57 protein-coding genes, 4 pseudogenes and 1 other annotated feature (2 of these 62 only partly in view) are annotated in these 57,671 nt (G+C 33.1%); of the genes and pseudogenes, 34 read left to right on the top strand and 27 right to left on the bottom strand.

The annotated features are described in order from the left end of the window. The 12 genes and pseudogenes from MKX37_RS13000 to MKX37_RS12945 form a co-directional block, all read left to right on the top strand. A protein-coding gene (locus MKX37_RS13000; protein ID WP_033729364.1) for a HAMP domain-containing histidine kinase crosses the window boundary here: on the top strand, positions 1-809 show its 3' portion. 610 nt of this gene lie to the left of the window's left edge; the window shows 809 of its 1,419 coding nt (coding positions 611-1,419); its start codon lies off the left edge, out of view; its stop codon occupies positions 807-809. Positions 810-953: 144 nt separating this feature from the next. Continuing rightward, positions 954-1,943, top strand: a complete 990-nt coding sequence (locus tag MKX37_RS12995; RefSeq protein ID WP_078422525.1) for a zinc-binding dehydrogenase — start codon at positions 954-956, stop codon at positions 1,941-1,943. Between the two features lie 273 nt (positions 1,944-2,216). Next, entirely contained in the window at positions 2,217-2,816 is a 600-nt protein-coding gene (locus MKX37_RS12990) for an undecaprenyl-diphosphatase (protein ID WP_002168277.1), read from the top strand. Between the two features lie 237 nt (positions 2,817-3,053). Beyond that, on the top strand, positions 3,054-5,192 hold the full coding sequence (locus tag MKX37_RS12985) for a penicillin-binding protein (protein WP_078422526.1): 2,139 nt from the start codon (positions 3,054-3,056) through the stop codon (positions 5,190-5,192). Between the two features lie 192 nt (positions 5,193-5,384). Then, positions 5,385-5,642: a binding site (T-box leader), on the top strand. A 65-nt stretch (positions 5,643-5,707) separates the two neighbouring features. Next, entirely contained in the window at positions 5,708-6,946 is a 1,239-nt protein-coding gene (locus tag MKX37_RS12980) for an MFS transporter (protein WP_078422527.1), read from the top strand. A gap of 111 nt (positions 6,947-7,057) precedes the next feature. Continuing rightward, positions 7,058-8,083 carry a serine hydrolase domain-containing protein gene (locus MKX37_RS12975; RefSeq protein ID WP_078422528.1) on the top strand — a complete coding sequence of 342 codons (1,026 nt, stop codon included), beginning with the start codon at positions 7,058-7,060 and terminating at the stop codon, positions 8,081-8,083. A 64-nt stretch (positions 8,084-8,147) separates the two neighbouring features. After that, positions 8,148-8,273 (top strand): annotated as a pseudogene (locus MKX37_RS12970) (GNAT family acetyltransferase); the annotation flags it as partial. 143 nt (positions 8,274-8,416) lie between these two features. Then, positions 8,417-8,884 carry a DUF1453 family protein gene (locus MKX37_RS12965; protein WP_078422529.1) on the top strand — a complete coding sequence of 156 codons (468 nt, stop codon included), beginning with the start codon at positions 8,417-8,419 and terminating at the stop codon, positions 8,882-8,884. A gap of 79 nt (positions 8,885-8,963) precedes the next feature. Next, positions 8,964-9,470 (top strand): DUF3189 family protein, encoded by a 507-nt coding sequence (locus MKX37_RS12960; protein ID WP_002085266.1) that lies wholly within the window; start codon positions 8,964-8,966, stop codon positions 9,468-9,470. A 192-nt stretch (positions 9,471-9,662) separates the two neighbouring features. Beyond that, positions 9,663-10,469 carry a DegV family protein gene (locus MKX37_RS12955; protein WP_002013192.1) on the top strand — a complete coding sequence of 269 codons (807 nt, stop codon included), beginning with the start codon at positions 9,663-9,665 and terminating at the stop codon, positions 10,467-10,469. A gap of 164 nt (positions 10,470-10,633) precedes the next feature. Beyond that, positions 10,634-11,857 (top strand): methyltransferase domain-containing protein, encoded by a 1,224-nt coding sequence (locus MKX37_RS12950; RefSeq protein ID WP_002168281.1) that lies wholly within the window; start codon positions 10,634-10,636, stop codon positions 11,855-11,857. 113 nt (positions 11,858-11,970) lie between these two features. Next, positions 11,971-13,275 (top strand): MFS transporter, encoded by a 1,305-nt coding sequence (locus MKX37_RS12945; RefSeq protein WP_002168282.1) that lies wholly within the window; start codon positions 11,971-11,973, stop codon positions 13,273-13,275. 50 nt (positions 13,276-13,325) lie between these two features. Here MKX37_RS12945 and MKX37_RS12940 read toward each other — a convergent pair whose 3' ends face one another. Then, positions 13,326-14,024: a hypothetical protein gene (locus MKX37_RS12940; protein ID WP_016127071.1), complete on the bottom strand. Its 699-nt coding sequence runs from the start codon at positions 14,022-14,024 to the stop codon at positions 13,326-13,328. A gap of 506 nt (positions 14,025-14,530) precedes the next feature. Here MKX37_RS12940 and MKX37_RS12935 point away from each other — a divergent pair. After that, the gene (locus MKX37_RS12935) at positions 14,531-15,331 is read left to right on the top strand and encodes a GNAT family N-acetyltransferase (RefSeq protein ID WP_078422497.1); all 801 of its coding nucleotides are present in this window, start codon (positions 14,531-14,533) and stop codon (positions 15,329-15,331) included. 46 nt (positions 15,332-15,377) lie between these two features. Next, the gene (locus tag MKX37_RS12930; protein ID WP_016127069.1) at positions 15,378-16,238 is read left to right on the top strand and encodes a glycerophosphodiester phosphodiesterase; all 861 of its coding nucleotides are present in this window, start codon (positions 15,378-15,380) and stop codon (positions 16,236-16,238) included. A gap of 137 nt (positions 16,239-16,375) precedes the next feature. Here MKX37_RS12930 and MKX37_RS12925 read toward each other — a convergent pair whose 3' ends face one another. Together MKX37_RS12925 and pdxR are read right to left on the bottom strand one after the other, a co-directional pair. Further along, positions 16,376-16,843 (bottom strand): hypothetical protein, encoded by a 468-nt coding sequence (locus tag MKX37_RS12925; RefSeq protein WP_016127068.1) that lies wholly within the window; start codon positions 16,841-16,843, stop codon positions 16,376-16,378. Between the two features lie 207 nt (positions 16,844-17,050). Further along, positions 17,051-18,484, bottom strand: coding sequence for a MocR-like pyridoxine biosynthesis transcription factor PdxR (gene pdxR / locus MKX37_RS12920; RefSeq protein ID WP_016127067.1), 1,434 nt, complete (start codon positions 18,482-18,484; stop codon positions 17,051-17,053). A gap of 152 nt (positions 18,485-18,636) precedes the next feature. Between pdxR and MKX37_RS12915 the strand changes: the two genes are divergently transcribed. From MKX37_RS12915 to MKX37_RS12850, 14 genes are all read left to right on the top strand, one after another. Further along, on the top strand, positions 18,637-19,548 hold the full coding sequence (locus tag MKX37_RS12915) for a DMT family transporter (RefSeq protein ID WP_016127066.1): 912 nt from the start codon (positions 18,637-18,639) through the stop codon (positions 19,546-19,548). A 283-nt stretch (positions 19,549-19,831) separates the two neighbouring features. Next, the gene (locus tag MKX37_RS12910; protein WP_002127616.1) at positions 19,832-20,755 is read left to right on the top strand and encodes a nucleoside hydrolase; all 924 of its coding nucleotides are present in this window, start codon (positions 19,832-19,834) and stop codon (positions 20,753-20,755) included. Between the two features lie 77 nt (positions 20,756-20,832). After that, entirely contained in the window at positions 20,833-21,297 is a 465-nt protein-coding gene (locus MKX37_RS12905) for a GNAT family N-acetyltransferase (RefSeq protein WP_002168287.1), read from the top strand. 183 nt (positions 21,298-21,480) lie between these two features. Then, complete coding sequence (locus MKX37_RS12900; protein ID WP_000665071.1) at positions 21,481-22,050, top strand: DUF4256 domain-containing protein; 570 nt, start codon at positions 21,481-21,483, stop codon at positions 22,048-22,050. A 372-nt stretch (positions 22,051-22,422) separates the two neighbouring features. Continuing rightward, positions 22,423-22,869, top strand: a complete 447-nt coding sequence (locus tag MKX37_RS12895) for an NUDIX domain-containing protein (protein WP_078422498.1) — start codon at positions 22,423-22,425, stop codon at positions 22,867-22,869. 199 nt (positions 22,870-23,068) lie between these two features. Further along, the gene (locus MKX37_RS12890; protein WP_078203291.1) at positions 23,069-23,338 is read left to right on the top strand and encodes a heterocycloanthracin/sonorensin family bacteriocin; all 270 of its coding nucleotides are present in this window, start codon (positions 23,069-23,071) and stop codon (positions 23,336-23,338) included. Positions 23,339-23,451: 113 nt separating this feature from the next. Next, entirely contained in the window at positions 23,452-24,480 is a 1,029-nt protein-coding gene (locus MKX37_RS12885; protein WP_016127063.1) for a serine hydrolase domain-containing protein, read from the top strand. 31 nt (positions 24,481-24,511) lie between these two features. Continuing rightward, complete coding sequence (locus tag MKX37_RS12880; RefSeq protein WP_002013225.1) at positions 24,512-24,655, top strand: hypothetical protein; 144 nt, start codon at positions 24,512-24,514, stop codon at positions 24,653-24,655. Positions 24,656-24,933: 278 nt separating this feature from the next. Beyond that, positions 24,934-26,142 carry an L-lactate MFS transporter gene (locus tag MKX37_RS12875; protein WP_078179189.1) on the top strand — a complete coding sequence of 403 codons (1,209 nt, stop codon included), beginning with the start codon at positions 24,934-24,936 and terminating at the stop codon, positions 26,140-26,142. A 180-nt stretch (positions 26,143-26,322) separates the two neighbouring features. Beyond that, entirely contained in the window at positions 26,323-26,739 is a 417-nt protein-coding gene (locus MKX37_RS12870) for a GNAT family N-acetyltransferase (protein WP_078422499.1), read from the top strand. Between the two features lie 184 nt (positions 26,740-26,923). Further along, positions 26,924-27,367, top strand: a complete 444-nt coding sequence (locus MKX37_RS12865; RefSeq protein ID WP_078422500.1) for an NUDIX hydrolase — start codon at positions 26,924-26,926, stop codon at positions 27,365-27,367. A gap of 30 nt (positions 27,368-27,397) precedes the next feature. Then, on the top strand, positions 27,398-28,528 hold the full coding sequence (gene dnaN / locus MKX37_RS12860) for a DNA polymerase III subunit beta (RefSeq protein ID WP_078422501.1): 1,131 nt from the start codon (positions 27,398-27,400) through the stop codon (positions 28,526-28,528). Positions 28,529-28,550: 22 nt separating this feature from the next. Beyond that, on the top strand, positions 28,551-29,066 hold the full coding sequence (locus tag MKX37_RS12855) for an NUDIX hydrolase (protein ID WP_016127061.1): 516 nt from the start codon (positions 28,551-28,553) through the stop codon (positions 29,064-29,066). 142 nt (positions 29,067-29,208) lie between these two features. Further along, entirely contained in the window at positions 29,209-29,454 is a 246-nt protein-coding gene (locus MKX37_RS12850) for a hypothetical protein (protein WP_002127608.1), read from the top strand. A 58-nt stretch (positions 29,455-29,512) separates the two neighbouring features. Here the strand turns inward: MKX37_RS12850 and MKX37_RS12845 are convergent, their stop codons facing one another. Continuing rightward, entirely contained in the window at positions 29,513-30,475 is a 963-nt protein-coding gene (locus MKX37_RS12845) for an MBL fold metallo-hydrolase (protein ID WP_002127606.1), read from the bottom strand. A gap of 629 nt (positions 30,476-31,104) precedes the next feature. Here MKX37_RS12845 and MKX37_RS12840 point away from each other — a divergent pair. Together MKX37_RS12840 and MKX37_RS12835 are read left to right on the top strand one after the other, a co-directional pair. After that, a pseudogene (locus tag MKX37_RS12840) lies at positions 31,105-32,063 on the top strand (hypothetical protein). A gap of 140 nt (positions 32,064-32,203) precedes the next feature. Continuing rightward, positions 32,204-32,599, top strand: coding sequence for a RidA family protein (locus tag MKX37_RS12835; protein WP_016127059.1), 396 nt, complete (start codon positions 32,204-32,206; stop codon positions 32,597-32,599). 711 nt (positions 32,600-33,310) lie between these two features. Here MKX37_RS12835 and MKX37_RS12830 read toward each other — a convergent pair. The 6 genes and pseudogenes from MKX37_RS12830 to MKX37_RS12805 all read right to left on the bottom strand — a co-directional run bounded on the left by MKX37_RS12830 (position 33,311) and on the right by MKX37_RS12805 (position 37,785). Then, positions 33,311-34,126 (bottom strand): YwqG family protein, encoded by an 816-nt coding sequence (locus tag MKX37_RS12830; protein ID WP_003189602.1) that lies wholly within the window; start codon positions 34,124-34,126, stop codon positions 33,311-33,313. A gap of 78 nt (positions 34,127-34,204) precedes the next feature. After that, on the bottom strand, positions 34,205-34,612 hold the full coding sequence (locus MKX37_RS12825; protein ID WP_003189604.1) for a DnaJ family domain-containing protein: 408 nt from the start codon (positions 34,610-34,612) through the stop codon (positions 34,205-34,207). A gap of 21 nt (positions 34,613-34,633) precedes the next feature. Next, positions 34,634-35,829: pseudogene (locus MKX37_RS12820) on the bottom strand (alpha/beta hydrolase-fold protein). A gap of 87 nt (positions 35,830-35,916) precedes the next feature. Further along, positions 35,917-36,279, bottom strand: a complete 363-nt coding sequence (locus MKX37_RS12815; RefSeq protein ID WP_078422423.1) for a hypothetical protein — start codon at positions 36,277-36,279, stop codon at positions 35,917-35,919. Between the two features lie 270 nt (positions 36,280-36,549). Beyond that, complete coding sequence (locus tag MKX37_RS12810) at positions 36,550-36,921, bottom strand: YxiJ-like family protein (protein ID WP_002127599.1); 372 nt, start codon at positions 36,919-36,921, stop codon at positions 36,550-36,552. A gap of 12 nt (positions 36,922-36,933) precedes the next feature. Continuing rightward, complete coding sequence (locus MKX37_RS12805) at positions 36,934-37,785, bottom strand: patatin-like phospholipase family protein (protein ID WP_002127598.1); 852 nt, start codon at positions 37,783-37,785, stop codon at positions 36,934-36,936. Positions 37,786-37,964: 179 nt separating this feature from the next. Between MKX37_RS12805 and MKX37_RS12800 the strand changes: the two genes are divergently transcribed. Then, positions 37,965-38,342 (top strand): PH domain-containing protein, encoded by a 378-nt coding sequence (locus MKX37_RS12800; protein ID WP_002065713.1) that lies wholly within the window; start codon positions 37,965-37,967, stop codon positions 38,340-38,342. A 121-nt stretch (positions 38,343-38,463) separates the two neighbouring features. Here the strand turns inward: MKX37_RS12800 and MKX37_RS12795 are convergent, their stop codons facing one another. From MKX37_RS12795 to MKX37_RS12775, 5 genes are all read right to left on the bottom strand, one after another. Next, the gene (locus MKX37_RS12795) at positions 38,464-38,988 is read right to left on the bottom strand and encodes a GNAT family N-acetyltransferase (protein ID WP_002085328.1); all 525 of its coding nucleotides are present in this window, start codon (positions 38,986-38,988) and stop codon (positions 38,464-38,466) included. Continuing rightward, on the bottom strand, positions 38,928-39,449 hold the full coding sequence (locus MKX37_RS12790) for a YfiT family bacillithiol transferase (RefSeq protein ID WP_002013255.1): 522 nt from the start codon (positions 39,447-39,449) through the stop codon (positions 38,928-38,930). Before MKX37_RS12790 ends, MKX37_RS12795 begins: the two co-directional genes overlap by 61 nt. A 23-nt stretch (positions 39,450-39,472) precedes the next feature. Further along, complete coding sequence (locus tag MKX37_RS12785) at positions 39,473-39,994, bottom strand: GNAT family N-acetyltransferase (protein WP_002127596.1); 522 nt, start codon at positions 39,992-39,994, stop codon at positions 39,473-39,475. Positions 39,995-40,057: 63 nt separating this feature from the next. Continuing rightward, a complete protein-coding gene (locus MKX37_RS12780; RefSeq protein WP_078422422.1) occupies positions 40,058-41,380 on the bottom strand; it encodes an FAD-dependent oxidoreductase in 1,323 nt (440 codons plus the stop codon). Positions 41,381-41,460: 80 nt separating this feature from the next. Further along, positions 41,461-42,240, bottom strand: a complete 780-nt coding sequence (locus MKX37_RS12775; RefSeq protein ID WP_002013258.1) for an undecaprenyl-diphosphate phosphatase — start codon at positions 42,238-42,240, stop codon at positions 41,461-41,463. A gap of 155 nt (positions 42,241-42,395) precedes the next feature. On the opposite strand from MKX37_RS12775, the gene MKX37_RS12770 reads away from it, so the two are divergent. Then, entirely contained in the window at positions 42,396-42,602 is a 207-nt protein-coding gene (locus MKX37_RS12770) for a hypothetical protein (protein ID WP_002127593.1), read from the top strand. A gap of 126 nt (positions 42,603-42,728) precedes the next feature. Here MKX37_RS12770 and MKX37_RS12765 read toward each other — a convergent pair whose 3' ends face one another. The 9 genes and pseudogenes from MKX37_RS12765 to MKX37_RS12725 form a co-directional block, all read right to left on the bottom strand. Continuing rightward, positions 42,729-43,109, bottom strand: coding sequence for a nucleotide excision repair endonuclease (locus tag MKX37_RS12765; protein WP_002013261.1), 381 nt, complete (start codon positions 43,107-43,109; stop codon positions 42,729-42,731). 77 nt (positions 43,110-43,186) lie between these two features. Next, complete coding sequence (locus tag MKX37_RS12760; RefSeq protein ID WP_016120271.1) at positions 43,187-43,750, bottom strand: GNAT family N-acetyltransferase; 564 nt, start codon at positions 43,748-43,750, stop codon at positions 43,187-43,189. Positions 43,751-43,818: 68 nt separating this feature from the next. Next, positions 43,819-44,391 (bottom strand): hypothetical protein, encoded by a 573-nt coding sequence (locus MKX37_RS12755; RefSeq protein ID WP_002013264.1) that lies wholly within the window; start codon positions 44,389-44,391, stop codon positions 43,819-43,821. Positions 44,392-44,589: 198 nt separating this feature from the next. Continuing rightward, the gene (locus MKX37_RS12750; protein WP_078422421.1) at positions 44,590-46,020 is read right to left on the bottom strand and encodes a PQQ-dependent sugar dehydrogenase; all 1,431 of its coding nucleotides are present in this window, start codon (positions 46,018-46,020) and stop codon (positions 44,590-44,592) included. Positions 46,021-46,111: 91 nt separating this feature from the next. Continuing rightward, the gene (locus MKX37_RS12745; protein WP_078422420.1) at positions 46,112-47,830 is read right to left on the bottom strand and encodes an alpha-keto acid decarboxylase family protein; all 1,719 of its coding nucleotides are present in this window, start codon (positions 47,828-47,830) and stop codon (positions 46,112-46,114) included. 746 nt (positions 47,831-48,576) lie between these two features. Next, positions 48,577-48,771 (bottom strand): hypothetical protein, encoded by a 195-nt coding sequence (locus MKX37_RS12740; RefSeq protein WP_002099904.1) that lies wholly within the window; start codon positions 48,769-48,771, stop codon positions 48,577-48,579. Between the two features lie 493 nt (positions 48,772-49,264). After that, positions 49,265-51,145, bottom strand: coding sequence for an ABC transporter ATP-binding protein (locus MKX37_RS12735; protein WP_078422419.1), 1,881 nt, complete (start codon positions 51,143-51,145; stop codon positions 49,265-49,267). After that, entirely contained in the window at positions 51,142-53,388 is a 2,247-nt protein-coding gene (locus MKX37_RS12730; protein ID WP_078422418.1) for an ABC transporter ATP-binding protein, read from the bottom strand. The genes MKX37_RS12735 and MKX37_RS12730 overlap by 4 nt, the downstream gene beginning before the upstream one ends. 162 nt (positions 53,389-53,550) lie before the next feature. After that, a pseudogene (locus tag MKX37_RS12725) lies at positions 53,551-53,655 on the bottom strand (IS6 family transposase); the annotation flags it as partial. A gap of 535 nt (positions 53,656-54,190) precedes the next feature. Between MKX37_RS12725 and pssA the strand changes: the two are divergent. Next, the gene (gene pssA, locus MKX37_RS12720) at positions 54,191-54,682 is read left to right on the top strand and encodes a CDP-diacylglycerol--serine O-phosphatidyltransferase (RefSeq protein ID WP_002085344.1); all 492 of its coding nucleotides are present in this window, start codon (positions 54,191-54,193) and stop codon (positions 54,680-54,682) included. A gap of 317 nt (positions 54,683-54,999) precedes the next feature. On the opposite strand, the gene MKX37_RS12715 is transcribed toward pssA, so the two are convergent. Together MKX37_RS12715 and MKX37_RS12710 are read right to left on the bottom strand one after the other, a co-directional pair. Next, a complete protein-coding gene (locus MKX37_RS12715) occupies positions 55,000-56,115 on the bottom strand; it encodes an NAD(P)/FAD-dependent oxidoreductase (RefSeq protein ID WP_078422417.1) in 1,116 nt (371 codons plus the stop codon). Positions 56,116-56,241: 126 nt separating this feature from the next. Continuing rightward, positions 56,242-56,895, bottom strand: a complete 654-nt coding sequence (locus tag MKX37_RS12710) for a YdeI/OmpD-associated family protein (protein ID WP_002085348.1) — start codon at positions 56,893-56,895, stop codon at positions 56,242-56,244. Between the two features lie 143 nt (positions 56,896-57,038). Between MKX37_RS12710 and MKX37_RS12705 the strand changes: the two genes are divergently transcribed. Next, on the top strand, positions 57,039-57,221 hold the full coding sequence (locus MKX37_RS12705) for a hypothetical protein (protein ID WP_078422416.1): 183 nt from the start codon (positions 57,039-57,041) through the stop codon (positions 57,219-57,221). Positions 57,222-57,240: 19 nt separating this feature from the next. Here MKX37_RS12705 and MKX37_RS12700 read toward each other — a convergent pair whose 3' ends face one another. Continuing rightward, on the bottom strand, positions 57,241-57,671 hold the 3' portion of the coding sequence (locus tag MKX37_RS12700) for an arylamine N-acetyltransferase family protein (protein ID WP_050000469.1). The gene runs 337 nt beyond the window's last position; only the last 431 of its 768 coding nucleotides appear in the window; its start codon lies beyond the right edge, outside the window — the gene reads right to left on this strand; its stop codon occupies positions 57,241-57,243.

Below are 57,671 nucleotides of genomic sequence, written 5' to 3'. Positions count from 1 at the left end.
TGAAGCGTATTAAGAAAAACGGACTAAATGAAAGAGTTCCAGTACGAGAAAATAATGATGAACTCGCAAAATTATCGATTCTTTTTAATGAAATGATGGATGAAGTGGAAACTTCTTTTACACAGCAAAAACAGTTTGTAGAAGACGCATCGCATGAATTAAGAACACCATTAACAATTATTCAAGGGCACTTATCAATGCTGAATCGATGGGGGAAAAATGATCCAGCTATATTGGATAAATCTCTTCAATCCAGTTTAAAAGAAGTAGATCGATTAAATAAATTAGTTTCAGAATTGCTAGAGCTATCAAGGGCTGAATCAGAACAGATATATCCAATAGCAGCTGAACGAGTCCATGTTAATAGCGTATTAAAACAAATTACACAAAACTTTGCAATACTGCAAACTGACTTTCAATTTGATATGAAATTGGATGCAGATGAAGCGTATGTTTCAATACCATCATCTTACTTAGAACAAATAATTATTATTGTAATGGATAATGCAGTGAAATATACAAAAGAAGCTAATAAGTATATTTGCATTGAATCAAGTATACGGTCAGGAAAAATTAAAATCCGAATAATAGATCATGGGGCAGGAATACCTGAAGCAGATTTACCATTTGTTCTTAACCGTTTTTATAGAGTTGATAAAGCGAGAAGCCGAAAACAAGGTGGAAATGGGCTAGGTTTATCAATTGCAAAAAGGCTTGTAGAAAAATATAACGGAGCTATTCAATTAGAGAGTAAAGAAAACGAAGGAACAATTGTTGCAATTACATTTCCGGATACTACACATGAATAGTTAAAGGTAAAAAATTCTTTTTGAAAATACTATTTAAAAGGAGGAATACATTTTGTATTTCCTCCTTTTTGATGCTTAGTAATCAAATTATTTTATTTATTTCGATATTTAAAGTACATTGAAAGGATTAAGGGGGAATAATTAATGAAAGCTATTGTACATCAACATAAAAAAGGATTAGAAGGTTTAGAATATAAATTATCACCTGAGATAACTCCTAACATTGGAGAGGTTAAAGTGAAATTAAAAGCAGCAGGTTTAAATCATCGTGATTTATTTATAATGAATAATAGAAAAGAAATGGAACTACCATTAGTTTTAGGGTCAGATGGTGCAGGTATTGTTATAGAACTAGGAGAAGGAGTTTCAAATATTTCACTACATACCGAGGTTATTATTAACCCTAGTATTGGATGGAATAATACTCATGAAATACCAGAGTTACCTGAAGTACTAGGTGGACCAGCAGATGGAACATTTGCTGAATATGTTATTGTACCAGCAGAAAATGTAGTGGAAAAGCCATCATATCTTACGTGGGAAGAATCTGGCGTTTTATCTTTATCGGCATTAACTGCATATAGAGCGCTTTTTACAAAAGGTAGATTAAAACCTGAAGAACATGTCCTAATTCCGGGAATCGGCGGTGGTGTAGCTACTTATGCTATGTTATTTGCTAAAGCAATTGGAGCAAAGGTGAGTGTTACTTCAAGGATAGAGGGCAAAAGAAAGACTGCTGAAAAATATGGAGCAGACTTTTCTTTTAATAGTTCTGGTAATTGGGACGAGTGCCTACATGGAGAAAAAGTGGATTTAATTATAGATAGTATAGGTCCGGCGACTTTCTTAAAATATTTTGATATATTAAAACCAAATGGAAGAATCGTTAACTTTGGTGCAAGTTCAGGAGATAAAATCGAATTACCGTTACGAGCATTATTTTATAATCAAATTGATATTATGGGAACATCAATGGGAAGCTGTGAAGAATTTAATGAGATGGCTCATTTTATAGAGAAACATAATATTAAACCAATTATTGATAAAGTATATCCATTAGAAGAAGCAATCCAAGCTTTAAATCGAATGAAGCAAGGAGAACAATTCGGTAATATTGCCCTTCGTATGGAATAAGAATATGATTTCGTAACTAATATATTTAAATGAATATGTTATGTATTATATCCATGCATAGAGTGTTCACCATACTATTTAAAATGGTTTACAACCTTTATACATATTTAGCTCGTGTAAATAGTTACACCATTGTCAAATGAATAGTAGCAAAATGAGAATTTGATGAGAAAAGTTTAAACCCATTTTCATATTGATGTTGTATACTGTGTAAATCAAGAACACTTGTATCTTTATTGAAAGTACAATGAGAAAAAATAAGGAGAGAGTAATATGAATTACACAGTATTTCAATGGATTAATAACTTTGCTGGATCATCCAAGCTATTAGATACGCTAATGATCGCTATTACAAATAGTGCTGCATATGTAGCTATTCTATTTATGCTTATCCTATGGTTCAATAATGGAAAGAAAGAGAATGCAATTAGAAAACAATATACAATGTTATATACGACACTTTCAGTTAGTATTGCATTATTAGTAAATGTTCTTATACATGCGGTATATTACCATCCGCGTCCTTTTATAACACATCATGTCAATCAATTAGTACCGCATGCAGCAGATTCATCATTTGTAAGTGATCATTCTGTACTCGTATTTTCGATTGCTTTCGTATTTATTCTTAGAGGAGAAAAACTTAAATATATCGCGTTAATATGGGCAATATTAGTCGGTGTATCACGCATGTACGTAGGCGTTCATTATCCTCTAGATATACTTGGTGCTGCGTTCTTAACATTTATTACAAGTGGATTAGTAATGCAAAGTGCACGTATATTTGAACCGTTAGTTCGTTTTATTTTCAAAATGTATGCACTAGTAGCAAAACGAGTTCCTTTTTTAGCGAAATATAACCATATAGCTTAATAAAAAGAACCTACAAAAAGTAGGTTCTTTTTATTTGAAAATTCTTAAATTTCACTTACCGTATTTTATGTTAAAAAACATAGAATTAATAAAAAACAAGTAGCAACAGAACTGGTTTTCTTATTGTTATAGAGGAATTAGTAAAAAAACTTCGAAAAATATAGTATCTACTATATTAAAGAACATATTTAGTAGCGCATCTTCGCATTAATGCATTGTAAAGGAAAGGAGATTAGTATGCATAAACTTCAAACGAATAAAGGCGCTCGATATATGATGATTGCTTTTATTGTTTTGTTTCTTACTATGCTTTTACGTATGTTTTATATTCAAGCGGTAGGAGTCGTGCATAATGTTAATGTAAAGGATCTTGCGAAGGAACAACAAAACAAAAATGGAGTTTTAGAGGCAAATCGCGGGACAATTTATGATCAAAACGGTAAAGTATTAGTCCAAGACTCAACGACATATCGCATCGTTGTAAACCTAAAAGGAAAAGATAAATTAAAAGATAAAGAAGATACTGCACAACGTTTAGCAGATGCGCTTGAAGTTGATAAAGAGAAGATTATGAAAAATTTTCACGAAGGACGTACGCAAGTTGAAATTGGTAAAATTGGACGTAACTTATCTAGAGAAGCGAAGGAAGAGATTAATAATTTGAAAATACCAGGTGTATCTTTCACAACAGAAAAAGCCAGAGTATACCCAAATGAAGATTTCGCCTCGTATATACTTGGTTTTGCAAGACCAGACGATAAAGGTAATGCCGTGGGGAAGTTTGGGCTTGAAGAAAGTTTGGATAAATATTTGCGCTCTACAAATGGTAATGTTTCATATGTAGGTTCAAGAAAAGGAATCCCACTTACAAATGATATAGGAAAAGTAGAACCTGCTAAAAATGGAAATAACGTATATCTTACGCTTGATAAACAAATTAATAGTTTTTTAGAAGACGCGATGAATAAAGCGGCGCAACACTATGATCCTTCTATGTTAGTAGGTATTATTGCGGATCCAAAAACAGGTAAGATTTTAGCAATGTCTAGTAAGCCTAGTTATAATCCTAACAAAGGAGACATTGAATATTTTTTAAACGATCCAATTGCGAATGCATTCGAACCAGGGTCTACAATGAAAGTTTTTACATTAGCTGCTGCAATTAATGAAGGTGTATATAACGGGAAAGAATATTTCCAATCAGGAAAATATGCAGTTGGTTCAGCAGAGATTAAAGATCATAATGGCGGCTATGGATGGGGTTCAATTACATTTGATGAAGGGTTTGAACGGTCATCGAACGTTGCTTTTTCTATTTTAGAAGATCAGTTACTGAAACCAAATAAATTCAAGCAATATATGAATTTATTTGGTTTCAATCAAAAAACAGGGATAGATTTGCCTGGAGAAAGTAAAAATACATTATTGTTAAATACTCAAATTCAACAAGTTACTACATCTTTCGGCCAAGGCTCAACTGTAACTCCTATTCAAATCGTACAAGCGGCCACAGCTATAGCAAATGACGGGAAAATGATGCAACCTTATATTGTTGATAAGGTTGTAAATCCAACAAATAAACAAGTTATTATGGAAAATCAACCTAAAGAAATAGGGAATCCGATTAAAAAAGAAACCGCAGATAAGGTAAGGAACTTAATGGAGCGTGTTATAACATCATCTAAAGGAACGGGAACGATGTATAAAATTGATGGTTATCCGATTGGTGGTAAAACAGGGACAGCGCAAATTCCGAATCCTGAAAATGGACGATATATGGAAGGGAAAGATAATTATATTTTTTCATTCTTAGGAATGGCTCCAATTGATGATCCGCAATTAGTCGTATATTTAGCCATTAAGCAACCTAAATTAAAGGGGAATGAATACGGTGCTCAGCCTCTTGCTGAAATTTTTAAACCAGTTATGAAAAATAGTCTAGAATATTTAAAAGTGAAACCATATACAGAAAAGAAAATGGCAGATGCAACAAAGCAATCTGAAATAAAAGTACAAAATTATGTAAATCAAACAATGGATACTGTAAAAAATATTGCAGAAAAAGAGAAACTTCAGCCGGTATTATTAGGAGAAGGAAAGATAATAAAACAATATCCACAGACTGGCGAGGTAATGAGTGAAGGAGATCGCATATTTCTAGTAGGAAGTAATGTGAAAATGCCTAACCTAAAAGGTTGGTCAATGCGTGATGTTATGTATTTCTCTAAGTTGTTGAAATTAGATTTAAAAACAACAGGTACAGGGTATGTAACGAGTCAAAGCATTGAAAAGGGAGAATATATACAAGAAGGTGATACTTTAAAACTAGATTTGGAACCGCCTCTAGAACCATTAGCAGAAGCGAGTACAAATTAATATCGAATTTTGTAAGAGTCTATAGTATAATAGGCTCTTTTTTTTTTAGAGTTACAAGCAATTTCACGCACCGTATTTTTTAATAAATAAAAAATAAAGTTACAAAATTATAAAGGATGCTCACTTTTAAAAAAACTGATTATTCTTTTTAATTATTTACAATATAAAACCTATGTGATAATATGGAAAAAACCAAATGCAGTGAAGAGAAGAGTAAATAAAATGAATTTTTCACAGAGAGCTCTATTTAGCTGAAAAGGAGCAAAAATTCTTTATTGAACCAAGCCTCTGAGCAGCACATCGGAACCTTTTAAAAGTGGATGGTGTGACGGGAGCTCCCGTTATAGAGATAAGGTATAAGCATGAAAATAGTGCAGTACCTGATAAGGTTAATATGGTGACATATTAACAAACTAGGGTGGCACCGCGATGATAAATCTCGTCCCTAAGACTAAAAGTCTTGGGGGTGGGATTTTTTTATTGTTTTAAAACAATTTAGAAAGCGGGTGCCTAAAGTGAAAAAATTACTTGAAGATTGGAAATATCCTTTATTACTATTGTCCGGAGTTGGTATTGCGAATTTAGGTGCATGGATTTATTTAATCGCACTGAATGTACTTGTCTATAATATGGGTGGCTCAGCCTTAGCTGTCGCTACTTTATATGTGATAAAACCATTAGCCACTTTATTTACAAACGCTTGGTCAGGAAGTATGATAGATCGTTTAAATAAACGAAAGTTAATGATTCACCTCGATATATATCGAGCAGTATTTATCGCTATTTTACCCTTGGTTCCATCCCTTTGGATTGTCTATCTCTTAGTATTTTTTATAAGCATGGCCAGTGCGATTTATGAACCAACTGCTATGACATATATGACGAAATTAATTCCAGTAGAGCAAAGACAACGTTTCAACTCACTACGTAGTTTAATAGGATCTGGTGCATTTTTAATTGGTCCAGCAGTAGCGGGGATATTATTAATAACTGGTACACCAGAGTTTGCTATATATATGAATGCTATAGCATTTCTGTTATCAGGGTTAATTACATTACTTTTACCTGATCTTGATAAAAAATACGTTTCTAATACATCAAGTGATAAGTTATCTCTAACTGTACTAAAAAAAGATTGGAACATAGTTTTAAATTTCAGCAAAAAATCTGTGTATATAGGATGTGTTTATTTCCTATTCCAAGGAATGATGGTTTTAGCTACCGCTATAGATTCACTTGAACTATCATTTGCGAAAGAAGTTTTATTGTTAACAGATAGTGAGTATGGCTTCCTAGTTAGTATCGCTGGAGCGGGTTTTATTTTAGGAGCCATAACAAATACAATTTTATCAAAAAAATTAGCACCTTCATTTCTAATTGGGATAGGATCATTATTCATTGCAATCGGATATTTGATTTATGCTTTTTCAAGTGAGTTTTTAATAGCTGCTATCGGATTCTTTGTTTTATCTTTCTCTATGGCATATGCAAATACGGGATTTTACACATTTTATCAAAATAACGTTCCGGTTCATATGATGGGACGAATCGGGAGTATATACGGGCTCGTTATAGCTGTTTTTACAATTTTTATAACGATTCTGTTCGGCGTTGCAACTCAATTCACTTCTATACAACTTGTAGTCATTGTAGGAGTATTGGTAATGCTACTTATTACTATTATATTGTGCGTGTTTACTTTATTACCATCGCGGTCTAAGGTATATTCCGCTGAATCAATAAATTCGAAATAGTTCCCTTGGTTTTTATTTGAAAATTAGGGGGTTGAATAGGAGGTTTCTTTCCCCTATATATGGAAAAATAATAAGAGGAAAGAACAATACCAATAAATAAGGGTGGTTATTATGATAAAAACAAAAGATCAAATAGAGAAAATTGTAAAAGAAATACATCAGAATATAGATTTTTCTGGGGTAGTCTTAATAAAAAAAGATGATGATATTATTTATGAAAATTCATTTGGATATGCTAACCGAAGTGAATGTATAAACAATACACTACAAACAAGATTTGGAATTGCCTCAGGATGCAAATTATTTACTGCTATCAGTATCTGTCAACTTGTTGAAAGAGGTGTAATTACTTTTCATACAAAGTTAAAAGATTGTCTACATATTAAATTCCCAAACTTTAATGAAGATATTACAGTACATCAACTTTTAACGCATAGTTCGGGTATTCCAGATTATTTTGATGAAAGTATCATGGATAACTTTGAAGACCTTTGGAAACAAACTCCTATGTATCTATTAAAAAGTTTAAAAGACTTTTTACCATTATTCCAAAACAGTAATATGATGTTTACACCAGGAAGTAAGTTTTACTATAATAATGCAGGTTTTATTATACTTGGATTAATTATAGAACAGCAGACAGGACTTGAATTTACGGAATATATAGAAAGAAACATATTTGTTCCAGTTGGTATGAATGATTCAGGCTATTTCTCTTTAGATAATTTACCAAAACATACTGCTCTCGGATATATAAAGGATGTAAATAGTCAAAAATGGAGAACAAATGCATACTCTATACCCATAAAAGGAGGTTCTGATGGCGGTGCTTACATTACTGCACCAGATATGGTGAAATTTTGGGAAGCTCTATTTAACAACGAAATATTAAGCCGCGAATATACGAAGTTACTTTTAACTCCTCATATTTTGGTGAATAATAGCCAGTCTTACGGCTATGGAATATGGATTGAGAAAAGACAAGAAAATATTTTTAAATATCATGTAATGGGATATGATCCAGGCGTGAGTTTTCGCTCGGCCGTATACCCGGAATTAGGAATTACATTAGTTATTCCATCAAATAAAGGGGCAGGACCTGAAAAACTAATGGTGGAAATAGAAGGAGCTTTTTAATTACATGGATATAAAAATTAGAGCATATAAAAAAGAAGACGAAATAGGCTAGGTACGTTGCCGTGTGTTATCTTTTTTAGATACAGCATATTATGACAATGTACTTAGAGGGAAAGAAAAATATGAAAATCCCGCAATTGAACTAGTTGCTATACATGAAGAACAAGTAGTAGGAGACGTACGAGTAAAAAGTACGTCTTTTTACTTTTATAAATAATGCTTAAGGCTGATGGGAAATCACATTCCATATTATACAAATTAAAGTAGCTATCGTATTTCAAACAGAGACGAATATAATTTTCAAAGGTAAACAAGTATATAGGAGGACTCTAAATGGATATTCTATTTGTTATTCTACTTGTTATTCTTATAATTGTATTAATTCAAGGTAAGGAATACAAAGTGAATATTAATCGTATTTGGCTCATTCCGGCTTTGCTGTGCTTTGTAACAATCCAGTCCATTATTCATATGGGACAATTAAATATATTGCACGTACTACTATTCGTTGCAATGCTCGGAATGGGATTGGGTCTTGGAGTTATTAAGGGAAAAACTTTAACATTTCGATTAGATAGTGAAACAGGTCATGTATTACGAAAAGGGAATTGGTTAAGTACAATTTTTCTACTTGTTATTTTAGGTGCAAAAGTTTCGATTAAGCAAAGTATGTTTTCTGGCAGTACTCACCACACATTAATGGTTGTAACGAATGCCTTTTTATGTATCACATTAGGTACCGTAATTAGTAGACGCTATTATATTTGGAAAAAATATAATGAATTAACACAAAAAGCGTAAATACATTCGTCCCTTGTTTAACAACGCTGTGAACGGTAATACTAAATAATATTGAACTTTTACAACAAGGGATGATAATATGATATTCATTTACACAGATTTCGGTGGAACGCATACAACCTCGCTAGCTGCAGCTTATCATTTGAATAAATTACCAACTGATCGGAAGTTAACGAAAGAAGAAATTTTAAATGTGGAGTACTTTAATAAATTGAAAACAGAAGATATGGGGAAAATTATTTTTCATGGACAAGATGAATATGGGAATCCCGTATATACAATTGGATGCGGGGCATCAAAAGTCGTTGTACCTGCGATGAAGCATTTAGGAGAGATTCTGCAAAAACATTATCAAAACCATGACAAAATTATTTTCTCTAATACATCACCAACAGTTCCATTGCCAATGACTTTAGGCGGTTTGTTTTCTAGAAGATTTCATATTGATTTTATTGGTGTACCGTTACTCGTATGGGGAGCAAAAATTTGCTGTGATAACATCCAGCGGCTTGTCAGTTATACGAAAGAAGCGGGGCGAATGACAAATGATTATGTTGTTATTTTAGATAACGAAACATTTAAGTAATGTTAAAAGAAGACCGGAAAATTTTGTGGTTTTCTTTTTTTTTGACAAATAGACAAAAAACATTCACATTTATTATACATCTACTATAGCAAAAATAATAAAGTCCTGTTACTATTACAGGGGATATTCTCTTTTCGTAAGATAAATATATAGAAAAGTCAGAAAAGAGGAACAGAATAAGGGAGGAACAACATGAAGCGTGTTGCTTGGTTTACTGATAGTACAACTGCGAGTTTTACAACAGATGGTGATAACTTTGTTATCCCAATTGAAGTTATTATTGATGGAGTGTCTTATAAGGATTGTGAAGAAGGAGTTCATAAACGTCTTTATGAAGCGTTAAATGATGGAAGAACAGTTACTACTTCGCAACCTAACATAGGGGAAATGGTAGAATTATTTACTAAATGCAAAGAAGAATATGAAGAAGGCTTTGCAGTTGCTATTAGCGGAAAAGTAAGTGGGACCTATCAAAATATGAAGCTAGCTGCTGATATGGCAGGTTTCCCTTTAACTGTATTAGATAGTGAAACGACAAGTTATCCAATGGATGAACTTTTGAGAAAAGCTAAAACGTTATACAATGATGGTATGACTTTACAAGATATACATAAAACATTAGTAGATGAAAAAAGAAGGCCTTTTTATGTATTTCCAAAAAGCTTAAAAGGTTTATATGCAAGTGGTCGAGTAAAGGGAGTTCAATTTTTACTTGGAAGTTTATTAAGTGTCAACTTAATCTTAGAAGTAAAAGGCGGAGAACTTTTACTTGAAAAGAAAGTGCGTAAAATCCAAAAATGTAGAGAATACATTAAAAATGAGCTTGAAAAAGAATTACCAAAAGTACTTCATATGTTCTATGCTAACGATAAAAATGGAGCTGAAGAATGGATTTCAGATATTAAACAAGCATTCCCTGAAATGGATTTCAAGCTTTATCCATTGCCGATTTCATTTGCTGTACATGCAGGTGAAGGTACAATAGCAATTAGTTATTAAGAGGAAAACCCGTGAATAATTCGCGGGTTTTTTATTTTTTTCTACAACAAATATGAAGTATCCATTGAATCTACCCCATACTAGATAATTATGTATAGATAAAAGGATTTCCTACTATTAGAAAAGAAGTATTTATAAACAAATACTAAAATGGTAGTGATATTATGAAAATCGGTAAATTTGGAGAAAAAAATAATTTAAGTATAGATGCGATTAGACATTATATGGATCTCGGGCTAATTATCCCCGAAAAGAAGGGTGGCCATTATTTTTTTGATGAGTATTGTCAAAAAGATGTAGAGCTTATATTAGAGTACAAATGGCTAGGATTTAGTTTGAATGAAATTAAAGAACTTTTTCTTTATAAAAGTTTAGCAAAATCTATAAATTATGAAAAAGATACTTTTTACCAATCTTTATTTAAATTGAAATATGAAAAGGTGGAACATGAAATAAAAAATTTAAAGGAAAGAAGAGATAAATTAAAGGCAGCGTTAAATGATTTATCTATAACAACTCAGATTTCTAATTCAATTTTAGGGATAGATTTAAGGGTACTTAATTTTCTTACATGTTTTAAGTGTAGCGGGAATTTAATTCTTCAAGATGGAATTATTAATAGCAATCAAATTACGGAGGGGAAATTAACTTGTAATTGTGGCGAAGAGTATGTTATTAATTCAGGGATTTTAACAGCAGGTAAATCGTTTGAAACGTCTGACAGGGCTTCTTTTGAAGATCCTATTTCAAATTATATCCATGAAACTGATTCTTCTTATTTGGAGAATATACATAGAGTAGGAGAATGGGCGAAAAAGAAACTAAAACAACTAGATTTAAATGACAAGGTAATACTTGATATAGGATCAGGTCTTGGATTCTTTTTACGAAATATTTATGAAGAGCTGCCAGAGGATTGCTTATATATTGCTGTTGATCGAGATTTGAATAAACTTCTATTTTTAAAAGATGTAATTGAAAGAAGAAATTCCAAAAGAAACATTCTTTTTATTTGCGCTGATTTTTTAAGTATACCTATTCAGAATCATTCTGTTGATATTGTAATTGATCAGTCTGGTACAAGTAATTACAGTTTTGAGCATGAAAATTTTTTATTACATGAATTAAATTCCCTTTTAAAACCTGATTGTTATTTATTAAGTTCATTTATTTTATTTAAAAATTTCAGCATAAATAGCCAAATTACAACTAGATTTCGAGATAATTTTACGTCTTCAAAAGTGAAGAGAGAAATCCAAAAGCTACAGTTTAATTCCATAGATGAAAGAACTTCAGAATATATAGAACGAGGAGGAAAATACGAGGATTTCTTTGTTCAAGGAGAAGAAATTTATACATATTCATTTTTCGGAAAAAGATGGGGTTAACCCCATCTTTTTTAATTTTTCTTTTAAAAGTTTTTAATACTAGCATATTGATATTGGGTTGACCCGAGAACTTACACTATACGTAATACAAAGTTAAGTGGGAGGGAAAAGTTATGGAGAGTTTACGAATACATTTACAAAATGAAAAAAGCAATCAAGAACTAAGAAATATTTGTCTCTATGTAATTGGGAAAACAGTATCAATATTTGGTAGCTCTATTTATAGTTTTGCATTAGGATTATATGTTTTACAAATAACCGGATCAGCATTAAATTTCGCAATTACACTCATTTTAGGAACGATTCCAATGATTGTTATGAATCCATTTGCCGGCGTAATCGCAGATAAGGTTGATAAAAAGAAGCTGGTTATTTGTATGGATCTACTAAATGGATGCTTATTAATTGCTGTTTATATAGTAAGCAGCAATTATGGATTAAACTTATTCATCATTTATGCTACTACCTTTCTTATGTCGGTATTTACAACATTCTTCGGAATAGGATTAGAAGCCGCAAAACCAAATATCGTCTCTAAAGAGAAGCTAATGAGTATTAACTCTATAAGTAAAATTATCGATTCTGTATCTTTGATTCTCGGTCCTATGTTAGGTGGCATCATTTTTGCTGTATTAGATATAAAAACTTTTATAATTATAAATGGTATTTCATTTATTCTTTCGGGCATATCCATATTGTTTATTCACTTTAAATTGTTCGAGTACAACATAAAAGATGGATGTTCAAAAAGAGAAATTAATTTTATTAAAGATATAAAAGAGGGGTTTTCTTACTTAATTGAAAGGGAAAGCTTAAAAAATACGTTTCGTATTTTAACTGTACTTAATTTCTTCCTAGGTTTTGCTGTAATCGTCCCATTACCATACATAATAAACACAGTTCTCAATCTTAGTTCGAAGCAATTTGGCATGATTCATGGGACTTTTCCAGTAGGAATGATAGTTGGTGCAATATTAGTAAAAAAGATAACTGATCGTTTTTCTTATTCCTATCTTTTAAAAAAATCAAGTTTTATGTTGGCAATTTTTATGATAATTTCAGGGATTCCAATTTCATTCAAAAGTATTGAAGTAGATAATTTTGTATACGTTACTACGTATTGCATTATTATGTTCTTTTTAGGGCTAATGATAGCACTAATTGATATTCCTTTAACTTATTTCATGCAAAAAGAGATTCCCGATGAATATAGGGGAAGAGTGCTCAGTATTGGATTAAGCATAGGTAAAATGATGCAGCCAATAGCACTAGCATTATCAGGTCTATTATTAAATTATATTCCAGCCTACATGCTTCCAATTGCAGGAGGGATAGTATTTCTTATTTTAAATAAAGCTTACTCAAATAAGTTGAATTTAGAAATTCATTCAAAAGATTATAGTGTTTTGCGTAGCTAAGTGATATTGTTAAATGTTTAAAAAGCACAGGAACATCATCCTGTGCTTTTCTATCGTAATTCAGCTGTCTTTCTAATGACAATCTTATCAATATCATCTTCTTCTTCACCAATAAATAACCCGCGCTCTTTTAAATATGTTTCAAAGTATAAATCTGCTTCTGCACGTTCATCATATGGCTTTACAGATAGAACGAAACCTAATTTATTTTGCTCCTCTAAATGAGAAGTGGAGATGTAAGCCGGTACATTGTGGCGTAAAAAGAGCTCTTTAACAGGAATGATCATATCTTTCATTAACTTCGTTAACATACCCATTTCAAACTCAAAATTAAAGCGATCTATACTAGATAAATCCGCGAATACTACACCAATAAAACCTGTATTAAATACTTCTTGATATTCTACTTCTTCGTTACCGTAAAAATTCTTTTCAATTAAATAATTTATAAAATAAGAAACACCATCACTTTGTTCAAAAGGTTTTGTTGAAAGAACGAAGCCGATTTTCTTTTGTTTATGTAAATACACACATGACATGTATGCAGCGGTATTATGTTCTTTAAATAATGCACTCGTTGCTCCAGATAGACCATCTAGTACGTGATGCACAATTTGAAGTTTTTTACGAGCGAAATAATAGGATTTCTTTTGTAACTCCAATGTATCAATAAAGACAGAGCCGATAAAGCCTGTATTTGAAATAATAGGTGTTTGCTTTTTTCTTCCTCTGCGCTTTGCTTGAGTCATTGTTGAAATCATCCCTTCATGTACAAATAAATTAAAAAGAACATTTGTTCGTATATTTATATTTTACTATTAAAACGCACTAAAGTAAAGGGTTTTTGACGAAAAAACAATAAAAAAGACACCTATAAAAGGTGCCTTAAACGTTGCAGGGAAGAGGTTTCATCCCATTATTTATATTAAGATACAGATACAATCTCTTCTGTATCTTCTACATCTAAATGACAGTCCATAGTACGAACATCTTGATCTTCATGACTTCCGAAATAAATAGTAATTTTCATATGTATCGCTCCTTTATTCTAGGAATACCTAAAATAATTACTAGTAATGTTAATATTTATTATATACCACTTTTTTCATTCCGACAACGTTATATCATTTTTAATTCTTTTAGGGCGCAAAGAGTGATTTATAGAGATATTTTTATAGAAATAGGTACATTTCTTATATGATATATTTAATACTGAAGGATTCGAATACGAATTTTTATGAAAGGAGCAAAATGAATGAATTATAAACAGTTACTAATAGACAATTTTACATATAAAACCTCATATATTGCGCGGCAGGTAAATGGAATGGATGTAAAAGAAACGAAGGATTACATTACTGTCGACTGCGGATTACCTGCAGATACATTTAATATTATCACACTACTAAATAGTAATGTAATGGAAGGAATCGAGAAATTATATAAGGAGGTAGAATACTATAATCATGAGAAATTTCCAATGAGTGTTTGGTTTTGGGATGATAAGCAAGAACAGACTATAAAAAGCGAATTAATCAAACTTGGTTTAAAAGAAGCTGAAAAGAATATCGCGATGGTAGCAGAATTAAAAACAATTCATCCAAGAATAAACATGCCAGTAGGTTTTACGATACAAAAAGCATCTTCTTCAGGACAAATCAAAAAGTTTGGAGAAACGTTAGCTAATCTATTTGGTACATCAGAGGAAGGTAAAAATGTACAAGCATACTATAATCAAATTTCTTCTTTAAATTTATGGAATAGCGATAACATGAAACTATACTTAGGTCTTTATAAAGGTGAGGTAGTATCTGTTGGCTCTTTAGTATGTACGAAAGATAGTGTCGGTATTTATGATATAGCGACTAAAGAAGAAATGAGAGGACAAGGATTCGGCTCTACTATGTTTAATTTCTTGCTGCAAGAAGCTGAACAACTAAAAAATACGTATTGCGTATTACAAGCTTCACCTGATGGAATAAATATTTATAAAAAATCCGGCTTTCAAGTTGTAGGACAAATGACTGTTTTTGAAAATCGGCATTTATTTGAGTAAATCATCCAAGTCAAATTGTTTTAAATATAGGAGTTAACATACCGTTATGAAAAAAACAGCTATAATTACAATCATTTGTTTCTTCATAGTAATAAGCATCTTTGTTTTTCAACAAGTAAATGAACATAATTATATAAAAGCTACTAATCAATCAAATCATCTAAAAAACATTGCGCATAGAGGTGCTTCTGCATATGCACCAGAACATACAATAGTTGCTTATACATTAGGACAACAATTAAAAGGTGACTATATAGAAATAGATCTCCAAATGACAAAAGATGGACATTTAATAGCTATGCATGATGAAACATTAAACCGTACAACAAACGGTGCGGGCTTAGTAAAAGAGCATACATTAGAAGAAATAAAGAAACTAAATGCAGGATCTTTTTTCAATAAAAAGCATTCTAATTTAGCAAAGAAAGAATTTGAAGATGCTACAGTTCCAACAATAGAAGAAATTATTGAAACGTTTGGACATAATGCTAACTATTATATCGAAACAAAATCGCCAGATAAATATCCTGGAATGGAAGAAAAACTATTAGAAATTATTAATCATTACCAAATAAATGATAAAGTTATTATTCAATCATTTAGTGAAGAAAGTCTGCGAAAGATTCATAATTTAAATGCCAATATACCGCTAGTACAATTATTATCACATAAAAAAGCAGTTCAATTAACAGAATCAGAAATAGAAAAGTATAAAACATACTGCATAGGTCTTGGTATGAATTACAAATATATTGATGCAACCTATGTAAAAACAATACAGAAAGTCGGATTAGAAGTTCATCCATTTACAGTAGATAATGAAAAAGATATGAAAAAGTTACTTTCTTGGGGCGTCGACGGGATGTTTACTAATTATCCAGATCGTTTGGATACACTTATGCCTTAAAGAAACAGAAATAAAAGGAATCCAAGCTTATTGGATTCCTTTTATTTTTCTTCCATTCCATGTCCTTAGTGCAAAAACAAAATATTCAATTCACTACATAGAATATCAAAATAAATTAGAAATTAACCAAAATGCAATTAATTTCTCCTTTGTTTTTTATATTTTTTTGACACACTGATTACGAGAGGAATACCGATTAACGTCGGTAAAAACCAAAACCATATAGACGGCAGTAAATTAATAATGGGAATATGAATTCCGACGTTTACTAAAAGTGCGGTAACGGCACCGATATAGGAGCCTAACATACCTCTAATATGGTGATGAACCCAATTTTTCCAACGCTTTTTTCCTGCAAGATAGCCATAAATCGCAAATGAATAAGAGAAAATTGCTACATAAAATAAATATGCGATTTTATCCCAGTTTATAATGGACAATATAATTGCAGTAAGAGTTATTACAACGTAGGATGCATGATATATTTCTCCCCATTCTGTATGTTTCCCTTTCTTTTTTTGAGCAAGCATCGCTACAATTCCCGTAATTAAACATATGGTTCCAAATAATATGTGAATGGTCAAAAGGATATTGAAAATGCTCATATTAATTTCTCCTTTTTATTCTTATAGTATTGCAGTATAGGAGAAAAGTTGAATAATATTGTTAGTTCGACTTAATATATTGAAATAAGGGTATCCGCTAAAGATTGACGGTGATTCTTATGAAGAACTCATTTTATTAGGAAACGAAATGCGATTGTGGTAAATAAGATATAACAAAAATCCTCTTTACATTAAAGAGGATTTTTGTTATTCCATCAACCCACGGATCAATTCACTTAATATATAAATTCCTCGATTGATTTCTTCAGGGGAAGCATATCCATACGATAAACGTATATATTGATCTGATTCTTCTTCATAAATACGTCCTGGATTTAAAAGAATGCCCTTCGATAATGCTTCTGAAAATAGTTTTTTCATCGAAATGTTAGGCACTACCCTTAGCCATATAAAAAATCCACCTCTAGGAATATCCCATGTAGTAATGTCAGCACAGTACATATTTAATGCTTGTATCATTATTTGTCTTCGTTCTTTTAGATGAATCCTTACATTGGCTACGTGCTCCTCATAAAAACCTCTACTCAACCATTCTGCAGCAACTCTTTGAGATAAAGAACTTGACCCATAGTCAGTTTGCATTTTTATGTCTGATAATCTCTCAATAACAGGCTCTGGTCCGATAATCCAACCAATCCTAAGTCCTGGGCTAAGTGTTTTAGATAGACTACCGATATATAAAACATGTCCATATTTATCCATCGACTTTAAAGGAGGGGGCGGTAGTTCATCCATCCATAACTCACGGTAAATATCATCTTCAATGATAGGCAATTGTTCTTTTTCGCATATTCTTAGTATTTCTTTTCGTCGATCCTTGGACATTAATACACCCGTCGGATTTTGAAAACAAGGAATCGAATATAAAATATTTTTCTTTTGACTATAATTAATTCTTCTTAACAAATCATTAGGGATAATTCCATGTTGATCCATCTGTATTCCAGAAAGGTGAATATTAGCCGATTGAAATACGTGAAGAGAATATAAGTAAGAAGGTCGTTCAAGTAAAACAGTTGACTCTCTATGTAAAAGACCGATTGATATTAATTGTAATGCCTGTAATGCACCAGAGACTATTAATATAGAGCTTGGTGATGTATTTATTCCAAATGATTTTACATAATTACTTATTGCTTCACGTAAAGGGAAATATCCTTTTTGTTCTTCATATCCGAAATAATCTAGTTCCTCACATACGTTACGCATAATGAATTGCATAGTTTCTAACGGGAAAAGATGAGGTGCAAGTTCTCCTTTACTAAGATGAATCAATTTTTTATTTGCTTCTGCTTCATTTATTTCTCGTACCATTAACTTGCTTGGTTTATGAATACCAGCCTTTACATATTCACTCCAATCGGGCGGGGGATTGGTGGCTAATAATGACCATGTATTATTCGTTACAATTGTTCCTGACCCGATTTTCCCTTGAATTAAGCCATCTGCCATAAGTTCTTCTAGTGCAATTATTACAGTACTACGATTTACATGAAATAATTTCGCTAACTGCCGCTGGCTAGGAACCTTACTTCCAATCGGCCATTCTCCGTATTCAATTTTTTCTTTCATATAGTCTATTATCTGCCGATATTTAGGCAGTTTTTTATCAGTAGACATATTAAAAACTCCCTCATTCATTTTAAAAATGCAAAGTGGTTGGTTTTTTCGAGGATTAACTGGTTGAAGACATTGTATCAACTATTAAATATGATGAAAAGAAATAATTGGTAATTAGAAAATGGCTGGTTTATTGGAGAGGGAGAGAATATATGCATAATAAAAAATGGGATTTTCGTATTGTATGTGCTCACGCTTTTACGATTCTTATATGGGGAACAGCTTTTCCAGGAATTCGGATGGGGCTTGAAGCTTACACCCCTGAACACCTTACTTTGCTACGATTATTAATCGCTTCTTTGATTCTTTTTCTGTTTTCACTTATATACAAGTTACGTTTACCTGATTTGAAATATATTCCAGTATTTTTTATATTTGGTGCTCTTGGATTTACAATTTATCATATTGCACTGAACTACGGTGAAAAGAGTGTGAATGCTGGACCTGCTAGTTTAATTGTATCAGTAACACCTATATTAACGGCAATTCTTGCTTCTGTTTTTTTGAATGAAAGAATGAAATTAAATGGTTGGATCGGTGGTGTAATTAGTTTTGTAGGAATTGCTTTTTTATCGTTAAGTCAAGGAGATTCCATTCAATTGAATAGTGGGGGATTACTAATATTATTGGCGGCAATTTCAGAAAGTCTATTTTTCGTTTTTCAAAGGCCATACTTAAAAAAGTACGGTTTCTTGCCATTTACAATATATACAATTTGGTCTGGTACTGTATTTATGCTTATTTTTTTGCCAGGGATTTATCAAGAAATCGTAACAGCTCCTATAGAAATTACTTTGAGTGTTATATATTTAGGTGTGTTCCCGACAGTACTGCCGTATATTGCATTAGCATATATTACATCCCATGCCAGTGCTTCTGAGGCAACAAGTTCTCTATATTTAACACCAGTAACTGCATGTATTATCGCTTGGATATGGTTAGGTGAGGTGCCAACCTTTGTTTCGATAATTGGAGGGGGAATGACTATACTTGGAGTTGTGATTGCTCATTTAACATTTAATAAAGATGATTATAAGCAAATTGAGAGTGAAAAGGTATGGTAAGACATCCCTACGAGTATTTGCAATTTGAATGCAAAATTTCGGATTAATAACAGGTTTTCAATTCTATAAATATAGTGAAAAAAATCTATATTAAAATCAGTTAGTCCAATATTTGTACGAGATTTAATTAAACTGGTAGATTATTTATCTGCAAAAGAACTAGCATAATGCTAGTTCTTTTTTATCAATACATTACTCACCATTAATATTTGCTTAGAACTGTATAGATTTAATTTTTTTCCACATATACATAATTATCTTACCTATGAAAGGAGTGCATTTCTTGGAGAAGGTTTTATTTTTTGGAGACCCAGGTATTGATGATTCGTTTGCAATTATGTATGGCTTACTGCATCCTGAAATTGAAATTGTTGGTATCGTAACTGGATATGGAAATGTTGAACATATACATGCCGCTCATAATGCCGCATATATTTTACAGTTAGCAAACAGACAAGATATTCCTGTAATTAGCGGTGCAACAGGCCCACTTACAAATGAAATTACAACGTATTACCCTGAAATCCATGGACCAGAAGGATTAGGGCCCATCCATGTACCGGAAAGTGTGTTATCTATTCCTATATACAATTTCGGTAGTATTGCTGCGATTCTTGTAAAGTATGGAGAAGATTTAACAATTGTCGATGTAGGAAGATCTACCTCGTTAGCGATTGCTTTTAATTTATGGAACGAATTGATGTTAAATATAAAAGGAATTTATTTTATGGGTGGTGTCTTTTTAGAAGCAGGGAATGTTACTCCATTAGCAGAGGCAAACGTGTACGGAGATCCTATAGCAAGTCAAATTGTATTTCAGCAAGCGAAAAATATAACGTTATTCCCTTTAAATGTAACAAATAAAACGGTTTTAACCCCAAGTGTATTTACTTACATTTTAGTTAATACACAAAATCCATTTAAGTCGATTATGAAACCCATGTACGATTATTATTTATCAGCATACCAAAAACTCAATCCATCTATTGAAGGGCCATTATTACACGATGTACTTGCTATAAGCGGTTTAGTGAATCCTACATTTTTAAATTATACATCCCGAAAAGTGACTGTGGATATATGTGGCGAAACGAAGGGACAAACTTTTGCTGATTTTCGCCCACACTCTAAATCTGAAGGGGCGCGTATAGCGTTACAATTAGATGAGGAAAAATTTATTCAGGATTTTATGAAAATCATGTTATAAGTTGATGTCGAAAAAGGGAATCATTTCACTCCGTTGAATATAAAAGATAAATTCTCTTTTTAAAGGAGCTTAAAATAGTGAACGTTCAATTAAAAATTGTTACGAGAGAAAATTGGGAAGACGCATTAAAGTTACGAGTTAAAGAAAATCAAATCCATCTTGTTCCCGCAGTGGCAGTATCACTTGCTAAAGTATACATAAAACCAGATGGTGAAAATGTCGAATATATTCCATTCGCTATATATGATGGTGACCTTATAGTTGGTTTTATTATGCATGCTTTTGTACGAGAGTCAACAGATATGTATTGGATTAACGGATTTATCATTGATGAAAAAGAGCAAGGAAAAGGATATGGAAAAGCAGCATTACAGGAAATCATTAACTTAATAAAAAATAACTTTAAAGAGTGTGAGGAAATTAGATTAACTGTCCATAAAGATAATATTTCTGCAAAGAAACTATATGAATGTTATGATTTTAAACCATTAGGAAATGTATATGACGGTGAGGAAGTATATCGCTTATTGTTGTTGAAATAAAGATGTACTGTTTTGAAACAATAAGTTGTTCCGTTAAAGGGTCATATTGCGGAGAATTGGTTGTACTAATTCATATAAATTATCGCAAACTCAATTCACGCAATTATTTAAACATTTTATTATAAAACAGTATTTATATATACTTAAACTATCATTAATAAAAACATCAATGGAGGAACTAATATGAAAGAAAGCAATAAAAAAGAGTTGTCACTAGAGCAACGTGAAGAATTACTACAAACATTGAAAGATCGTTTTGAGAATAATATGAACCGTCATAAAGGTTTAGAATGGGCTAATGTTCAAGAAAGGCTGGATGCTAATACTGAAAAGTTGTGGTCGCTCAACGAAATGGAACGAACTGGTGGCGAACCTGATGTTGTTGATTTTGGTAAAGAAAAAGGCGAATATATTTTTTATGATTGTTCAGCAGAAAGTCCTAAAGGTCGTAGAAGTGTTTGTTACGATCTTGAAGCGCTAGAATCAAGAAAGAAACATAAACCAGAAAATAACGCTATTGATATGGCAACTGCCATGGGTATTGAACTATTAACGGAAGAAGAATATCGTACATTACATAATCTTGAAAATTTCGATATGAAGACGTCGAGTTGGGTGCAAACACCTTCTGATATTAGAGAACTTGGCGGTGCCCTTTTTTGCGATTATCGCTTTGGACATGTCTTTGTGTATCACAATGGAGCAGAATCCTACTATGCCGCAAGAGGTTTTCGTGGTTCGTTAAGAGTCTAAAATTTGTACAGGCAGGTAAATTTGAAGTAGAGAATAGATTTGCTTAGGGAATAGTAGTGATTGCATACATTAGCTACGGCTTCTATTTTGAGGCCGCAAAGAATAGGGCTAATCAAACCTTATTGTAAAAGAATGAATCAACTAAAAATATTAAGAGTATGTTTTGATAATTTTCTTCATAAACATACTCTTTTTTAGAATCATTTATCAAAATTATTAGTTTTAATTAACGTATAAACGAGAACTTGTAAAAGGTACTCTTGCAATTATCAATGAAATTCACCCATATGAAACACCTATGATTTATATTATCCCGCTTTTAAATGAAAATTTTCGAGCAAGTATAAAGTGAATGATTAGGAGGAATACAAAATGAAAAGTAAATTCCATCATATTGTACGAGCTATCATGATAAAAGATGAAAAATTACTAGTTGCTGAATACATAGGCCATCACTATTTTTTACCCGGTGGTCATGTTGAAATTGGGGAATCAGCAGAGAATGCACTAATAAGAGAGTTACGAGAAGAACTTGGAGTAACTTACAGTATAAAACAATTTTTAGGCGTCATAGAAAATCAATGGCAAGCCAAAGAAACCCTCCACCATGAAATTAACCACATTTTTGAAATGGATTCAAATGAGTTAAAATCCGATTTCACTCCAATATCTAAAGAGTCCCATTTAGCATTTCACTGGATTGATTTTAATAAAGAAAATATAAATTCCTATACAATAATGCCGACACCTTCAGTAAAAGAATTACTAGAAAAAAAATTAAGTGATGAACTATTAACTTGCTGGATTAGTAATTTTTAATTGTCTCTATTTATATTAATTCCGTCCACTAAAAGAATATAAAGAAAATAGGCTCATAAACAAGGTACATCACCTAGTGTAAAGTCATATTTTGTTGATGTACGCATTTAGTCTATAGCCTTATTTCTACTTTATTTTTAAAAGTAAATAAACTCGAAAATTTGGACGGAATTTACATTTGTAAATGGAGGGTTTCATAATGAATGAGTTTCAACAAGAACTACAAGCGTTAAACCTTAATGCTTATCAACCTGGTAATGTTGTGTATTGGGATCAGCAACAAAATCAATATCCATATTACTACATTCAAGACGATGCACGTCGTTGTGGCGGATGCGGCGGACGTTGTGGCGGTTGTGGTGGTCGCTGTGGTGGTTGTGGCGGCGGACGTTGTGGCGGTTGCGTAGGTTGTGTAGGCTGTGTTGGTTGTTTCAGCTGTTCTAATTGCTGGAACTGGTGGTTTATTTAAGTATTATAGATCTATAATATTTCACATGAAAGAAAAGTGCAGATGCAAAGTTATAATGTATTGAAACTTTTCTTTCATGCTGTTATTTTTATATGTTTTAGGGGGATATTTATTTGTACAAATATGAAAAATTAATTTCATGGGTAGAAAGCATTAAAGAGACCAATAAAAGTTCTGCGGCAGCACTTTGTATTATTAAAGATAATAAGATTGTACTAGAGCATTATAGTGGAACGCATTCAAATACTCCTACTAGTAAAAAAGTAACTATATCTTCACAATTCAATGTCGCTTCCGCAAGAAAAAGCTATTTAGGATTAATGGTAGCTTATGCAGTTTATGAGGGGAAAATAAAATCTCTTGATGACGAGGCTGTAAATTATTTTAAAGAATATGATCCTTCATTACTTGGAAAGACAACGATAAGACATTTAGTAACTCATTCACACGGTTTAAATGAAACCGATGATGGGACAGCTTTTCGTGAATTTGAGCCGGGACAAGCTTGGGCGTACAGAGATATTAATGTAAGAATGGTGACGCAGCTTATTTATCAACTGTATAATAAGAGTTTTCCTGAACTATTAAAGGAGCGTGTATTCACACCTGCTGATTTCAAAAAAACTGGATGGAGAATAAAACAAGATGATAATTTAGTTAAGGTTGTTGTAAACCCAGATGAAGATGCAATAAGTAGTGTTGGTGCAGTAGATGACGGCTCCGAGAAAAATCTTTTTGTCTCTGCGAGAGAATTTGCATTTTGGGGTAACCTTCATTTAAATAAAGGGTTTTTAAATGGTAAACAAATTGTGCCAAAAGAAGTTATAGCACTTGCTACGAGCTTACAAAGTCCAGAGTATACAAATAAAGAACTACCTCAAAACGGGTTGTTTTGGTTCGTTCAAAATGAACCTGCTTTATTTAGCGAACTTGGTGAGCGAGTTCCTAAAGGTTCCTATCAAATATTAGGAATTACAGGACCAACAATATTAGTCATTCCAGAATATAATGTCGTCGTTGCTAAAATGTACAATAAAAGATACAACTATGGTGGGGATAATTATTTATATTATTTACGTGAATTTAGCAATTTAGTCGCTGATACATTTAGTAGCAGTAAAAATACTATGGTTAGGGTATAACTACTCCTATAATAAAAAGGAGTGAACTTTAATGAAAAATGAAGTGAATAAAAATAAAAAGCAAAATATAAAGGATGTAAACACAGAACAAAACGCGATTTATAGCGATCCGAAAGATGCAGCTAATATGCAAACTGTACCGCAGCCGAAAGACTTTGAGGAAATTGAATATTAATTTTCTCTCCGACTTATTTATGAAAGAAAAATACGTCTTAAGTCTCATCACTTTCAGCAAATTATTTGATAACATATATACAAAAGCATTCGAAAATGTCTTATCTTAACAAAGCTTTCTTTAAATGCTGTATATAACCTACAAAAAGGCACTTCTTGATGAAGTGTCTTTTTGTGTAAGCTAACTCAATTTCCATTTTCCGTACAGTATCTTGCAATTTATCATGGATATACTAACTGTGAAAATTCATGTCATGATAAAAGAAGGGGACAGTTAGCATGAAACAAACATCTATAAATCCATTGCTAATTGTTCTAGGTACAATCATTGTTCAAATTGGCCTAGGAACAATTTACACATGGAGTTTATTTAATCAACCCCTTGTAAGTAAGTTTGGATGGAACCTCAATTCAGTCGCGATCACGTTCTCAATTACGAGTTTTTCTTTATCATTCTCAACTCTATTTGCAGGAAAGCTACAACAAAAATTTGGACTTCGTAAACTTATCGCTACTGCAGGAATTGTTTTAGGACTCGGTTTAATACTTAGTTCACAAGTTTCCTCATTACCATTACTTTATTTATTAGCCGGTGTTGTCGTTGGATACGCTGATGGAACAGCATATATTACATCACTATCTAATTTAATTAAATGGTTTCCAAACCGTAAAGGACTTATTTCTGGTATATCTGTTTCGGCATATGGAATGGGAAGCTTAATCTTTAGATATGTAAACGGAAATCTTATCAACAGTCTTGGAGTATCACAAGCATTTTTATATTGGGGTATTATCGTCTTACTATTAGTGTTGATAGGATCATTCTTCTTACGTGAAGCAATTGTAAGTAACACTGCAACTGAAACATTACACAATGATTATACGCCGCGTGAAATGATGAAAACGAAACAAGTATATCTCTTATTTTTCATGTTATTCACATCATGTATGGGCGGACTGTATTTAATCGGTATGGTAAAAGACATCGGGGTGCAGCTCGTTGGTCTTAGTGCAGCGACGGCCGCTAATGCCGTCGCAATGATTGCAATCTTTAATACAATAGGTAGAATTATTCTTGGAACGTTATCAGATAAAATAGGTCGATTAAAAATCGTCTCGGCTACATTTATTATTATTGGATTATCCGTCTTCACTTTAAGTTTTATTCCACTAAATTACGGAATTTATTTTGCTTGTGTAGCAAGTGTTGCCTTTTGCTTTGGTGGTAACATCACTATCTTCCCAGCAATTGTGGGAGACTTCTTCGGATTAAAAAATCATAGTACAAACTACGGGATTGTTTACCAAGGTTTCGGATTTGGTGCACTTGCAGGATCATTCATTGGAGCACTACTTGGCGGATTTCAGCCAACCTTCATTACAATCGGTGTTCTATGTGTTATATCTTTCGTTATCTCTATAGTAATCCGCCCTCCAAATGCAGAAAAGAAGAAGGAAATCAAATCGTTAAATCGAAAGATAGCTTAATGCTAAGAAAGAGTCCTTATACTAGGGCTCTTTTGCTTTACAAAAAAATGTATAAACAATGAATGACATTCAAAAAATCTAATTTTTTCCCTGTACTTATTTCATAATCTAACATTAAAGAAGATAGGAAATTCCGATTATTAAATTGAATAAATAATGTAAAGGGGCGTGATAGTTAAAATGCAAATAGTAAAGCAATGGGTACAAGAAGATAGTGATTACATAAGAGAAAAAGTAATTGAATATAACCAAAAACAACTTTCAAATGAAGAAAAAACACCTTCAGAAAAGATTAGTTTTATAGTGAAGAATGAAAAAGAAGAAATAGTAGGAGGGATAACGGCAATCACATTTTGGCACCATGTATATGTTGACTTCCTATGGGTTTCTGAAGAATACAGGCATGAAGGTTATGGAAGCAATTTAATGAATCTTATTGAAGAATTTGCAATAAAAAAAGCATGTAGGCTAATCAAATTAGATACTTTTAGTTTCCAAGCCCCTAATTTTTATAAGAAGCATGGATATAAAGTGATAGGGGTAAGTGAAGATTATCCTAAAGGGCATAATCATTACTATTTAGAAAAAAGGTTATAAATGAATCATTAAAGAGTGTATTATGATTAATCTTTTTCAAAATATGCTCTTTTCTTTTGTGTGTCTATGAACACGATATCGTTTCGTATTAGTTATTTACTCAAATTACTTTTTATGAATCAAAACAATTTAATGATAGAATAAAATAAAGACAGAAAATTTTCACCATTCAAGGGGGTTACATATGAAAAAAGTAAATGTTACATACGCACTTCTATATGATGAAACTCATGAAAAGCTATTAATGGTTAAAAACAAAGGGGAAAATGGTTCTTATTACACTTTACCAGGTGGAGCAGTTAAATTCGGGGAAACGTTAGAAGAGGCAGCAATTCGTGAAGTGAAAGAAGAAACAGGGCTAGACATATCCGTAAAAGGGGTTTGTTCCATTAGTGAAGCCTTTTTTGAGGAGAGAGGACATCATGCAATCTTCTTTAATTTTTTAGGAGAAATAACCGGAGGGGAAATCTGTATATCACGGCCAAAAGAGATTGAGGAGATTATCTGGATGGAATTAGATTCAGCAGAACCTTATTTACGTATACCAGAACACTTAAAAAGCCTTTTACAAAAGAAAGAAACAGTTCCTTATATTTTTAATGGAACTATTATTCATCAATCTTCATAAAGATAGTATTTCATTTAAGGCGGGGGAAAAATGGAGTTTATCGTTAATCACAAACAATTTACACAAGCTCTTTCAGAAGTAAGTAAAGCTATCTCAACAAAAACTTTAATTCCTATATTATCCGGAATAAAGATAACAGCAGATCAATCTGGAATTACTTTAATCGCAAGTAATTCGAATATTTTCATTGAAAAATTTATACCTATTTCAATTGAAGACGAACAAATTACAACTATTTTAAAAGCAGGAAGTATTGTTGTACCAGCAAAGTATTTCATTGAAATTATTAAGAAAATGCCAAGTGAGATTTTAATAAAAAGTATGAATGAGCAGTTGATTACAATTCAATCAGATGAAATTACTTTAAACTTAAATAGACTCTCGGCAAATGAATTTCCTAATGTACCATTTTTAGACTCACATACAGAAATACAAGTAGAAACGGAACAGCTGATTGAGGTATTCAAACAAACTGTCTTTGCAACTGCTAAAAATGAATCTAGACCAGTTCTTACTGGCGTACATTTCGTTATTGATCATAACAAATTAATTTGTGCTGCTACTGATTCGCACAGACTGGCTTTACGTGAAATACCCATTTCTTCACATGCGAAATTAAATTGCATTGTACCAAGTTCCACTATTAGTGAACTACTAAAATTAATGAGCAGTAATTCAAATTTAGTATACATATATCTTTCAGAGAGTCACATTATTTTTAAATTCGGTACAATTACGTTGTATTCAAGGCTTATTGAAGGGAAATATCCTAATATATCCGGCCTAATTCCAAATGAATCCCAAACGATTATTAATATAGATAGAAAAAAGATTTTACAAGGTGTAGATCGGTCAAGTTTATTGGCTAGTGAATGGGCAAACAACAACGTTAACTTAGAAATCATCGACGAATGCACAATACAAATTTCTTCCAACGCTTCTCAAATTGGTAAAATATCCGAGACACAACAAATAGATGCGATTCACGGTGAAAAGCAATTAAATATATCTTTCGACGGACGATATATGGTCGATACTTTAAAAGCAATAAAAGAAGATAGAGTTACTTTAAGTTTTGGCGGTTCCATGAGACCGATATTAATTGAAGCAGGTGAACAATCTGCAGCAGTATATTTAATATCGCCTGTTAGAACTTATTGAGAACAAAGGAAGGAATTAAATTATGTACAAGCACACTTTATGTTTTATAAAAAGAAATGAAGAAATACTTATGCTAAATAGAGAATATGATCCTGTAAAAGGATTATGGAATGGTGTAGGAGGGAAGATAGAAAAAGGAGAAACACCGTTAGAAAATGCAATTCGTGAAATAAAAGAAGAAACAAATATAGATGTTGAACAAAATCAAATTCAATTTAAAGGCATTATTAAATGGGAGGATCCCTCATATTCTGGTGGCATGTATGTCTATTTAGTAAAGCTACTTAATGAATTTACATATCACACTCCAAAAAAAGTCTCAGAAGGAATTCTAGATTGGAAAGAGGTATCTTGGATTCTAAGTGACTATAATTACGGCGTAGGAGAGATGATACCTAAATTTTTAACTGAAGTACTTTATAATGAATTAATATTAGAGCACTCTTGCGTTTTATCAAATCATAAATTAGTAGAGTATAAGAATAAAGAATTAGCTAAGCAGACCAGCCCATTAGATTCAATACATAAATTAGTGTAAGCAGTAACAGAAAATAGCTAATGTAGTCGAAGTGAAACTAAAGATAAAATTTAACGTGAGGGAGAGTATTTTAAATAGCAGGAAAGCAAATATAGTAAAGTAGTAATTAGGGGAGATTAGTATGTAATAGAAGGAGGAGCTCATGAAAAAAGGAAATCAATTATTTTGGATATATATAACTAGTATTACTATTATAATACCTTTAATTATTTACTTAGCATTGGCAGCCTCTAGCGAAAAAGATACTCTTACTCAAGTGAAAAAAGCTCCCAATATCCCATCGGCTATTCAAGATTCAAACGATATGGAAGACCCTACAGGATATTGGACAACAGAAAAGATGAAAAATGCAATTCCAGTAGATAAAACAAAGAATTTTAATAGATGAGTCATAAATGAATAAAAAGCGAACCATCAATATTAAATTGGTTCGCTTTTTATTATACTTACACTTCTCGCCACCAAGCAGCCGTAGGATAATCTTTAGATTGTAACGTAATAGCTTCACCGATTTGTGGCGTTGCAATATTAACCCCTAAACGATTTGCTTCTTTCGTAACACGTTCAATTGGATCACTCCATTCATGTAATGCTAACGTAAAAGCACCCCAATGAATAGGAACAAGCAATTCTCCTTTAACGTCAATATGAGCTTGTACTGTTTCTTCTGGCAACATATGAATAGCAGACCATCTCGTATCGTACTGCCCGCATTCCATTAAAGTAAGATCGAATGGACCATATTTCTCACCAATTTCCTTAAAGTGAGGCGCATAACCGCTATCACCGCTAAAGAAGACTTTAGTTTCTTGACCAAGAATAAGCCATGAACACCATAAAGAACGATCTTTATCTGTCATACTTCGTCCAGAGAAATGCCTTGCAGGAGCGCAAACTAACTTAATATTATCAAACGTAATTTCATCCCACCAATTATGTTCACTAATTTTATTAGGTGAAACACCCCATTTAATAAGATAACGCGCAACTCCAATCGGGACATAAAAATGCTTCGCATAATCTTTTAACCGCATAATACTTTTGTAATTTAAATGATCATAGTGATTATGAGAAATGATAATCGCATCAATTTCTTGAAGTTCATCATGTTCTAAAGAAAAAGCACCACTATACCGCTTACTATTAAACACAGGAAATGGGGAAGAGGCATCTCCAAACATAGGGTCTAATAACAATTTTTTACCTTCTATTTTCAAAAGAGAAGCAGAGTGCCCAAACCATGTCACACTCTCTAAAGATTCATTATTTTTATTCGATAAAACAATAGGTAAATTCTTTACAGGACGTAGCTTTGTTTTCATTTTAAAGTAATCAGTCATTAAACCGATAATATCTTTCGGATTAAAACTTACATCAGTCGGAATTTGATTCATATATTTCTTTTTCATTAGTTCTCCTTTTTACGTTTAACAATATACGTATGTTGTTATTGTAGCTAATTGTAGTTTAAACGAAATCATTTTACCTTTCATCTTAAATGCAGTACATTTCATAAATTCTTCAAATTTATTATTTATATATAAAAAATAGAATTCATTTAGCAGCAGCTAAAACTAATATTATGTATTTGTGAATTGTTTTGTTTAAGTACATTCTTTCTTATAAACAACAAAGACCGTATGTTTCTTTATATGTTATAGAAGCAGATAGGTAACTAATTATCCACAGGAAGGAGAGTCTATAAATGCTAGAAGAAAGAAAAAAGAAGTCTAAATGTAAACTATTAAATATCAATAATTAAATATAGAATTCTAGATAACCTTAGTATAGGTATCAACATAGCTATACTAAGGTTTTTTATTTGAAATCATTAAAGGATACTAATTTTTATTTATAGAACATAGTAAATACATAGGTTTTACAATTAAATTACTAAAAAAGAAGGTATTTTAAAATCCTTGCTAATTATACTCCGGAGAAAATACTTAAAACAAGTTATGAGACAAAAATGATTTCATAAGTTGACAATTATCCAACTTTAAAAATAAGCGGAACAAGCCTTCAATATTTACTTGTAATGCTCCATCTGGGCATAGAATCAAATACTATAAAAACGAAGCTAAATTGGACTAACGAGGAATTCGAAAAACAAATGCACGCATTAGAACTAGGAGGTTTATTGAATGAGACAGAAGGGAGTTACTATCCAACATGTATGGTTATAACAGCTAATGAAGGAGAAAAACTGTATAACCTATGTGAGCCTCTAATTAAAACTGCACTTAACATAATTGAAAAGCATTCTAATCAAATTGATGCTATGTCTAAAAGAATCGAGACATTTAATCATTTACCTAAAGAATCGTATAGTCTTTTACTATATAGTGGTGTGTTATTAGATTTTGGACAAATAATTAACATTGAGGAAAACTATTTAGAAACAGAACGGCCTTTGAGAAACAATAAAAGATATTATTATGCGATTATAGAACAAGAACAAACAGACAAAGAGTCCTTTGGAATGTATGGTAATACGTATTTGGATTTAGGGGAATATCAAATTGGTCTTTATGGAAACACTCGATATACAACTTTGAATTTAATAACTGCGAATAAAGAAACGTTTGAAGAATATTTTCACGATGCTATTACTGATATTAATTATACAAAAAACAATTAGTTAAAAATTTTGTAGCAGTAGATAGACAAGTAGACTTAAATTCAAATGTATTATACGAAAAATTAGGCTTATATAAAAATTCGCAATGAATTATCCCAGTGTTTAAAGCTAAAGATTTATCTATACTTAACGAAATCGCGAACACAATCAGTAAAGATTTGATCTTATTATGTAAAGAAAATGAGAAACCTTTAAAAGAATACTTTGCAAGCAGCAGATACGCAAAAGAAATAACTTACGAAGAATTTTTTATTTGGTGGTATCACTTTTTCTATACAAAAATAACTGAAGAATTAATAAAACAAGGCATAATTAGTATCAGCACTCAAGAAAATCAAACATATATAATCTATTAAATACCTAATTTTATAAATATAAGCAGCGTATTATAACTCCACATATGTAGCAGAAGGATATGTGAAAAATCATTTGTAAAATAGATATTCATCTAAAATCAAACATGAAGAAAATACGATATAAATAGGGGAGATGCACCTTGCAAAAGAAATTTATTAACCCGGAAACTATGCCAGCAACTTTTGGATACTCACATATTGTTGAGGTTAGTAACGCTACACGGACAATTTACATATCAGGACAAGTAGCGATTAATGTTGATGGTCATATAGTTGGGCATGGAGATTTAGGTACACAAACGCGCCAAGTATTTGAAAATATTAAAGTAGCATTAGAAGCTTCAGAATTAAATTTTAATGATGTAGTAAAATTAACATTTTTCTTAACAGATATTTCTCAAATGGCCATTGTTAGAGATGTTCGAGATCAATACATTGATACTAAGAATCCACCAGCAAGTTCAGCTGTAGAAGTTAGAAAGTTAATTAACGATAACTTATTAATTGAAATCGAAGCAATTGCTGTAGCAAACTAATTTTAAAAACTTATTCTTAATCATATCAACGCAATTCGTTCACTTTAAACGAATTGCGTTTTTTATTAACTAAAATATAAATTATACACGGAAACATTCTTATCAATAACACAACATAAATAACTTAAAAAACAAATAACCACACAATCTACAACACATTATGAACCAAATTAAAAAGGGGAGGCTAACAACCATAACTAATATATAATAGGTTTATTACTTTTTACTAGTTAACATAATATATATTATACGAAGTTATATAGAGTAAGTGTTTATCTGTATCAAAAACCAAGTAAACTATACTTAATGAGACGAAACGGGGATTTTTAATGAGATTCACATAAAATCTTATCTAAATGAATTTCTACAGTTTTTATCGTTTATTTTGCTATAAATTAATCACAGCAAATCTTAATCGATTAATTATCGTTTAACGAATCAAAAATAATTTTGATTAGCACGGAATTTTTTTTATGCGAAATAAATTTTTCTATACAAATGATAAATTTCATTTTATGTTTTGCTTTGCAGATTTATTGCTAATTACATATGTTTTATTATTTTATATTTTTGTTGTTATTTCTTTTATTTACACTTGACTTTCATTGTATTCTTCATTCTAGTTAACATAACGTTTATTTTTAACGTAAAAAAATCCTCCTCACCTTCAGGAAGATTTCTTTTGCTAGCTAGTAATCCATTTATCTATTTTTAGTAACAATCCCAATTGTAAATAACATTGGAAAAATCTAGATTTAATAAATCGTCTTTCTTTATAAAGAAATTAGCAACACCAGAATCTCCCCACATAATATTTAATGAATCATCTGTATCGATTTGCAGCAATAATATATCATGTTGCTGGTATTTTTCTTCCCATTCCCTTGGATCTGTCTGTGTGAAAAATGGATAACCACCAATTTTATGCCCTTGATCTTTACATAAATCATCATACAGTTCGCCTAATTCTGTATTATTTTCTTCATCAACAATTTCTTCCCAATCAATTTCCTCACTAAACATCTTTTCAAATCGATAATCCCTTGATGTTACGGGCTGATAACCCAATTCAAACTTTAATTTCGCTGCTTCAGGTATGATAAAGTCCTCTAATTCTGAAGTGTTTAAATAACTAAAATCAGTAATAACCTTATTTAAATCTTCTATAATTGTAGAATGATAAATAATTCGAAAGTCTTTTTGGATTGTTGGATGATCAAAATCTGCTCCGTAAAGCTCATCTTCAGCACTTACGAAAAACTGTAGCATACCCTTTTGAGGCATATATTCAACATGCGGCATTTCTTCAAAGTTTAGCTGTGCAAGTAACATCATAGGTTGTCCATTTGAATCTTTAGGATGCTCTTGATCTATAGGTAAATACGGATAACCACCAAATTTACTCTCAAAAAGCGTTGTCTCTGCTAATATTCCAGACGCTTTAATATAAGGTTTCACACTTTCTTCTAAAATACTACGATACTGCTCTAGTTCTTTCGGAATTTGAAGTTGATACGTATTCTTCATTACATTTGCCTCCCCTTAATAATGAATTGAAAATGCCCTACTTAATTATATAGCAACAGATAACTTCATTGAAAATCGTTAAATATCCGTTTTAACCCTCATTTTTTGCGCACTTGGCGGACAAAGTAAATTATGTTCTGAGACCTTTTTATTAATAGTTGTAATTAACATAGCTGCTTCTACATTATCCGTTAGTTCTTTTAAATTTTCTTTTAGATGATCTATTTCCTTTGAAAGTTCAATCCACCTAGGCAAAACATGATTATTTTTCAAAGTTCTATAAAGTTGCTTGTCAGGATTATACGAAAGATTTTTATCAAGATTAAGAGGTTTCCCTTTCCCAGGTAAATCATTAAACGCTCCTGTCTTTTCTGCCTGTTTAACGATAGAGCTAATATGATCCTCATACGTGAACGACCAAACTTTTTCATCTTTAACTAAAATTTCTTGTTTTTTAAGTTTTTTATCTAGCTCATCTTGATTCATAGATTCTCTCTCCTTTTTATTTTATAGTGTGGTTTTTGTATGTTTCAATGCTTTCAACCCATCAAATAACTTTTCTCGCCACCAAACACCGTCATGACCGCCTTGAAACTCTTCATAAGTAATTCGGTATCCTTTTTCTTTTAAAGCTTTATACAGGCGTCTATTAGCCGTTAAAAGAGGTTTGTTTTCAAGTTCTCCTGCTGCTATGTAAAAATGAGGTTGACTCGTATTAGAATCTATAGATGAAATTTGATTTTCAATCCAAGGAATTTGATTTTCATAACCATCCTTTTTCCAATGCACGGATCCAGACATTGACAACACGTTTCCGAAAACATGTGGATTTTGAAGCGCTGCATAAAAAGCTGCTAAGCCACCAAGACTGAAACCAGCAATTGTTGTATGATTCTTTTCTTGATATACGTGATACCTAGCTTGAATCCATGGAAGTAGTTCCTCCGTTAAAAATGTATTCATTTTATCGTTATAAGTTAGCTCTTCTAGTCGATCAACGGGTTCTATTGCAACAGCAATACAAGATGGGATTTCTTTTTCGTATATTAAATAATTGAGTGTTCTTGCGATTGAAAGGTTATTAATGAATGAATTCCCATCAAACACAATGAGAAGTTCTTGAAGATGTGAAGTGTGAGAATAGTCATGAGGCGTATAAATATAAATTTTACGTGTGTCATTTAAAATCGTACTATGAAAAGAATATGTTTCAATTTTTCCAGATGGATAATGATCTGAAGGAAAACGACTGCTATACTGTACTTCCATTCCTATGTTTAACACAGACGCTTTATTGGCATCTTCTCCAAATGTATTTTTATTAAATCGATCTAGTTGGTACTTTTCACTGCGCTTTATCCAATCATTTTCGAAAAAATCGTTTACTGAAAAATAGTACGTTGAAATAAAACTCTCATCCGTCCTAAACGTTACATACCAAATATCTGTCTGTAACAACCGTTGTAGTTGATTTACAGACAGATCCCAACCAGGAAAACTACCGAATACATAAACGTTTTCAGTTTTTTGATCCCCTAACCATATATACGTTATAAGCTTATACTGATTTTCTACAGGACATTGTTCTATTAGTGGCGTATTATTTGACTTTATTTCATGCAAAAAAGTATAAATTGCTTCTCGTTTCCTTTTTTTAATTGATTATTAAGCTCCTCTAACTTAGGACTAATTATTGAAGTCACCCATCTGCCTCCTTTGTATTTCTTTCTTTTCACTAGATTGCTTTTATAAAATTTAGGATTAGTATGTTATGTATTTAGATGAGTTATTTATTTAGAAGGTTTATCAATTGCCTGAATAGAAAGTTCCAACGCTTTTATTCTTCTTTCTAAAAGTGTTCTTTGAGGACTACCAGCCTTAGACTTATCATAGGCTCTCTCAATTGATGGAAGCAAACCAGCAAGGATATTACAAGCTTCTGCTAACTCTTCTTGGCTATACCGATGACTTTCTTGATTCCACACGTTCTCTAACACTGCTAGCCCTATACAAATGGCTTTAAGCCTTTTTTTCACTAAGGTAGTATTTGCTCCCTTTTGAGTCATCTGTGAAAAAGCATTTTCAAGTTTACGAATTGTCGATTGTAAAGATTTTATTGATTCCAATTTATCTATATTTGACACGTTTTCCATGTTACTATTGTTCCTCCTGGCTTAACTTATTTAATACTGGATATAATAAGTACTTGATTTCACTCGAAATATTTTATCATAAATAACTAACTATATTCGAATTGGATAATGGATTAAAGGAAAACGGTATCTAAACGCCTCTCCCTCCTTTACATCATTCTATATGTACTTCTTTCTTCGTATTAGAATCCCTATATAAACAAGGTATTAAAATTGTATTTTTTATGAACAAAAAAACGCACAAGCAGCATAACTTGTACGTTTTTATTTTTATTCAGTAAGATAATACAGTAATAGTTTCCGGGCCTTCTCATAATTCATGAAATCTCTATACAAAATGGGATACTTCACAATTTCTGTTTCTATAAAACGATATTGCGGAAACCATTCAAAAAACGATTTCTTTAGCCACTTTATTTGATCAAACACAATCTCCTTTTCGTTGTTATTAAGTATGTAACTTAAAGTACCTGCTGTATGCATCCAATAATAATTTAAATCAGCGCTTATGCAATCATCTTCTGTAAACATATTATTAAAATCTTTTCGTATTTTTCGAAGGTCACAATTCGGAAACGGTTTAAGCAGCGGACTATGCATTTTCTGCAATTCATTAAAAATAACCTTTTTACCTAATAGCAACTTTCCACCCCTTTATTTCTCTATCCAATTTAATAATTTTTCATAATGATATTGAGCATCTGTATAGCCGAGATTATATAGGTTAACAAGTTTCTCTTTATTTCTTTCTATTCCGCTTATAGGAAGCTGTGCGCTTGGCTGAATTACATAAAAATTATCTTTGTGTTCGTTGTGATTCATATAAGATACAGTTTCATTATAAAAACGATAATGTTCTACTAAATGCTCTGCGATTTTTGGATATCTTCTATATAAAATTTTAGCTAGTCCAGAAAATTTATTACGCTGCTTCTCGTATCCTTCTGGCTTTGTCATTATAACAACGTTTTTTAAATAACCATCATTTTGCGCTTTAAAAACTGGAATAGGATCTATAATCCCTCCATCTAACAATTTTCGATTATCATATTCTACAGCAGGTGCTATAAACGGCACAGAGCTTGATGCACGAATAATTTTTAAAATATCATTTCCATGTTCTGTTTTATTATAATAAACTGCCTGTCCTGATTCACAATCAGTCGTTCCGATTACAAACTGTTCATTTGAATTTAGGAATGTTTGAAAATCAAACGGTACAATTTTGTTTGGTACTTCATCAAATAAAAAATCCATTCCAAATAATTCACGTTTTTGAATTAAGTTTCGATAAGATATATACCTGTGATCTGCTACTAGCTCTGTATTCACTTTTTTATTTCTTCCTTTTTGACGTGACAAATATGTTGCTCCCATACACGCTCCGGCGGATACACCGACCACATACGGAAAGAATAATTCCCTTTCCATAAAATATTCGAGTACTCCTGCAGTATATAATCCTTTCATTCCGCCGCCTTCTAATACTAAACCGATATTTTTCATGCTATATCCCTCTACTTCTGTTTTCTTAATTATATGTTAGCACAAGATTTTAGGATGAGGTTATATAAATTGGTTGCAATAATAACAAAAAACTATTGAAGCAATGTCATAATCTATTAGCCATTCGCATGGTACAATATAAGAAACTCATTCCACATATTATAAAGGAGGAATTTCATATGGGTTTATTTAGTGGTATTTTAGGAAATGCATCAAGTGCGAGTACAGAAAGCGTTGAACGTGATTTAGAAAAGATTATGCTAGACGATGAGAAAGTTGAGCATGCTTATAAATTAATTCGTGATTTAATCGTATTTACAAATCGTCGTCTTATTTTAGTAGATAAACAAGGAATATCAGGTAAAAAAACAGAGTATCATTCTATTCCTTATAAAAGCATTACACAATTTAGCATTGAAACAGCTGGGCATTTTGATTTAGATGCAGAGCTTAAAATTTGGGTATCTAGTATGGATGATCCAATTACGAAAGAATTTAAAGGTGACGATAGTATTTTAAGCATTCAAAAAGCGTTAGTAACATATACGACGAAATAACGCCTTTCCGCATATTTATTCATTATCGAAATTACTAACCCGAGTATTTTGGAAGAATATGCGTTGTTTTTGTATATTTAATCTAAAATAACATAAAAAGGTAAAGCGTATTTCAAATGCTTTACCTTTCTTTTTTGTAATAAATAAGTGTAGTTTTATCATTTAATTTCTTTATTACTTCTGTTCTTTTATACCCCATTTTTTCGTATAGAAAACAATTTCTTTCTTCTTCTAAAATCGTAGCAAGTTCAAAACTCCGTGCTTCTGGAAACATCTCTTCAATTAAAATAAGTACCTTCTTAGCGATTCCTTTCCCTTGATAGATTGGATGAATGAACATTGGACTGATCCAAAATTTATAAGGTCTTTCTTTTTGGGATATACATATCGCTCCAACAAGGTTCGAATCTATTATCATCTTATAAAAGTTGTTGCTCGGATTATTTATTCTTAAAATAGTTTTTTCAATAGATTCATTTGCTGGATTTGTTTCATAGTCTTTATATTTATTTAATAAAGGACTAAATGAGTCTATTTGCATTTGAAATAAAACTGCTGCATCAATTTCTGTCGCCTTCTCTAATGTTACCAATTTAAACGCTCTCTTAAAGAAGTAATATGAGCTGTATGATGACGACCGTGCCATGCATATAGTCCAATTGCAGCAGCAAGTTTTGTTTCTCCTGATTCAGGATGATTAAATGTCTTTTCTAAATCTGCCGGTTCTAAAGAATATAATAAGTTAATCCATCTTTTATGTAATGAATCTAGCATTACAAGTGAAACATCTACTGGTAATTTCGAGTCAGGTAGCTCTGCCCATTTTTCTTCTTTGTACGGTTTAATAGTTGGATTCTTTTCTGTCAGTGCTAATTTAAAGCGTATGTAGCTATTCATATGACTATCAACAACATGATGAACAACTTGGCGAACAGTCCATCCACCGACGCGATACGGTGTATCTAACTGCTTCTGATCTAAATCTTTTATCGCTCTTGCTAGTTCATTAGGTAAATCCTCTATTTCTTGAATCCATTTATCAATTATTTCTTCTGTAATAGTTCCTACGTAAGTAAATTGACCTATTGGATAACGTAAATCCTTCATGTACATGTCCCTCCCTATTATTTTTAACCCTTAGTAGTCCTCCAAATATAATGTACGAAATTTACGTTTTCTCCGTTTAAATCTACAGTAGTTGTCTCCGCTTCCTTTTCACGAGAAAATCCGTTCTTTTCTAATACAATTTGTGAAGCTATGTTATTTGTTGTTGTCATAGCATGTATTTCATTAATTTCATAGACTCTTGCTTGAGCCAAAATCAATTTTACAGATGCTGCTGCAACTCCTTTTTTTGTAAAATCCTCTCCAACTCGGTAGCCTAACGACCCAATTCGTTTTTCCTTATCTACATCAACTAAATTGATACGTCCTACAATTTCTTTTTCTGTATTACGTATGAGATGAAAATAAGAAATCCCCTCAGTTTGTTCTTTTAATAGTTCGGCAAGTTGCTTTTGAAAGTATTCATACACGTAATAATTAGAGCCACGACTTGGTACCATTGTTTCAAAAAATGATTTGTTCGTGAGTTCAAAATTAAATAAATCTTCAGCGTCTTGATTCTTTAATTGTTCTATGTATATTTCCATCCCGTTTACCCCTTCTTGATTTACTAACTGTTATACATTCTTTTTTAAACGATAATTTTCCTGCTATTTCTTTCGTCTGAGTAATACAGTAAGTAATACTCTAGGATGAAAAAGATGAAATGGACTACGAATTAAGTTCATAACTCTGACTAACCGAATATAAATATCAGAATCACTTGCAGAAAGTTGATATATTTGTTTCGTATACCATTGCTGAAATTTTTGTTTCGTAGTTAATTCTTTCTGTAACTTAGGATGACGTGCTATCTCCGTTGTGGTCATTTCCCAAGGTGTTTTGATAATCATAGCAGTCTTCCTATAAAACTCTCGAGTTAATGTTTTATCAAGCCTTTTTCTCCCTTGAAGAATTAGTTGCAATTGGTGAGCTTCCATAGCTGCAACTGAAACACCTTGTCCGAAAACTGGATCAAAACGACAATGCGCATCTCCAACTACTAACAATCCTTCAGGCAAATTATTAACTAGATCAAATCGCCTGCGTACTTGATATGGAATTTTGTACGTTTTTATATCGGTAATCGCCTCAGATTTGTTTAGAAACTCTGTAACATTAGTGATTGATAGGTTTTCAGCAAAATCATAAAATTCATCATCTGTTTGCGGTGCTTTTTCATTCGCATATCCACTAAAAGTAACAAAATAACGATCATCTTCAATCGTTTGAATTAGAACACCATAAGGATTCTCAGGAAAACTTGGAGACATAAGCATATTACAGCAGTCTAATTTCTCTTTTTCTTTGAGCCTAAACATTCTAGTTGCGTAAAACAAATCAATTCTTACTTTCTCTTCTTGTACTTCGAAATTGTATTCTTGTAACCAATCTATACTTTTCGAACCAAATCCACTTGCATCAACAACAAGATCTGCATGAAATTCTTCTTTCATTCCTGTTTTCAAACATTTAGCTGTTATTCCATAGACTTTATTAAGTTTGTTATCTACTAGTAATCCTTCAACCAACATTTCATACTTCGAAGTAACATTTGAAACTTGTTCAATTCGTTTTTGAATATGCGATTCTAACAGAAGACGACTTTGTTGAATCATATTTATTTCGCCTTTGAAAGGCTGCTTCCATAGGCTGAACTGATGCCATTTTAAATCGCGAGTAAAGTTATTTACGATGCTACCTGCTTCAATTAATTCATTAGTAATGTTAGGAAACAACTCCTCAAGTGCTTCTTCGCCGCCTTTTAATAACACATGCGGATGATTACTTTGCGGAACTCTTTTTCGCGGACCATTTCCATCCCATTCTTCACCAGCTTCTACAATGATTACTTCTTCAAACGTATTTGATAAAGCCTTTGCGGCGAGTTTTCCTGCGATACTTCCACCAATAACAATAGCCTTAGTAAACATTTTTTCCCCCTTAATGAAAAGAGATCCTGTCGTGTATGAATGGAACAGGATCTTAACTAATAATTCCTTGATAATTATATTTAAAACACCTGTGTGAATTGCAACATTAAAATTAAAATACCTAATCCCCATACGTAATACGCGAATACTTTTAAAGAATGACGTTTTAAATATTGAATCATCCATGAAACTGCTATGTAACCAAAGAACGCTGCTGATAATGTTCCGACAATTAGTGATGTACTAGAAATAGATTCAGCTTTCCCTTGAAAAACATCTGCAAATTGCAAGATGATAGCTCCGACAATAGCTGGTGTTGATAATAAAAAGGAAAAGTACGCCGCTGTTTCGCGGTCTAACTTTCTCCATAATGCAGCGACAATTGTCATTCCAGAACGGGAAATTGCTGGAAATATAGCTACTGCTTGAAATGAACCAATTATGAATGCATCTTTATATGTAATATCATTCATTTTTTTACGACCGTTCTTTTGTTTATCGGCCATATAAAGAAATAAACCCGTCACTAAAAACTCCCAACCTATTGTTATACCTGTTTTTGAAATATCTTCAAAAAAGTCTTTAAATAATAAGCCGATTACAACCGCAGGTATCGTCCCGACAATAAGTAATAGCATAAGCTTTGAAAATGGATTTTTTATTAAATAAATAAATTCTTTTCTATAATAAATAAACACCGCAAGTAACGTCCCTATATGCAGCATCGTATCTAAAAACAAACCTGCCTCATCTAACTGAAAAATATGTCGCCCTAAATATAGGTGACCTGTACTGCTTATAGGTAAAAACTCTGTCAGCCCTTGAATAATTCCTAAAATAAAAGCTTCTAGCCAATTCATGATGATCTCCTTTCTCATTTGCTTGTACCAATATATGATGCTTTAATTTTTGTTATGAAAGAAAATATATTTCTCTTGGGGATTTACTTTAACCTTTATTTAGAAGTTATGGATTGCGATAAATATGGATATATATGTAAAAAAGGAGGGTTTACATGGAGAAACACACAAAATTAGGCAACATATTACTTTGGATTGGACCAATTCTTGTGTTCTTAGGCTTATGTATGACAAATGTAATTACAGACATACCTTTCTTCGAAGGAAAGCATAAAACTTTTGGAATTATTATGTTATTTATAGGGGTACTTTGTTTAATTGCCGCTCATTACTTTAAAATACGAAAAAATTCTGCCGATTAAATAATCTATTCCCTTATAAGGAGGAACAAATGCGAGGAAAATCATTACGGACAAAAATTACAAAGCTATATAAATAAAAACAATCCTAGTGTATGTACTAGGATTGTTTCATTTCGCTAATGTTGTTTATTTATAAAACACTTTATCAACGTTATATTTCGCTTTGTACTTATTAATGATGTATGTTTCGTAAATTTCTCTTTCAGTTGGATCTTCTACGATACATGCATCGATACGGTATACTTCATCACGATTATTTTTGATTGGTGAAACATTATCTTCAAAATGCTTTTTAATACGTTGTCTAATTTTACGAGCTTTACCTACGAAAAGAAGTTCGTCATTAATATTGTAAAACATAAAAATGCCGCCTTTATCTCTAGGGAACAAGTGGAAATCGATAAAACCGTTAATTGGAGTAATTAATGGCTCGTCTCCTTTAATAACTTGGTTACGTTCAGTAATTGAAACATCAGCTTCAGGAATATTAATTTTAATCAAGTTCATTCACGTCCTCTTTTATTATAAAGATAAATAATAGCATAAGTATGTAAGAAAAGCTATGTTAAGAGAGATATTTCATTTTATAATTCAAATATTATAGGTATATCATGTAAATTTTTTTTCCAAATCATATGATCGTTTGATTCGCCCCAATAATCCTTCAGCACATAACTAGGTTTTCCAAACTTTTTTGTCCATATACTTTGTGCTTTTTTGTATCCACTATCTAAACAGCATTCGGTTATTCCTCTGCTAAGTAATGTAAGATACATTGTATTTAGCAGTAAACTCCCTATACCTTTTCTTTGATACTCCGGAAGTATAAATACAGTTCCTATTTCATACAAATCCTTAAGTACACCGTCTGTACAACTATTAATCAATGTACTTGCTGGACCGATTTCAATCGTTCCAATGATTTTATCGTTACTTGTATCTATTGCTAATAAAAAGTAACGACTTTCTCCATTACTATCAAAATCATTTTTTAAATATTTCTTTTTCGAGTTAATTTCATTTTCTATGTCATCTAATAGATGTGATAACCCTTCGTTTTTAAATGTATTAGTAATAACAAGACGAAAAAACAAATGTAATTCATCTAAATCATTCGAATTCGGCCTTCTAATTTCAATGTTATACATGGCTTACATCTCCAATTTTTAAAAATATATGAGAAAGTGTATTTGTTCAAAAAGATTTTATGCAATTGCTAAGACCATACTTTATATACTCTATTCATTATTATTCTACACAACTCTGCATAGATCCAGCAGTATAAAAAACTCAGTATAAATATTAATGTAATAACTTTTATATCCATAGTCGTATGAATAGTAGGACCAAGTACAGGAAAACGGAAGATATCGAGAATGATCATAATTCCTATAAGTAGACATATCGCTGAAAAGGAAATTACCCAAATCCTCCTCTTGAATTGTAAAAAGGATACTCCTAACGCTATACCTAATAAGCCTGTAGTAAAGGGAAAGACAATTAGTTCACTTGGCTCAATAATGAATAATAGGAAAATAGTAAGAATATAAGAAAGTACTCCCTCACGAATAGAATAACAAATAGCTAGAAAAATCGGTAGCGTCGCGAAAGGACTAATAAATAACCCAATTCCAGGGATTAAGTTCCCCGCAGATTGAAAAATAGCAGCAAATGAACCGAGTAATGCTGTAATGACTAACCTACTTGCAGGCGTCACCTTTCTTTTATGAACAAAATTCGCATCCTGCTCTATCATCCATTGATACCAATAGCTTCTAAAGCGATTCATCAAATTCCCCCCTAAAGAGACTTAATTCACCACTTTCTATTTTTATTCAAATACTTATTGGGTATGTTTTACTTTCTGCTTGTTAGGAATCACTATACAATAGATGTTTATCCATAGAAGGTTTTTTAAGAGGCGCTAAGTCGTGCGTTTGAAAAAGTATGAATTCCATATATTTTTAGACTAAGAGTTTATACCGTATCATGGAACAATTTCAAAAATAGTACCTTTGTTAAATTCAGTTACTTTCATAGAACCATAAACTCCTAAATATAATCTAGTTTGATCTAAGTTTGTTCCTAAACTAACATAATAAGCTGCTTGAGTCCCAAAATCATAAGTGGTTTCAATAACATGAAAATCATTACGTTTCCCGTCTAGAGCTGCTCTAGTAAAAGCTAACACTCCCTTTACTGGAGATTGAAATTCTTCTTTCTTAGCAAGATCAGTAAACACGATACTACCAGTTAAACTAGGAATTGTAGTTCCCATATATGGTTGTACTCCTGTAAGTGAGGTTCCTCCAAACTTATCTGCTCTGGAATCTTTATGAAAATAACTAATTAGGGGCTGTATGCGCCTCACTGATGTTTCTATTGTTTCATTATAATAAGCCATTGTTCTCTCATCCAAAGTAGGATTCTCAGAACAGTGCCTTATAAAAGAAGTAGGAAATTCTCCTTCCCATCCTCGCCAACCAAAATTAATAAATCCATCTTGATTGGGAGTGGATCTCATTAAATGCGTTTGAACAAGTTCGGTAACCGGTATGGGTTTATAATGAACAAACGAAAAAATAGACTCTACAATATCCTGCCCGACATTTCCAGCATATTTGATATATTGATTATAAAACCTTTGAAATGAAATACCTGTTATATTCCGAACTCCTTTCGCAATTACTGTAAGTGTTTCTTGTATAGATAAAGGAAACTCATTAAAGCGTGTAACTACTGGAGGGTTATTTATGAATGTATTTTTACTTACATCAATTTCAATTATTTTACCCGCTATTTCTAAATCATCCTGGCTTAAATTAAATGGATCATAACCCGATCCACCATCTCCATTTGTAAAAACAAGTTTTCCACTTTCAGGTGAAAAGTTTAAACTATTGACTCCGTTATGATTAAAAAAGGGCCTTCTTATGTTAAGTAATGTCCGTCGTTTTTGAGGTTGACTATGTGATTGTAAAATCCATTCCTCAACCGTATCAATATGATCATATTGAGTATCTCTATTTACCCACTTTAAGTTTAAAGTTTTCGGATCACACGGATTAGGTTTAAAAGGTTCAGAAAGGGCACCCGGACCTTGAGTGCCAGCTACTGAATAATGAAGGTAAAATAAACCGTTTTGATAAAATTGTGGATGAAACGCTAGTCCTAGCAATCCGCGTTCATCATAACCGCTACTAGAGACACCTTCTTCAAACGTGCCTAATTTGATAATTCGCGGGCGAATATCTAAAAAATTCCTTATAACTCCGTCTCCTATGTAAAAGATTTCTCCTACCTGGGTTGCAATAAATAACCTTTCAATTGAGTCACCTGGTAGTATAGTTGTTTTCAAAACAGTAGGTAAATTGAACTTACTTGCAATGGGCCGTAAACTAACCTTAACTTTTGTCAACTCACTTTACACCCCTTTAATTGCGTTTTATTAAAAGAGTATGATTAAAACTGTTCGATTAGTATTCAATTAGGGACTAGGGAATTGGATACTAGTTCTGACTGCGCTGCTTTTCCTGCTTCTCCATATAACTACGCATCCGTCGCATATATTCAGGTGCGTCCATTCGATTCCCTGCGATCATTTCAATAATACAGAGTCTTTTGGCGCTTTCCTTTTCAGCATGGATTATAGCCTGATCAAGCTCTCCATAGGTCCGGACCGTAACGGTAAACGCGTTACCTCCAAAAGCTTCGGCCAGCTTGGTGTAAGACCATTGAGGGATTTCGTTGTACTTTTGATCCTCTGTTTTGACATTTAAATATCTCTCGATTGTATAACCATCGTTGTTCAAAACAAAGATTATAGGCTTGCAGCCGTAATAGAGCATAGAACTGATTTCCTGTACCGTTAGCTGCAGGGCACCGTCACCTGTAAACACCAATACTCGGCGTTCCGGCGCGGCCATAATAGCACCAAACGCCGAAGGGATTGCGTAACCGATGGACTGCCATCCACCTTGTCCAATATATGTTACATTGCCCGGCAGTCTTATCTCTCCCATTCCGTAATAAAGCGTTCCGGTCTCGGCGATTACAATATCCTCCTCTTTCAGCATGCGCTGAAAACGTGGATAATAGCCGTCCGCCATTAGAGGTCCGTCGGCAATAGTTGTGAATTGCTCATAAGGGAATGACAATTTTTTTGTCAAACCTTTGCCCGTATAACTCAACTTCTGCACAGCAAGTAGCATGTCGGCTGCAAGAACATTCGGATATTCCGCCTCAGCGATTTTAACTATATCTGGTTGAATATTGACAGTTATCAGTGGGTTCAGCTTTGCGGTAAAACTTGCGGTGTTTGTATCCGCCCATACCATACCAATCGCAATGATACAATCTGCATTCTCCACTGTACTTTGGACTTCAGTCCTCCCGAAAGAGCCTAAATACATTCCGATATAATTTGGATGGTTCTCGTCGAATCCGCCCTTCCCGTACATCATCGTTACAACAGGCACATTCATTGCATCGGCTAGCTGCCGAGTCGCTGTCTGAAGGCCGAATCGCATCGTTTTCACATCCACCAAGATAACTGGTCGGTGGGAACGTTCCAAAAGCAGACGGACATGATTCACTGCAGCCTGAAGGGTATTCGGGTTGGATGTTGGACGTGGTGGTGCCGGTTCTGTCCAGACTTTAATCGGCTTGGTCACTAAATCATTAGCCACAACCAGGTATACCGGCTTTTTCTTTTCCTTAGCAATGCGAATCGCAGTCTGAATCTCAATCTTGGCATTTTCTGGTGTAAGCACGGCAGTATAAGCCGTTATCTGCTCATACACCTTGCGAAAGATGTCAAAATTTCCATCCATTAAGGTGTGGTGCATCAGCTTATGCTCTTTTTGATCCTTCTCAGGAGGGGCACCCACAATGTGTATTATTGGCACATGCTCGCTGTTGGCTCCCGCTATCGCATTGCATGCGCTGAGCTCCCCGACCCCAAATGTCGTAATAAGAGCCGATATTCCTTTGATTCTTGCATAGCCATCTGCAGCGTAGCCCGAGTTTAGTTCATTTCGTCCTTCTATAAAACGGATGCCGTTATAACACTCCAAAGTATCAAGAAGTGTAAAATTATAGTCCCCTGCGACACCAAAAATTTCGGTTATGCCCTCCAGTTTCAGGCAATCGAACAAATACTGGCCAACCGTTTTTTGAGCAGGTCCCCTTTGTAAACCAAAGCTGCCCGTATTAATCATGTTGTCCATCGCTTGCTCACTCCTTATCTATTTCTTTGGCTTGTTCTATTTTATAGTACCCTTTTTGATAATTCCCTTTAATTAAACCGGTTATCCGTTGTGCAACAATTAATGGAGAAGAAATAATCATTATCTCTGGAGAAAGTCATAAAACAGGAGAAGGAGAAGAAATACTAAAACATTACAGAATTTACGATACGGGAAAGCCCACGCAGGACTTTAGTCCGTCTTTAGACGTGGGATGAAAGCATCGTTTGTACATAGCAAAACATGGTATACTTTATTCATAGTCATGCAAAAGACGTAAAAACATTTGAGAACCTACAATCTGTACGGTATGGTAACAGTACCGTAGCCCACGAACCTATATGGTCTGTTGTGGGAGTGGTGATGACACACCGCAATCTTGCACGTCAACGATACCAGAAATGGGGGCTTCGCCTTTGGCCTTTGGTAGCAAGAATCCCACTGACGTTAGTCAGCTGGCCCCTTTAGGGGTGGGAGTGTCAAACTGGACAAGATTCCTTACATCGGTGAAATCACCTCTGGTCAAAAGAATGTATTAATTAATACTCTAATGCTTTCTTTAACTCTTCTCGATCACTTTTAGCCCACTTTGTTTTACGGTGAAGATTTTTGTACAACCATATATTACAACTACATTCTTCGTATTTTATATATTATCAATAAAGAGTTCAGAAAACCCATAAATAAAAAAACGAGTGCTGTGAAGAAACGCACTCATTGAAAGAAATTTACCAATCTCGACGATTATCGCAATCACAGTCACGATCATGATTACGTCTACGACGACATTCATCACAATCACAGTCGCGGTCACGTCTACAACGACGGTTATCACAATCTCTATGTCTGCGTCTGCAAAACATTAAATCATCCCAAAATCTATCACAATCTCGGAAACGTCTGAAATTACCATTACATCCCATAAATATAATTACCTCCTCTTAACTTTAGGATTCATCATATTCTATGCTAAAAAACAAAAATAGCTTGTTTACTAGCCTGCTTTCTGCATTTTAAAGTAATAATATTATTATCTAATCTTTAAGTTTCAAATCTATTTCATCCCTTAACAACAAACAAGACGCTAAACCGATCACGGCAGCGCCTAAAACAGTAAATATAAATTTAATCAAAAATCATTTATCCTCGCATTTACTTATTCCTTTACTTCCATAGCTCATTCATGAAGTCAGCTGTATTACTAGGAACGCTATATTTCTCATTCTTTTGCTTAGCCTTTTTCTTCAGCCTTTTCTCTTCTTGAAAAGCTTGCAAATATCATGCTCCTCACTCTGTTTTGCAAATGTCTAGCTTACTTTTAAAAACTTTGTAACAGAACCTTAAAAATGATAAAAACCCACGAAGAAAATGCATTTTCTTCGTGGGTTTAGTTATTTAAATGGACTTTCACCTAACTCAAGAAGCATCCGCACCTTCAAACTGACTATTATAAAGCGAAGCATAGAAACCATCAGCTTTCAATAACTCTTCATGATTACCTTGTTCTACAATATCTCCGTCTTTCATGACAAGGATTAAATCTGCATCACGTATTGTTGATAATCTATGAGCGATAATGAAGCTTGTTCTACCTTCCATAAGGTTTTCCATCGCTTTTTGAATCAGTACTTCTGTACGAGTGTCTATGGAGCTTGTTGCTTCATCGAGTATTAATATTTTCGGATCCGCTATAAGGGCACGTGCAATTGTTAGTAGTTGTTTTTGTCCTTGAGATACGTTGCTTGCTTCTTCGTTTAGTTCCATTTGATATTTATTTGGTAATGTTTTTACGAAGTTGTGAACGTGAGCTGCTTTCGCTGCTTCAATTACTTCTTCGTCTGTAGCATCGAGTCTACCGTAACGTATATTTTCCATGATGGAGCCGTTAAATAGCCAAGTGTCTTGAAGTACCATACCAAACATGTTGCGCAGGTCTTCTCGCGTGAAGTCTTTTATATCGTGACCGTCGATACATATTGCACCGCTGTTTATGTCATAGAAACGCATTAACAGTTTTACAATCGTTGTTTTACCAGCTCCGGTTGGTCCGACGATTGCTACCTTTTGTCCAGGTTTAATGTTAGATGAGAAATTATTGATGATGATCTTATCTGGATTGTATCCAAATTGAACATCTTGGAAGGTAACTTCTCCTTGAACTTTTTGCAGCTTCACTGGATTTTCTGCTTCTGGCACTTCCTCTTCTTCTTCTAAAAATTCGAAGACTCTTTCTGCAGCAGCTGCAGTAGATTGAAGTACGTTCGCGATTTGTGCTACTTGAGCGATTGGTTGCGTAAAGCTTCTAACATATTGCACAAAGGCTAAAATGTCTCCAACTGCGATGGTTCTCTTTACCGCAAGCCACCCACCTAAAATAGATACAGCGACGTAACCGATATTACCGATAAATGTCATAATCGGCATCATCATTCCAGATAAAAATTGAGATTTCCATGCGGAATGGTAAAGGGTATCATTTACCTTTTCGAATTTTTTCACTTCTTCTTCTTCTTTGTTGAAGGCTTTTACAATATTGTGACCACTATAAATTTCTTCGACCTGACCGTTTACGTGTCCTAAATATTCTTGCTGGGATTTGAAGTATTTTTGTGATCGTTTTACGACTGCCATGATGAGAATCATCGATACTGGCAATATTAAAAGCGCCACTAATGTCATTTGCCAGCTGATTGATAACATCATGATAAGTACACCGATGATTGTAATAACGGATGTGATGATTTGCGACATACTTTGGTTTAAAGTTTGGCTCACCGTATCTACGTCATTTGTAATTCTCGATAATACTTCGCCGTGCGTTGTTTTATCAAAGTATTTCAGCGGCATACGGTTAATTTTTTCATCGATTTCTTTTCTGAAGTTATAAGATACTTTTTGAGCTACTCCAGAAATAATGTACCCCTGGATAATACCAAACACAGTGCTCAGTATATATAATCCAAGGAGTAAAATGACAATGTTTCCGATATAGGTAAAGTCAATGGCCGCACCGGGTTCTCCTGATACTTTGCTTACGAGTCCTTCGAAAAGTTTTGTTGTCGCGTTTCCTAAAATTTTTGGACCAACGATTGTAAAGGCTGCACTACCGATTGCGAAAAGGATAACGACTAAGATTGGTAATTTATAGGGCTTCAAGTATTGAAGGAGTTTATTCATCGTTCCTTTGAAGTTTTTTGCTTTCTCAATCTTTCTCATGCCGCCGCCCATAGGACCGCCACCGCCACCGCCAGGACCAGGGCCGCTTTGTTTTCTATTTTCTATTTTTCTATCACTCATGATGACAACTCCTCTCTTGAAAGTTGTGATAAAGCAATTTGCTTATAAACTTCACAGTTTTCCATAAGCTCTTCATGGGTACCAGTTCCAATTATTTTTCCTTCGTCAAGTACAATAATCTTATCGGCATTCATGATTGTACTGATTCTTTGGGCAATAAGTAAAATAGTACTTCCTGTAATCTCATTGTTTAAAGCTCTGCGCAATGCTGCGTCTGTCTTAAAGTCAAGAGCTGAGAAACTATCATCGAATATGAAGATTTCCGATTTTTTCGTAAGAGCACGCGCAATAGAAAGTCTTTGTTTTTGACCACCGGAAACGTTCGTACCACCTTGTGATATTTCTGTGCGGAAGCTTTCAGGTTTCGCGTTAATAAATTCCATAGCTTGCGCGATTTCCGCCGCTTTTTTGAGTTCTTCTTCAGTCGCTTCTTTTTTACCATATTTCAAATTACTCTCGATTGTACCTGAGAAGAGAACTCCTTTTTGCGGTACATAACCAATTTTCTCTCTTAATTCCTTCTGAGATACTTCTCTAATATCCGTGCCATCTATTAATATTTGGCCACTTGTGACATCGTAAAAGCGTGGAATTAAGTTGATTAATGTTGATTTACCACTACCTGTACTTCCGATGAAAGCTGTCGTTTCACCAGGTTTTGCAGTAAAGGTGATATTGGAAAGCACATCTTCTTCTGCACCTGGGTATCTAAAGCCAACATTTTTAAATTCAACGTAACCTTTCTTGTCTGAAGCAAATGTTTTCGGCTCTTTTACATCACTAATGGTAATGTCAGTATCTAAAACTTCTGCGATACGTTGTGCGGAAACTGAAGCACGTGGAACCATAATAGATACCATTGAAATCATTAAGAAGGCCATGATGATTTGCATTGTATATTGCATAAATGCCATCAAATCACCAACTTGCATATGTCCCATATCCACTTGGTGTGATCCAACCCAAATAATAAGTACAGTAACGGCATTCATGATAAACATCATCATTGGCATCATAAATGACATTAAACGGCTTACAAATAAATTTGTTTTTGTTAAATCTTGATTTCCTTTTTCAAATTTCTTTTCTTCATGTTTTTGAGTATTAAAAGCACGAATAACTAGCATACCGGTTAAAGATTCACGAGTGATTAAGTTAATTTTATCTACTAACTTTTGGATACGCTTAAACTTAGGAATCGCGATGCTAAATAAACCAATGACTAGGCTTAAAATCGCAATTACCGCAACTGCGATAATCCATCCCATTGAAAGGTCTGTAGTAAGTACTTTAATAATGCCGCCGATACCTAAAATTGGTGCATAGAATACAATGCGAAGCATCATAACCATAAGTGTTTGAACTTGTTGGATATCATTTGTACTTCTTGTGATTAGAGATGCAGTGGAAAACTTATCAAACTCCGCATTCGAGAAGTTTGTAACTTTCCTGAATACTTTCTTTCTAAGGTCTCTGCCGAGTCCTGCAGCTACTTTTGCAGCAAGTAAACTCACGATAACGGTAGCTGCCATACTTACTAAGGATAAAAGTAGCATTTTCCCGCCGGAAGTAAGGATGAAATTGGATTGAAGCTTATCTATATTGATACCGATCTTTTTATACTCATTCTCAATGAATGAAACGGCTGATTGCGTTACCATGCTGCCTGGCATATTCTTAAACTTTTCATCTGCCTTTTCTTTCATTGCATTGATTTGATCTTGAGGAAGTTTCGCAATGATTGCAAAAGGATCTGAATTTGGCGGAAGTTTCGCTGGTGTGTTGTTGTCACCTGTCGCAGCAGGAGAGAAAGCAGATGAGCCACCTTTTTCAATTCCTTGTGTAATTAACATTGGTTTCCCAAAGATATCGTTAAGTTCGTTAATTATTTTTTTATCTTCTGTATGTAACTTATAAAGTGGCTCTTTATCAAGCTGCGGATAATCTTTTAAGTCATTTTTTAGTTCACTTTGAGAGAGGTTGTTCTTATCTAAAAGCACATAGTTGTCAGCAACTTTTTTCTTCTCATTTTCATTCATAAAGAGCGTAAGTTTATCCATTTCACTTTTACGAATAACCTCAGGTACTGCATTTTCTACACCTTTTTGTTGAATCCCTACATTGACAATGTTAGACATGTAGTCTGGCAGTGATAAATCGCATACTGCCTGTACAGTTAAAAGACATACAACTGCAATGATGGAAGCAATAAATGGTTTTAAATGTTTGATGATCTTTAACATTTAGTTCATCTCTCCATTTTCTTTGTCTAATTTTTTTAGTTTTTACTCCGCTTCTCTCCTTTATTCTTCGTATTCTCAGTAATTCATTCTAGCAGCTCTTTACGTATTTTCGACTACAGATTAATTTTATGACTATATGAAGATATGATGCATCTTTTAGTGTGTAGATGTTGTTTTATAGGACTTAAATCCAAAAATATAACGCACATGTTTCTTAATAAAACGATGATCTTGTTCCACTATATAATTAATATATCTAACTAATCTTTTCTGGCGGAAAACCAGAATTTCGTAAACTACCTGAATTGATTGATGAATATCGGATTAATATGTTTCCTGTAGTCTTAGGCAGTGGACTACCTTTATTAAAGAAATTACGGACAAAATCAATCTTAAACTTATAAAAAACAATACATTTAAAACTGGAGCGGTTGGTCTTATCCACCAACCGGAGGAAAATGCTTGACTACTCGGCACTTCAACTATCGAGTGCTAATATTCAACAACGCGTACCGAAAATAATCAACCATATTTTATAAAAAGTGATTCTATAAAATATGTTTAGAGCCTATTTTGATAACTCTTTTTTTCAAAAACAGGCTTTTTATATTAAGTAAATCAGCAGTAATAGACTTACCTTTGATCAAACATGTTTATAAACCAACATAACGTACAGGAAATCGGCTTTTCTCTTGCCGAAATTTACTTAGCATACAGTGGTCATATATTTTCAAGAATAACGGAAGAATATATAGAAAATGCTACATAAACGTGAAGTTTGATCAACTTAGGGGGGACAACCTTGTTCAATCAAATAGTAAAAGCTGTACCCAATTTATTTACGATTGGAAATTTATTGTGCGGTGTTTTTTCAATTACCATGAATATGAGTGACTATTTGGAAGTAGCCTCCATTTTTATTTTCTTTTCAGCTGTTTTAGATCTCCTTGATGGAAGAATTGCGAGAAAATTAAAAGTGAACAGTGAGTTTGGTGTACAATTGGATTCCTTAGCTGATATTGTTAGTTTCGGAGTTGCTCCTGCACTTTTATTTCATTCGATAGCAACACCATCTATTTTAACTTCTTTGGCATTTATCCTTTTCCCAACGATGGGTGCTTTAAGATTAGCTAAATTTAGTGTAAAACCAACCATTGGATATTTTAAGGGATTACCTATTCCAGCTGCTGGATTACCATTGGCCGGTATGGGATTGTTTTCATATAGCAATGCATGGATTACATTAATCCTCGCTCTCTTAATGGTAAGTCCAATTAGGTTTAAAAAACTTTAATTAGGATCCCGCCTATCGCTTTAATTTCATTTGTGAAACGGTTCGCTAATATCCATCAAGTTGAGGATTTTGATGTTATTTCGCCTCTATATTGAACGAATCAATCTTTCTTCTCTAAGACCTCAAACGATAAAAATGCACTTCGTTGCTATAAAGGGAAAAAATTTTTCGTTTTGTGGGTTATCTATTTTCTTAGCTTGATAACGATGTGGTGGTACCCCTTGTTTAAAAGAACTCCTACCTCCCAAAATACTTAGTTACGCCCAAATAACATAACAAAAAGACTAGGAAATCACTCCTAATCTTTTTGTTTATTACTATTCCATTGCCCCAGCAACATTATAATCATTTAAATCTAATTCAATCGGTTGCCCTAACGCAAGTTTCGCAAGTTCTGATCCTAAGTATGGACCTGCTGTTAATCCTGAAGCACCTAATCCGTTTGCAATGAGTATGCCTTCAAAATTAGGGAGTGGGCCAATAACAGGTAAGAATCCTGGCGTAAATGGCCTGAAGCCAACTCTAGTTTCAAGCATTGTACCATCTTCTAAACCAGGCGCTACTGTTAACGCTTTATGGAATACTTCATGTAAACCACCAGCTGTTACACGGTGATCGAAACCAGTATCATTCTCATGCGTTGCACCAATTACGACATGGCCATTGTCAAATGTTAAAATATATTGATCGTTCGGCGGCATAACAACTGGCATATTTTCTGTTGCTGTATTTTCAATTTGCAAATGAACAATTTGTCCTTTTTGGAACGTAACTAAGAAATTAATTCCTAATGGATTCAAGATTTCGTTCGCCCATGCGCCTGCAGTTACCATTACCTTTTCCGCTACAATTGTTTCGTCATTTACTTTAACTCCCGTAATATGATTCCCTTCACGGACTAATACTGCATCACCTTTTATGAAAGTTGCACCATGTTTTTTCGCAGCGCTTATTAATGCGTTGCGTAATAATCTTCCATTTACTCGTGCAGCGCCACTAATATGAACAGAACTATATTCTTCCGATAATGCTGGGAATAATTTTTTCGTTTCTTCAGCTGATAAGCGAGTGATTTCACCAATCTCTGGTGCATCTTCACGGCGTTTATACGCTCGCTCTTCTATTTGATCTAGTTTTTTCTCATCAGTATGTAAACTAATTGCACCTACACGGTTGTAACCTGTATCCGTTTCACCGTCTTCTTCTAATTGTTGGATTAACGAAGAATAGTAACGTGCACCGCCCTTAACGATTTTATACCACGCTTTATTACGACGTTGCGACAGCCACGGACAGACAATACCTGCTGCTGCATCAGTTGCTTGACCTAAATCTTGACGATCTACAATAGTAACCTTCGCACCAGCCTTAGCAAGATGATAAGCAGTAGATGCTCCTAAAATTCCAGATCCAACTACAATATACGATTTCATTTCAAACACCTTTTCTCTTTTGCTAATTATTTAAATATAAGAACATACTTTAGTATACTGAAAGGAATCCTTTTTTCAATGTGCTCAACGTAATTAATTGTTGCATCATTGTGACGTTCCTAATCATTATTTTTTCTTCTTACGGAATAATTCAATTGTTTTATAGCCTTGTGAAAGGATTTCAATCATTTTCTCAAGACGTTTATCGCGTGTTTTTTCTTGTTTCACAGAAAATAAATTACGTGCCCAATCTTTTTGATAACCAGGAGTTAAACTTTGATAAAACTTAAGTTCAGCTGGATGATTAGCCAATAATGCTTCAACATCTTGAATACGGTCTGCATAATCAGCAACACATTGACTCGCTGCAGGTGTTTTCTTCGCTTTTTTCTTTTCACGTTTTAAACCTACAACTGTAAAGACATCATCCATACTTACCATTCGCGCAAATTTAATTTCGCTTTCCCCCACATATCCATCATCTCCAACGTTTAATGCCGGAAACATCTCATCACGGTGAATAAACGTACTGTAACGAGCATTACCTTTTTTCGGATATGCGAAAAACACGTAACCTTTTTCAATTAGTAATTCTTCATTACTAATAATAAAATTCGTTTGTTTCACCATTTCATCAAGTGTTTCAACAAAAATAAAAATAGCATCATGTTCTTTTGAAAATGAGGTTTCTTTACCTGTGAAAATGTCATAATCACTTGGTTCGTTAATTACGACCATATTTGTATACTTATTTAGTTTCAATTTATCAATAACTGACATTATAATCTTCCTTTGCATCCAATATTCATTTTATATACTTCTTTATACTGTTCTAGTGTATTATATCTATTAAGAAAATTAAACTTGAAATCGTATCATTCTGTTTCAATAGACCATAATTTTTTACTATAAGTAGTGGTTTTATGCCGTATGTAATCCGAGATGAAGGGCTAGTTTTGCAAGGAGATAATGGAAAAAAGCCAGTCTTTCATACATATGAAGAAGCTGAGGAAACGTTAAAAACGTTAACTATACCGCAGTTTCCGAAACATATTAGACGAAAACCATTTAAACCAAAAATAATAAAAATAGCCGATTCTGAATAAGAACCGGCTATTTTTATATTCACAACTCAATAGCAAATAAAGTATATAAAAGCTCTTTATATTGATTTTCTGTAATTTCACGCTTCGTTTTTTCTCCATAAATAATTTCAGTTAAACTAGTATTCGTTAATGAGACATGGCCAAAGTTCGTCAATTTTACTGCAATGGGTCCTTTATTGAAAATAGATTTCTCATCTTCTATCACTCTTCTTTGAACATCGTTTACTACTGTCTCATCAATAATATGTTTATAAAAAGCATGACAAACTTTCCATTCTCCATCAACATCTATTCTTTCTAGAACATAGTTTCCTTTACTCGTATCTTTTTGTCTTACTCGATACGAACCGTTTTTAGAAGAAACAAGTTCGCCAGTAAACGGTACTGGCACAAGAGGTACTAATGAAGCAATACCTACATCAATTAAGTACCTTACGTTTTCGTAATTTA

This window comes from Bacillus sp. FSL R5-0709, assembly GCF_038004785.1.
In the GTDB taxonomy this organism is placed as follows: Bacteria; Bacillota; Bacilli; order Bacillales; family Bacillaceae_G; genus Bacillus_A; species Bacillus_A mycoides.
Note: the sequence above shows the minus strand (reverse complement) of the source record. Positions and strands in the feature narration are given on the sequence as shown.

What these genes read in the sequence shown, in the direction of transcription:
- MKX37_RS12940 (WP_016127071.1), bottom strand. Translation starts at nt 14,024, where the DNA reads ATGACTCAAGCAAAGCGCAGAGGAAGAAAAAAGCAAACACCTATTATT.
- MKX37_RS12755 (WP_002013264.1), bottom strand. Translation starts at nt 44,391, where the DNA reads ATGAATCGCTTTAGAAGCTATTGGTATCAATGGATGATAGAGCAGGAT.
- MKX37_RS12890 (WP_078203291.1), top strand. Translation starts at nt 23,069, where the DNA reads ATGAATGAGTTTCAACAAGAACTACAAGCGTTAAACCTTAATGCTTAT.
- MKX37_RS12710 (WP_002085348.1), bottom strand. Translation starts at nt 56,895, where the DNA reads ATGTCAGTTATTGATAAATTGAAACTAAATAAGTATACAAATATGGTC.
- MKX37_RS12815 (WP_078422423.1), bottom strand. Translation starts at nt 36,279, where the DNA reads ATGGAAAACGTGTCAAATATAGATAAATTGGAATCAATAAAATCTTTA.
- MKX37_RS12965 (WP_078422529.1), top strand. Translation starts at nt 8,417, where the DNA reads ATGGATATTCTATTTGTTATTCTACTTGTTATTCTTATAATTGTATTA.
- MKX37_RS12715 (WP_078422417.1), bottom strand. Translation starts at nt 56,115, where the DNA reads ATGAAATCGTATATTGTAGTTGGATCTGGAATTTTAGGAGCATCTACT.
- MKX37_RS12765 (WP_002013261.1), bottom strand. Translation starts at nt 43,109, where the DNA reads ATGAACTTGATTAAAATTAATATTCCTGAAGCTGATGTTTCAATTACT.
- MKX37_RS12960 (WP_002085266.1), top strand. Translation starts at nt 8,964, where the DNA reads ATGATATTCATTTACACAGATTTCGGTGGAACGCATACAACCTCGCTA.
- MKX37_RS12795 (WP_002085328.1), bottom strand. Translation starts at nt 38,988, where the DNA reads ATGGCACGGTCGTCATCATACAGCTCATATTACTTCTTTAAGAGAGCG.
- MKX37_RS12895 (WP_078422498.1), top strand. Translation starts at nt 22,423, where the DNA reads ATGAAAAGTAAATTCCATCATATTGTACGAGCTATCATGATAAAAGAT.
- MKX37_RS12930 (WP_016127069.1), top strand. Translation starts at nt 15,378, where the DNA reads ATGAAAAAAACAGCTATAATTACAATCATTTGTTTCTTCATAGTAATA.
- MKX37_RS12950 (WP_002168281.1), top strand. Translation starts at nt 10,634, where the DNA reads ATGAAAATCGGTAAATTTGGAGAAAAAAATAATTTAAGTATAGATGCG.
- MKX37_RS12790 (WP_002013255.1), bottom strand. Translation starts at nt 39,449, where the DNA reads ATGAAGGATTTACGTTATCCAATAGGTCAATTTACTTACGTAGGAACT.
- MKX37_RS12735 (WP_078422419.1), bottom strand. Translation starts at nt 51,145, where the DNA reads ATGAGTGATAGAAAAATAGAAAATAGAAAACAAAGCGGCCCTGGTCCT.
- dnaN (WP_078422501.1), top strand. Translation starts at nt 27,398, where the DNA reads ATGGAGTTTATCGTTAATCACAAACAATTTACACAAGCTCTTTCAGAA.
- MKX37_RS12740 (WP_002099904.1), bottom strand. Translation starts at nt 48,771, where the DNA reads ATGGGATGTAATGGTAATTTCAGACGTTTCCGAGATTGTGATAGATTT.
- pdxR (WP_016127067.1), bottom strand. Translation starts at nt 18,484, where the DNA reads ATGTCTACTGATAAAAAACTGCCTAAATATCGGCAGATAATAGACTAT.
- MKX37_RS12745 (WP_078422420.1), bottom strand. Translation starts at nt 47,830, where the DNA reads ATGGACAACATGATTAATACGGGCAGCTTTGGTTTACAAAGGGGACCT.
- MKX37_RS12955 (WP_002013192.1), top strand. Translation starts at nt 9,663, where the DNA reads ATGAAGCGTGTTGCTTGGTTTACTGATAGTACAACTGCGAGTTTTACA.
- MKX37_RS12880 (WP_002013225.1), top strand. Translation starts at nt 24,512, where the DNA reads ATGAAAAATGAAGTGAATAAAAATAAAAAGCAAAATATAAAGGATGTA.
- MKX37_RS12825 (WP_003189604.1), bottom strand. Translation starts at nt 34,612, where the DNA reads ATGAATCAAGATGAGCTAGATAAAAAACTTAAAAAACAAGAAATTTTA.
- MKX37_RS12850 (WP_002127608.1), top strand. Translation starts at nt 29,209, where the DNA reads ATGAAAAAAGGAAATCAATTATTTTGGATATATATAACTAGTATTACT.
- MKX37_RS12800 (WP_002065713.1), top strand. Translation starts at nt 37,965, where the DNA reads ATGGGTTTATTTAGTGGTATTTTAGGAAATGCATCAAGTGCGAGTACA.
- MKX37_RS12775 (WP_002013258.1), bottom strand. Translation starts at nt 42,240, where the DNA reads ATGAATTGGCTAGAAGCTTTTATTTTAGGAATTATTCAAGGGCTGACA.
- MKX37_RS12925 (WP_016127068.1), bottom strand. Translation starts at nt 16,843, where the DNA reads ATGAGCATTTTCAATATCCTTTTGACCATTCACATATTATTTGGAACC.
- MKX37_RS12985 (WP_078422526.1), top strand. Translation starts at nt 3,054, where the DNA reads ATGCATAAACTTCAAACGAATAAAGGCGCTCGATATATGATGATTGCT.
- MKX37_RS12870 (WP_078422499.1), top strand. Translation starts at nt 26,323, where the DNA reads ATGCAAATAGTAAAGCAATGGGTACAAGAAGATAGTGATTACATAAGA.
- MKX37_RS12785 (WP_002127596.1), bottom strand. Translation starts at nt 39,994, where the DNA reads ATGGAAATATACATAGAACAATTAAAGAATCAAGACGCTGAAGATTTA.
- MKX37_RS12805 (WP_002127598.1), bottom strand. Translation starts at nt 37,785, where the DNA reads ATGAAAAATATCGGTTTAGTATTAGAAGGCGGCGGAATGAAAGGATTA.
- MKX37_RS12705 (WP_078422416.1), top strand. Translation starts at nt 57,039, where the DNA reads ATGCCGTATGTAATCCGAGATGAAGGGCTAGTTTTGCAAGGAGATAAT.
- MKX37_RS12915 (WP_016127066.1), top strand. Translation starts at nt 18,637, where the DNA reads ATGCATAATAAAAAATGGGATTTTCGTATTGTATGTGCTCACGCTTTT.
- MKX37_RS12945 (WP_002168282.1), top strand. Translation starts at nt 11,971, where the DNA reads ATGGAGAGTTTACGAATACATTTACAAAATGAAAAAAGCAATCAAGAA.
- MKX37_RS12830 (WP_003189602.1), bottom strand. Translation starts at nt 34,126, where the DNA reads ATGAAGAATACGTATCAACTTCAAATTCCGAAAGAACTAGAGCAGTAT.
- MKX37_RS12760 (WP_016120271.1), bottom strand. Translation starts at nt 43,750, where the DNA reads ATGTATAACATTGAAATTAGAAGGCCGAATTCGAATGATTTAGATGAA.
- MKX37_RS12995 (WP_078422525.1), top strand. Translation starts at nt 954, where the DNA reads ATGAAAGCTATTGTACATCAACATAAAAAAGGATTAGAAGGTTTAGAA.
- MKX37_RS12855 (WP_016127061.1), top strand. Translation starts at nt 28,551, where the DNA reads ATGTACAAGCACACTTTATGTTTTATAAAAAGAAATGAAGAAATACTT.
- MKX37_RS12865 (WP_078422500.1), top strand. Translation starts at nt 26,924, where the DNA reads ATGAAAAAAGTAAATGTTACATACGCACTTCTATATGATGAAACTCAT.
- MKX37_RS12875 (WP_078179189.1), top strand. Translation starts at nt 24,934, where the DNA reads ATGAAACAAACATCTATAAATCCATTGCTAATTGTTCTAGGTACAATC.
- MKX37_RS12975 (WP_078422528.1), top strand. Translation starts at nt 7,058, where the DNA reads ATGATAAAAACAAAAGATCAAATAGAGAAAATTGTAAAAGAAATACAT.
- MKX37_RS12770 (WP_002127593.1), top strand. Translation starts at nt 42,396, where the DNA reads ATGGAGAAACACACAAAATTAGGCAACATATTACTTTGGATTGGACCA.
- MKX37_RS12780 (WP_078422422.1), bottom strand. Translation starts at nt 41,380, where the DNA reads ATGTTTACTAAGGCTATTGTTATTGGTGGAAGTATCGCAGGAAAACTC.
- MKX37_RS12935 (WP_078422497.1), top strand. Translation starts at nt 14,531, where the DNA reads ATGAATTATAAACAGTTACTAATAGACAATTTTACATATAAAACCTCA.
- MKX37_RS12730 (WP_078422418.1), bottom strand. Translation starts at nt 53,388, where the DNA reads ATGTTAAAGATCATCAAACATTTAAAACCATTTATTGCTTCCATCATT.
- MKX37_RS12900 (WP_000665071.1), top strand. Translation starts at nt 21,481, where the DNA reads ATGAAAGAAAGCAATAAAAAAGAGTTGTCACTAGAGCAACGTGAAGAA.
- MKX37_RS12990 (WP_002168277.1), top strand. Translation starts at nt 2,217, where the DNA reads ATGAATTACACAGTATTTCAATGGATTAATAACTTTGCTGGATCATCC.
- MKX37_RS12845 (WP_002127606.1), bottom strand. Translation starts at nt 30,475, where the DNA reads ATGAAAAAGAAATATATGAATCAAATTCCGACTGATGTAAGTTTTAAT.